The following is a 53,645-nucleotide window of genomic DNA, read 5'->3' on the forward strand; positions in this document are numbered from 1 at the left end:
TAGCAATTTTCTCGGCATATAAAAACCTCTTGTCACAAAAATTATTAAAATTTTATATGGTTTTAATGACTAAAGTAGGCGTGAACGGTTACCATTATCCTTGGGGCGAGCAGTTACTTACGGTCGCGCTCAGTTTTGCTTATCCGAGACACGACCGTATGGAGCGAATACTACCAATCCATGAAAACCCATATTGCCTTATGGTCTATCATCAAGCTCTTTGCGCTGACTGGGCAGAAAATCTTTACTATCTAATCCCATAACAATAGCTAAGGCCCCAGCTACATAAATTGAAGAATAAGTACCTATTATGATCCCAATAATGAGGCTAGAGAAAAGCCACGGATTGTTTCACCCCCATAAACAAAAAGAGCAACTACAACAAATAACGTCAATACAGAAGTCATGATTGTTCTTGAGAGAGTCTGATTAATTGAAATGTTCATTATATTAATCGGACTTGTACGACGAATTTTCACAAAATTCTCTCGCACCCGGTCAAATACCACGATGGTATCATTTAAAGAATATCCGATGACTGCTAACAATCCCGCAAGCGCTTTCAAATCAAACTCAATGCCAAACAAAGCAAAAACGCCTAAAATTAAAACCGGATCGTGAATTAATGCTACGGCAGAACTCACAGCTAGCTTGTATTCAAATCGCATAGCGATATAAATCATCGTAGCGAGCAATGACACAAGAATTGCGAGAGCACCCTTGGTTGCTAACTCCTGTCCAACTTGAGGCCCTACAAAATCAACCCTTTGTTTTACGGCACCAGGCAAAGCTTCCATAACTTGTCCTACTAGCAAGCTCTGCTCTTTATCGGCACGAGGCGCAATGCTAATAAGGACATCTTTGGAAGTACCATAACTAACAACCTGCGCCTCTTTAAAGCCTGCTTTATTGAGATTTTCTCTAATTGAAGGTAAATCAGCAATGTTAGAGTAGCTTACTTCAATTTGAGTTCCACCTGTAAAATCGAGCCCCCATTTCAAACCATTAATAACTAAAGCCCCAATAGAAACAGCAAAAACCAGTATGGAAAATAACGCCGTCCAACGGCGTGCTCCCATAAAATCTATTTTTGAATTTGGATTAAAAAATTCCATCTGAGTCCCGCCTTATATACCAATGGATAATTTCTTGACACTTCGACCACCATAATACCAATTCACAATGGCTCTGGTGTAAGTAATGCCGGTTAACATGGAAGTAAGCAAACCTAGAGAAAGGGTAACTGCAAATCCACGCACTGGACCTGTGCCCACTGCAAATAAAATTATAGCTACAATTAAAGTAGTTACGTTAGCATCCAAAATGGTGGAGAATGCTCGCTCATATCCCGCATGAATTGCCGCTTGAGGAGACATACCGTTACGCAGCTCTTCTCTAATCCGCTCATAAATCAAGACATTCGCATCAACAGCCATACCTACCGTTAGTACAATTCCAGCAATACCAGGTAAGGTGAGAGTTGCATCTATAATGGATAATAAGGCACCAAGAAAAACTAAATTTAGCAACAACGCAATATTAGCTATCAAACCAAAAAAATGGTAGTACACCAACATCAATACTAAAATTAGACCCATACCAACTTCTAATGAAACAAGCCCTCGTCGGATATTTTCTTTACCTAAGGTGGGCCCAACAGTACGTTCTTCCACAGGATAAATTGCTGCTGGTAATGCACCTGCTCTTAGTAATAAGGCTAAATTGCTGGCCTCTTTACTGTCAGTAAGTCCAGTAATCTGGAAGTTGCTACCCAAAGCGTTTTGGATAACTGGTGCACTAATAACCCTCTCTTCTCTATGAGTAACCCGTTTTTCAACACCATTATTAGTTTGGATTGTTGTTTTTGTTTCGACATAAACTATAGCCATCCGCTTACCAATATTCTCCCGAGTCACTTTGGTGAACAAGCTTTCACCTCCACCGCCCAGTTGAATTTGAACAGAAGGAGATGCGGTTTGCTGATCAAAACTTGATACTGCCGAAGTAATAGAATCACCACTTAAAACCACTTGCCTCTTTAATAGAATAGGATGGCCATCCATCATATATAATTTATCATTGACAGGCACTACACCGGTCTGCTTGGCAATGACAGGATCGTTTTCCTGATCAACCAAATGGAACTCTAGCGTAGCCGTGCCACCAAGAATTTGTTTCGCTCTGGCAGCATCCTGGATACCAGGTAAGTCTACAGCAACTCGCGTTGCACCCTGTTGTTGTACAACGGCTTCGCCCACACCCAATTCATTCACCCGATTTCTTAAAATACTCATCGTTTGTTCAATGGTATTTTGTCGTATGGAATTTAATTCTGCTGGGGAAATAGCACCTAAAATTGAATTTTGTGCTTTCGCTTTTACAAATACCACATCCGATATTTTCCCTTTTAATTCTGCTAAAGCTTTCTCCATCGACTCGGGATCTCTGAATCGCAACTCAACCCCTTTGTCTGCCAAGTATCGTATACCAGAATAACGAATCCCTGTTTCACGCAGTTCTTGGCCAATATTTTTCATTATTCCTTCATAACGGCGATTTATAACACTTTCCACATCGACTTCCAGAAGGAAATGGACTCCTCCTCTTAAATCCAAGCCTTGTTTCATAGGCGCAGCATGAATTACTTCAAGCCAGTGAGGAGTAGAAGGTGCTAAATTTAATGCTACAGTGTACTGATTTCCCAAACTATTCTTAATAAGATCGCGGGCCAATAATTGTGTATCTGTAGAAGGGAATACTACTTCTATCCCATCTTTCTCAACAACTATCCATTTATAATCAAGTTTGGCATTTTTTAAGATGGAACCTACCTGATTTTTTAAAGCCTCTTTATCCTCATCAGTTTCTGCGGAAATTTGAACTACGGGATTTTCTGTATATAAATTTGGTATAGCATACACAAACCCAATGACAGCAATCACTATTAACATTAGGTTTTTCCAGAGAGGGTATTTATTTTGCATTTCTGATTCCCTATGCCCAACTTAAAGCGATTTTAAAGTACCTTTTGGTAATACTGCGGTAACAGCACCTTTTTGCAAATTAATTTCTATACCTTCAGCTGGGCTGACTTTAATGTATTGATCGTCAAGACTTACAACTTTGGCTAATATGCCACCTGCAGTTACTATTTCGTCCCCTTTTTTTAAACGATTTAACAACTCTCTATGTTCTTTTGCTCTTTTATTTTGCGGCCTAATCAACATAAAATAAAATAGGACAAAAATCGCCACAAGCATAATGATTGAAAAAGTCCCATCAGCTTGAGCAGGTGCCGCATTTCCTGCTGCAGCAAACGCATTACTAATAAAAAAACTCATAAGATCTCCTCAAATCGGATATTAATTTCTCATTCTTCTTTTTGCAATTATTTAACTCAGATCCCCCCTCTCCTGATTATAGGAGGGGATTGGGCTCTTTTTCCCCCAAACTATACCTTGGGAATAGAGTAAATAGTTACGTTTTCTTTTAAATAATCCAGTTCGGTATCTAGATTATTTTTGATATCGCAAACTCTGCCAGATTATCAGCGTGACATCATATAGCGAATTGCTTCGAAGGTAAATGAATAGTTACTGTTGAACATAATAGGTATTATGTTGAATCAAGAATCTTTGACATAATAAAGGCGTATTTGCTAATAAATGATGCAAATAAGCTCTGGTGAATTGACTGGAGCAAGTGGGGCAAGCACAATCTTCATCAATTAGTTTAAAATTCAAAGCAAATTTTTCATCAGTTAAATTAATTCTTCCTTCTTTACTATACACTATGCCATGCATTGCATTTTTTGCGGGCTCGTCGGATTCAACTAGAATACCTTCTTCTTTGCTTAAAAACCTAATTAAATCAATATCTATCTCACCTGATACGTAAAGTGGGATATTAACCCACTTATTCCAACGATCTGAGAGGTTCTGATCATTCTTTATATCATTCAACGTAAAATAGATCCCATACCTACCAGGCACTTCTTTTTGCATTACATGTTCCTCAGGTAAGAAAGGCAATATCGCCTCATCCCATCTGTCCCATATCTCGCTACAATTATTTATAATTGTTTTAGGTAATAAAACTGCATTAGGTTTAAGATGCAATATTAAATCTACTATCTCAACATTCGTCAGTTTCAGCCTACTCCCATCATAGGGGGAAATCACAGTTACCACACCCTCTTTATTAGCTATGAGGCGACTTGCATTGATCACAAAATTGCCTGGCCATCCCAAGTACTTACCCAAATCCGTTATTTCATTCAAGAAAGGGTATCCTGGTTTTAACAATAATAAATCCAGATAATAAGACACTATTTTGATATTAACTTCTTGCCAATTGGCCGCTGTGAGGCATAAACCGGCCTCTGAACTTAAAACAGGAATGAAATTTTGAGTTGCATTTACCATCTATTTTCCTTTCAAAAATCGGCAATTATTTTTATAACAATAAACTAGCATCTCCATAACTAAAAAATCGATACTTTTTATTGATTGCTTCCTGATATAATGCCATCGTTTGTTTATGACCAATCAAGGCAGATACTAACATCATCAAACTCGATTCTGGCAAGTGGAAATTAGTCATTAATCCATCACAAATCTTAAACTGATACCCTGGATAGATGAATATATCAGTATTTCTACTACATGGAGTAAGCACACCATCTATTACAGCGCTTTCAAGACTTCGCAAGGCAGTAGTTCCGACAGCAATCACCCTATTACCGGTGGATTTGGTTGCATGGACTGCATCACATAATTCAGGACTCACAGTAAAATGCTCGCTATGCATTTTATGATCTTGAATTCTTTCACAACGAACCGGCCTAAACGTTCCTGCTCCTACATGAAGAGTAACATAAGCAATATTAACCCCACGCGCACGAACGCTAGATAATACAGCCTCATCAAAATGCAATCCCGCTGTGGGCGCTGCTACAGAACCAGCGTATTTAGCATAGACTGTTTGATATCTGTCCTTATCAAGTAATTCATCTTCTCTGGTAATATAAGGTGGCAATGGGATATGGCCTAGCCTATTTAAGAGCTCCAAAACATGTTCGCTGGCTTTGCAAAGAAATAAATCATCTTGGCGCTCTAAAACTTCGAGTTGTTTTTCAGTATCAAGATAAATTCTACTTCCAGCTTTTAATGACTTGCTGGCTTTTATATGAGCTAAAAAAGTAAAATCTCCAGTTACTCGCTCCACCAATAATTCGACTTTGCCACCTGTACTCTTATGGCCATATAGACGAGCGGGCATTACTTTACTGTCATTCATTACCAATAAATCGCCGGGCTGCAAAAAGTCTGCGATTTCCTTAAATTGATGATGGCCATATTCTTCTGTTTCTCGACGATAAATTAATAATCTCGAATCACTTCTATTAGCCAAAGGATATTGGGCAACTAGTTCCGTGGGTAAATCAAAATAAAAATCTTGCTTATTCATAGAAAAACCTGAAACAAAATGGTTTTATTATACTCTGAAATCAGTTGAATGGGACCTTAATTTTGATTCATTTGCCAAGTAATTTAAGTCATGACAAGCAATATCATAGTACAGAGAATAAAAATAAGAGTACTGGTTAAGTAAGGATAGGCATATTCCTTATACGTTTTTTTACGTATAACGAGATCTACTAGCAACACAGGAACTACTGAAAGAGTAGCCAATAATATAATTAAAGCAACGACTCCTGAATATTGCCCTAGCGGTATAATAAAAGTTAAAAGAGACAATAAAACTTGCAAAACCTCACGAATATAATACATTACCCACAAAAATAAATAATCAAAATTATAGATTAACCATGACGCTACACCTAAAGGAACAATTAATTTAACTCCTTTAACTGCGAAAATTTTCTTAATAATTCCAATCAGTTCTTGAGAAAAGAAAACCACAATTGCAGCCAATAGAATAACCAAAGCTAAATTTAGAAGCATTTTTTGTTCCTATTTTTTAATTCTTTGTAAATCAATCAATATCTTGTTTCCCTTCTAATTCTTCCCAACGAACAAAATATTGTGCTAATAAAGCCTCTTCCTTTGCCAATCGCTGAGTTACTTCTAAAATAATCTTTGCATCTTGCTGGTAGAATAGAGGATCAGCCATTTGGAGGTGCAAAGCCCCGATTTTTTTCTCTGTCGCATCAATTTGCTGAGGCAACTTGGATAATTCACGTTGTTCATTAAAAGATAAATTTTTAGTTTTAGTAGTGCTAGTGGTTTTTAAAATGGGCTTCTTTGATGGCGGCACTTGTTTTGATTTATGCATTTTGTAGTCATCATAGCCTCCAACAAACTCACTAAATTGACCACTTCCTTCATAAACTAGCACACTAGTCACAACTTGGTTAATAAAAGCTCTATCATGGCTAATTAATATTAAAGTGCAGGATAATCGACTAATATAGTCTCCAGAAGCTCTAAAGTTTCTATATCCAAATCATTAGTTGGTTCATCCATTACCAGTAGATTAACAGGCTTGGCGAAAAGTTTTGCCAATAATAGCCTGTTTCGCTCCCCCCCAGATAAAGAAGAGACTGGTTGATTAAATCGCTCTGCTGAAAATAAAAATTCTTTTAAATAGCTAGCTACATGTTTCTGTTTTCCATTGATAGTCACATAATCGGCACCATCCCCCACATTAAACATCACCGTTTTATCTTCCTGTAAATGCCGACGTAATTGATCAAAATACGCTATATTGAGCCCGGTTCCCAATTTTATAGTACCAGAATCAGGTTCAATTTCACCTAATAACAAACGAACCAAAGTCGTTTTGCCACATCCATTAGGGCCAATGATCCCAAGCTTATCCCCACGAGTCAGTAATAAAGAAAAATCTTTTATAATTGGCTTATGATTTATTGTATAATTCACCCTAGTTGCTTCTACTACCAGTGAACCAGAGCGCGTGACATCTAGACTCAGCGATTTTACTGAGCCTAACTGATGACGGCGAGCCTTGTACTGCTCCCGCATCGCTTTTAAAGCCCTTACTCTCCCTTCATTTCGAGTGCGTCTTGCCTTAATGCCTGTGCGTATCCATACCTCTTCTTCAGCAAGGCGTTTATCAAACAAGTCATTTTGTTTTCGCTCACTTAATCTTATCGCTTCTCGCCTATCTAGATAAGTTTCATAATCACAATCATGGAGATGCAATTTTCCACGATCAATTTCAAGGATACTGGTTGCTACTTGACTTAGGAATTCTCTATCATGGGTTACAACCACCACGCTACCCCCAAAGGATTTTAGGTAATTTTCCAGCCATTCTATGGCCTCAATATCCAAATGGTTGGTCGGTTCATCTAGTAATAATAAATCAGGCTCAGCAAGAAGTGCCGCACCTAATAATACACGCCTTTTCATACCACCGGAGAGATTCGTCATCTGCTCATTAATAGGAATACCTAAATGGCTTGCCATTGTTTCAACCTTTGGTAACAAATGCCATGCACTTAAGTTATCCATATGCTGCTGGCAATTGGCTAACTTGTCCATATCCCCTTGCTGGCTTAACTCATGAAACTGAATTAATATCTCACCAATCTCACCTAATCCTTTGACAAGAAAATGATATACCGATTCTTCTTCCGCTAGCGGTACTTCCTGGACTAAACCTGCAACACGTAAACCTGACTGGCGGCTGAGTTGACCTCTGTCCAATACTAACTCACCTTGAAATAACTTGAGCAAAGTTGATTTTCCTGCTCCATTACGACCAACAAGAGCAATTCTGTCTTGTGGCTGAATCTGAAGATCGGCTTTATCCAAAATACAATGCCCAGCCAAAATTAGGGAAGCATTGATAAGAGAAACTATACTCATTAATACACTCTATTTAAAACTAAAGAAATATTGGGCTTCACTTCATTCAGCACCAACCGACATCCAAAACTTATAAAAAGATCTCTCATCTAAGAGCATCAGTTCTGAAAACTCTCTTATTTATTGGAATTCCTCAAAGCCTCCTTGCAAGAATTATCTTTTTAATATTAAACGATTATCTCGCTGAATGATATGAAACTGAGATAACACATTCATGCCAAGTAATGCAGTATTATCATCATTCTCAGGGATTATTACAGCTTTGACGTTTTGAAAATAAAATTCCCCAAAAGACAATTGGCGTAAACGAGTTAAAAATCCTGTTATCTTGCCATTAGCAGTTTCTATAGTAATAGGATATCGTCCCGTGATCTGTAAGCTATCCGCAAGATTTTGCGGCACTGCTATTAAAGTTGCTCCTGTGTCTACCAAAAACTCTACTGGATATTCATTAATTTTGCCTTTTATACGATAATGTCCTCCATTATCAGGGGTTAAGACAAGTTCAGTACGACTAGCTACTAAAATAGTACTTTCAGATTTATCGTAATAATAAAAAAATAAAAACAATCCTATAAAAAAAATAATCCAAAAAAATAAAAACATCACACGCCCGGTACGAGCGTATTGATCATTATTCATAATACTAATCAGAGATTATTGGTAAAACCATAATTCCATCCATTTCAACCTGAGCGCCTCGAGGCAGAGCAGAAACTTCTATTGCTGCCCTAGCAGGATATGGCTGAGAAAAATACCGACTCATGGCTTCATTAATTAGAGGAAAATAGCTTAAATCTGTAAGATATACGGTTAGTTTTACAATATTTGCTAAACTACCTCCTGCTGCTTCACATACTGCTGATAAGTTTTCTAGTACTTGGGTAATTTGCAACTTAATATCATCGCTACAGATTTGCATTGTTTTAGGATCAAGCGGGATCTGTCCTGAAAGATAAACGGTCTGACCACAACTGATTGCCTGACTATAAGTACCTATCGCTTCTGGTGCTAATTTTGTATTGATTGGTCGCATTAATTCTCCCCTTGTTTTTTTCGATACAATCTCATTACTACTTTATTAGCCCTTAAACGACGCATCACTCGAGCCAAATGCGTTCTGTCACAAACGCTGATAGAAAAAGTGACAGCATTATGACGGCCATCCCGAGGATCAACATTGATATTACCTATATTTGAATCGGCTTCGGAAATAGCCGTTGCTAAGGCAGCCAATACACCTCGCTCATTCGCGACTTCCACAGTAATATCTACCCAATATTCGCCCTGAACTTGATCGTCCCACCGTAAAGCGACAAATTGATCAGGGTTACTTCGAGTTGTTTTTAATGTAGTGCAATCACTGGCATGAACAATAATCCCTCGGCCTTGTTGAAATTTACCAACAATATTATCTCCCGGAATTGGTTGGCAGCACTCACCAAAATGCACCACCATACCTTCAGTACCTTTAATTGCCAAAGGCTTTTTATTATTTTTATCTAATTCATTAGAATCTTGTGCAACCACCAAGCGCTTGGCAATAACCATCGCCATTTGATTACCAATACCGATGGAATACAATAAGTCATCCATTGTTTTATAATGCAAATCACTTAAAAGAGCTTGTAATGTCTCTGGGGGTACTTTTGCATAATCGCTGGATAGCTCTTCTAAAGATTGTTCTAATAAGCGTTTCCCTAAAACAATAGACTCAGCATGCTGTTGGCTCTTCAAAAAATGACGGATATTGGATCTTGCCTTTCCAGTCACAACAAAATTCAACCAAGCTGGATTCGGATTTGCTCCAGGAGCAGTTATAATCTCTACTGTTTGACCATTGGATAAAGGAATACTCAATGGCACCAGACGTCTATTCACCTTCGCTGCAACACAACTATTACCTACACCGGAGTGCACCGTATAAGCAAAATCCACTGGCGTTGCACCCTTTGGTAATTCCATAATATGACCTTTAGGGGTAAAAACATACACCTCATCAGGGAATAGGTCAATTTTAACGTTTTCAATAAACTCCAAGGAGCTCCCTGTGCTTCTTTGCATTTCCAATAAACTCTGAACCCACTCCCTTGCACGAAGCTGAGCCTCATTCACTTCCAAACCAGAAGATTTATAGATCCAGTGAGCAGCCACTCCATTATCAGCGACCTTATCCATTTCTCGAGTTCGTATTTGAACCTCAAGAGGGACCCCAAAAGGACCAAATAAAGTAGTGTGCAAAGACTGGTAACCATTCGCTTTTGGGATTCCAATATAATCCTTAAAGCGTTGGGGGACAGGCTTATAGGTGCAATGCAGAGCCCCCAAAATTCTATAACAAGAATCAATGTCTTCGGTGATAATACGAAACGCAAATACATCCGTAATTTCTGTAAAGGACGCTTTCTTTTGTTTCATTTTTCTATAAATGCTGTATAAATGCTTTTGCCTGCCAAACACTTGCTCATAGGGAATATTTAACTGAGATAGGGCATGCTGCAAATCTTTTTCAATAGTCTGAGTCAACTCTCGACGATTACCACGGGACTTTTCAACAGCAGACTTAATTGCTCGATAGCGCATAGGATATAAGGCTTGAAAACCTAAATCTTCGAGACCAACATAAATGGAATGCATACCTAAACGATTAGCAATCGGAGCATAAATTTCAAGTGTTTCTATAGCAATTCGCCTACGTTTGGCTGCTGGCATTGCTCCCAAGGTACGCATATTATGTAGGCGGTCAGCCAACTTAACGATAATAACTCGTATATCCTTGACCATAGCCAAAACCATTTTGCGGAAATTTTCTGCTTGTGCTTCAGCTCTTGATTCGAATTTAATTTTAGTCAATTTGGTTACCCCATCGACAAGGGCCGTTACTTCTTCACCAAATTGCTTGAGTAACTCTTCTTTACTTATGGAAGTGTCTTCGACTACATCATGAAGCAGAGTAGCCATGATAGTTTGATAATCCAGTCTCATCCTTGCCAGAATTAAAGCAGCGGCTACGGGATGCGTAATATAAGGCTCTCCTGAACGACGCATTTGACCTCGGTGTGCTTTTTCGGCCACCAAATAAGCTTGATAACATTTTTCAATTTGCGCCTGTTCAAGGTAGCATTTAAGCTCTTCATCGAGCTCTTTAAAGTAGCTCACGCAGTACTCCCTCGTGTCCAACATGGCTATTTATACCTCTCATTACTCAAAATATGGTTTTATGCTTCACCTTTCAGACCTCTTTCGAATGAAACCCTTGCAAAAATCATTATTCATCGCAGTACCGCACACAAATCTTTATAGATTGCATTGTATCCATCCGATCTGGATTCACTTCTTACTACTTTGCAGCGAATCTCGAAAGAGGTCCATCTCTATGCTTTGCTTAAATACCATCTGACTGAAAAAGAGGCATATTCATAGATGACTAGTCTCCTCAAGGCAAAGTCAATAATTAATTTTAATCCTCATTCAAGATATCCGCAGTAATATAACCTTCTGCGATTTCTCTTAACGCAACTACTGTAGGCTTATCGTTCTCCCATTCAACCATTGGTTGATCGCCTCTAACAGCGATTTGCCTTGCCCGCTTTGTAGCCACCATTACTAATTCAAACCGATTTTTTACATGTTCCAAACAATCTTCAACTGTTACTCTTGCCATAAAATCCACCCTCAAATTATTAGAACAAATACTAGATAAAACCCTTTATTTTACTGTGATGACAATAGGAAAGAAAGCAATTTTGCTTGTTTATTTACTTGTCTTTCAATTTTAAGCCTATTTGCAATAACTATAGATTGCAACTCCATTGCTGCTTTTTCAAAATTATCATTCACAATTAGATAATCAAATTCAGGATAATGACCCAGTTCATCCTTGGCTTTAATCATTCTTTCACTGATTACATGATCCTTATCCTGCCCCCTATTCATCAATCTTTCTTTTAATGCTTCTAACGAAGGCGGAATGATAAAGATACTCACTGCGTCAGGGTAAGAATGTCTAATTTGTTCTGCACCTTGCCAATCTATATCCAAAACCACATCAATTCCAAATTTCAACCGTTTGTTAATTTGAGCCATTGATGTTCCATATAAATGATTAAACACTCTGGCATGCTCAATAAAAGCACCTTCATTAACCATAGAAATAAATTGCTCATCATCAACAAAGAAGTAATCCACTCCATCACTTTCCCCAGGTCTCATAGGCCGGGTAGTATGAGAAATAGAAACTTCAATGTTACACACAGTTTCAATTAATTTTTTTACTAAACTGGTTTTGCCTCCTCCTGAAGGCGCTGCAACAATATATAGATTTCCTTTATCACTAATCATATCATTCACTCGAAGTTCTGAATTTGTTCACGCATTTGCTCAATTAATACTTTCATTTCAACAGCACTTAGCGTTAATTCGGCTGAATCAGATTTTGAACTTAGCGTATTCGCTTCTCTATTTAATTCTTGCATTAAAAAATCCAGTCTTCTCCCTGTGACTTTTTCATCATTTATAGTACGACTTACTTCCGCTATATGAGTCTGTAATCTGTCTAATTCCTCACTGACATCAAGCCTGGTTAATATAAAAGCTATTTCTTGTTCTATTCGCGCTTCTGGAACTTCAATTGGCACTGCATGCAAGCGAGTAAGCAATTTATCTCTAGTCTTATCAGCCATGGAAGTCACAATCTCCTTAGAGCGCACAACTTCTCTACCCAATGCCTGTAATCTTCCTTCCACATGTGCCTTTAAAGCCTTACCTTCGACTGCCCTTGCTTCACACAAAGTATCTACAGCTTCTTTAAAAGAGTCCAAGGCAAGTTGACCCAATTCTTCCATATCGAGCGAATTAACCTCAACAACACCAGGCCAGGATAATACTTGGCTAACAGTCATATCATTAGCCAGATGATGAGAAGTCGATAATTTATCGCTTAAATCAAGTAATGCATTAACCATACCTATATTTATAATCATAGACCGATTATCAGAACTTGTGTCCTTATACTTGAGCTGGCATTCTAGTTTACCTCGATAAACTTTATCACGAAGCAGAGATCTTAATTCCGCTTCAAGATAACGAAATGGTTCGGGCAAACGAAATGTTACCTCGAGATAGCGATGATTAACCGACCTGATTTCCCAACAAAAATGGCCTGCTTCAAACTGCTTTTGGCTACGAGCAAAAGCTGTCATACTATGAATCATAAAAACACTCACTTTTTAACCTTGCGCGAATATACCTGAAATTAAGAGAATTGCACAGGTATTGCTCATTAAATATCTACTTAAGAGAACTCAACGTGCTAGATTTTAAGTCTATTGAAGTTTCTAGACTATATAGAGTGCAACTCATATATTAAAGAGTTATACTTTGGAATTTTATTGAGGAGTATCCAATGCGCCCTAGTAATCGTGAACATGACCAACTTCGCACCGTAGCAATAACTCGTAATTTTACGAATCATGCTGAAGGTTCTGTATTAGTTGAATTTGGCCAAACCAAAGTGATTTGTAATGCCTCGATCATTGAAGGAGTTCCTCGTTTTCTAAAAGGTAAAAATCAAGGATGGATAACAGCTGAATATGGCATGTTACCACGTGCAACGCACAGCCGAACTGAAAGAGAAGCGAGCAAAGGCAAGCAAGGTGGAAGAACTCTGGAAATTCAACGACTTATTGGCCGTTCTCTTAGGGCTTGTATTGATTTGAAAGTTCTCGGTGAAAATACAATTACTCTCGATTGCGATGTCATCCAAGCCGATGGCGGTACAAGAACTGCTGCTATTACCGGTGCTTGTGTTGCTATGAGGGATGCCATCCGCTGGATGGTAGAACGGGAAAAATTACGTAAGATGCCAGTTTTTAAGTATGTAGCAGCTGTATCAGTTGGCATTTACAGGGGACAACCTGTATTGGATTTGGACTATGCAGAAGATGTCCTTGCAGAAACTGATATGAATGTCGTGATGAACGAGAATGGGCACTTCATTGAAGTTCAAGGCACTGCCGAAGATAATGCCTTTACTCGGGAACAGCTAAACAGCATGTTATTACTCGCCGAAACGGGCATCCCCCAATTAATTGAACTCCAAAAAAATGCTTGAGAAACAATTGTCAAGCTCAGATCGCACGTATAACTGCTAATCAGGTAGGCGGGGCTCACACACAGCCCCGACCTCCCCTCCAGGCACATACGATGCCGCAAACGAACTCAGAATAACGACTTATTTAAAGCTGCCTCATGCGCAACATGCCTGGAAATGATGTTTTTATTAACTAATTCAGTCAAATGTTGATCCAGCGTTTGCATCCCTTTCGCCTGGCCTGTTTGAATGGAAGAGTACATTTGAGCTACCTTATCTTCACGAATTAAATTACGGATAGCTGCCGTACATATCATGATTTCAAGTGCAGCAACTCGTCCCCCTTTACTCCTTTTTAATAAACTTTGTGCAATGACAGCCTGGAGTGATTCCGAAAGCATAGATCGGACCATTGATTTTTCCTCAGCGGGAAACACATCAATAATCCTGTTTATGGTCTTTGTTGCTGAATTTGTATGCAAGGTACCAAAAACCAAATGTCCTGTTTCTGCTGCAGTCATTGCTAAACGTATTGTTTCCAGATCCCGCAACTCTCCTACTAATATAATATCTGGATCTTCACGCAAAGCGGATCTTAAAGCCGCATTAAAACTCAGTGTGTCTTTATGTACTTCGCGTTGATTAACTAAACATTTTTTACTCTGATGAACAAACTCTATAGGATCTTCGACTGTTAAAATATGCTCGTAACGAGTAGAATTGATATAATCAATAACAGCAGCTAAAGTAGTGCTTTTCCCTGATCCAGTGGGGCCCGTAACTAAAACTAGTCCCCGTGAAAAACTTGCTATTTCTTTAAAAATTGGCGGTAAATTCAAATCTTCCATACTAAGTATCTCAGAAGGAATTGTCCTGAAAACAGCCGCGGCCCCACGAGATTGGTTGAACGCATTAACCCTAAAACGTGCTAAATTAGTTATTTCAAAAGAAAAATCAGCTTCCAAAAATTCTTCATATTCTTTTCTCTGCCTATCATTCATAATGTCATAGACAATTTTAATAACGTCCTTATGTTCTAAAGGTGGTAAATTGATTTTGCGCAAATCACCATCAACACGAATCATTGGAGGCATTCCAGCTGAAATATGTAAATCTGAAGATTTATTTTTGACCGAAAATGCCAGTAATTCTGCGATATCCATACTCAATATTCCCTGCTAATTTGTTTGTTCGATGTCATTCGACATGTGCTGTACAGCTCTTACAAGAAGGTACGAAGCACAGAATCGGAGAGTACAAATATAGGTACATAAAGAGATTCGAGCATCATACCGATAAATTAATTGCTTCTTACAGTAGAGTATCGAAAGATATCTATCCTATATAATTTAGATTAGCTCAAGAAATGAATCCCAGCAATCATGGCTTTCTTTTTGTAGTATCATTAAACTGTTCATTTAATTCTATACCTGACTAAGATTGATAAATATGAGTATTAGCCTAAATATATATAAAGTAAGAGAGTTGATTACAAAAGCTGAAGTAAGTAGTCATAGAAAACCTGGCAGCGTCTTACTATTAGCTGTTAGTAAAGAACAAGATATTGATTCTATAATAGAAGCCTTTCATCAAGGTATAGAGCATTTTGGGGAAAATTATTTTCAAGAAGCACAAGAAAAAATTCTAGCATTAAAAGAGTTCCCCATCTGTTGGCATTTTATTGGCCCACTCCAAAGCAATAAAGCCAAAGGAATTGCTCAATATTTTAGTTGGGTTCATAGCATAAACCGTGATAAAACAGCGAATCTCCTTAATCAATTCAGACCAAATCATTTACCACCACTCAATGTATGTTTGCAGATTAATTTAGTGGCAGAAGACACGAAAGCTGGCATACGTCCTGAAGAAGCTACGGAACTAGCTCTTCGAGTAAGCCAATTACCTCATTTAAAACTGCGAGGACTTATGACTATCCCTCCCCCTCAAAACGATCAGCATACTCAATACCAGTTATTCCTTAAGCTCAATCAGCTTATGCAATCTCTCAACCGAGCCTTGAATTTGAAAATGGACACTTTATCAATGGGCATGAGCGATGATCTGATCCCTGCTATTCAAGCAGGATCGACCATAGTTCGCATTGGTCGAGCAATTTTTGGTGAACGCAAAGGGAAACAATTATGAACATCAGTTTTATTGGTTATGGGAATATGGCTAAAGCGATTGCACGCAGCCTACAAAATCAAGGTAAATATTCTTTATCTGCTGCTGCCCCCTCATTAACCGCAGGAATTAATAAAGAAAATATTCGTACTCATCATGACAATAAAGAAATTGTTAAAAATGCCGATATTATTATTCTAGCTGTGAAACCTTCGCAAATGAGTCCCGTATTAAAAGAAATTAACCCTTTTATTCCAATTAATTGTCTGCTGATCTCAGTTGCCGCGGGATTAACTCTTACCTGGTTTGCAAAACAGTGCAACAAAGGCCAAGCAGTGATTAGGACCATGCCTAACACTCCTGCTACAGTAGGCATGGCCGCAACGCCAATGATAGCCAATGAATTTACTAATCAGAAGCAAAAAAAATGGGCAGAACAATTGTTCTCTAGCATAGGAATAACCAGTTGGGTGGAAAATGAAGAAGACATGGATACTTTTACAGCTCTTTCTGGCAGTGGACCAGCTTATGTCTTTTTATTCATTGAAACGATGATTAATGCCGCTGTTGAATTAGGTCTGAATGAGAGAGTCGCAAAAATCTTTGCTATGCAGACATTTCTAGGAGCATTGCATTTAGCTCAGCACAGCAAACTAGATTTGGCTGAATTAAGAACAAAGGTAACCTCCCCAGGAGGCACAACCGCAGCAGCTTTACAAATTTTACATAAACAATTGGATGATTTAATTTATTCAGCCATGAAAGCGGCAAAAGAAAGGGCTCATGAGTTGGGGAATATAAATTAACCAAATCTATTGAAATGATCTATAGTAAAACTGCTTTTTAGACCTAATGTTCTTTTAATACAGATTAAATCAAAATTCTAAGCTAGTAATACAAGGCAAACACGTATTATTGCTATATAATCACCTAATCGTCGTTCTTGCGAACACAGCTAAGCAATTTCATATCACTGGATTTCTTGCTGCACTCGCAAAAAGACAACATGCTGTAGCGTAATAACACGTGCTTGCCTTTTCATTGAAGAACAATAATTTAAGAGGTGAAATAATGCCAGGTCTATTTGCTGTTGGATATTTTTTAGTATCCCTATTCTTTACAATCATGATATTCAGCTTATGGTTTAGAATTGCCTTACGCTTCTTTCGTATTAGTTTTGTTAATCCATTCAGCCAATTAATATATACCGTAACCAATCCTTTACTTAAACCATTTCATCTAATTTTAAAAAAAGAAGTTCACCCAAAACAAAAATATGATTGGGCAGCACTTGGAGCTTTAATCATAATAGAATTTATTAAAATTATTTGTCTGAGTCTCCTTATTTATCAGACCATTATTCCATTTCTCTTTATTTTCCTCTATGTCCTTGTTGATTTAATTATTCAGCCCTGTGAGTTATTATTCTTTGCCATTTTGATTCGCGTAATAATGAGCTATGTAAATCCCAGATGGCAACATCCATTAGGAGATGTCCTGCGTATAATTACTGAACCACTGCTACGGTTGGGAAGAATAATTATTCCTGATATCTCAGGTTTTGACTTCTCCCCATTCATTATTATGGTGGTATTAAAGGTTATTACCTTATTCCTAAGCGCTTCTTTACCTTGGAGGTTGTTATAAAAAAGCAAAAATAAACAAAAAGAACTATACTATTACTTGATACGGATTGATGGGAATAGCCTATGAAATCGACATTGTTTACGAGTTTAGCATTGTTACTTGTGCCGTTCAGTCTAATGGGTGACCAATCGTTATATTGCCCGCAAAATCATGCCTATATTAATGTTGGCATGAGTATGGATCAGGTAATTGCTGCTTGCGGAGAGCCATTGAGTAAACAAGATTCTAACCAGCCTCTTTTACAAAAAATCCCAGTTCAGCAACTGATTTATAATAATCTAGGCAGTACAGATGGTCTGTACTCAGGATCATTAAATGTTCCTACCGGCACTGCCTTTTATGGCGTATGGAATATACCAACCGGTAGTAGCGGAATTCAATTAGAAGTAGACATTCTTAATAACAAAGTACAAGCACTTAAAGTAAACGGTGGCGATACCAACGCTTTTTCTCTCTGTGGAGATACCAGTATCCAAGTTGGAGATCCAGCGTCTAAAGTCTATGGAGCCTGCGGTAGTCCCAATTTGGTCAATAATACCTATATTAATCAGCCAGTTCCTACAGCTACAAAACCACAAATTTGGGTTTATCAACCAGGCCCTTATCAACCAGCCTTTTCCTTGACTTTTGTCGATGGCAAATTACAATCCATCGGAAATAACTGAGGAAGAATACTAAATGGCTGAAACTATAGATGATATAACAATTGCTTTTACTGAAAACGGGATAGAAATAACCAAGGAACTGGACAAACAAATACTATCGAAAGGAGCTTGGACCACTATTATGTTCAAGTACCAAGATTGGGACAATACAAAAAGTGATTATGGACCTGTAAAATACTCCATAAGGCGTTACCAAAAACGTAATAATCAATATTGGCAAAAATCCAAATTCAATATTTCAAGTACTGAGCAAGCTAAAAAAATTGTTGAAATTTTAAATAATTGGATTGAATAAGTGGGGTCGTCTAATAGAGACTGAATCCATGCTCATTAAGAATTCACCAACATTCCCCCCGGATTACGCCTTCGCCTAATCCGGGTTTGGATTACTCAAAAAATATATTACAAATAACAACCTACTCCATCGTAACCCACAATATGACATTCTTTATAAGCTGTTTGATCCAGTCTAAAGCTCATTGAACCATAATAAGCATAGATCTGACCATCCTTTGTTTGCTCCACATGTGGATTCTGATAATTTATATTGGATTCACAACTTACTTTATTTGGAATCCAGGCGGCTGGTCCACTCTTAATTATATTGTTACCAGGTGTTAATCTATTCTTACCACATTCCTGAGTTACCAGATCAGTCATTTTGGGTGCTGAAAATAATACATCATAGCCACCTAATGCCGCTTGCACAGCATTGTCTGCATCCAAGATCCCATGTCCGCAAGGTTTTTTTCCGACACAAGACTTGTTCGCATCATTGCTTTGCCCAAACTCATGAGTAGTAACATATAAAATTTGCTCTACCTGTTCTGGCTTAAGATCTCTGTCGCTGACAGCAAAAATCAATCCTGCTACCCCTGCGACGTGGGGAGATGCCATACTAGTTCCTTGATAGAAATCAAAGCCGGATGAAGCATATCCACCTCCTGGATTTACAGTGGATAAAATGCCTCCAGCAGCTCCATAGCGTTTATCACCACCAGGTGCTGCTAGAGTGATGCTGGGCCCGTAATTTGAAAAATAAGAGCGAAAACCTTCAGGTCCAGTAGAGGCAACTTTTATAGTACCATTGCATACTGCAGGAGCATTATAGTGCTCCCAAACATTATCATTACCTGCTGCAACAGCAACCACAGCTCCTTTCTTACGCGCAAAAAACAGAGCTTCCTGCAATGCCTCATCACAGTAATCGATTTCTTTAGTGGGATCTAGATCGACACCAAAACTCATATTTAATACCTTAGCCGGATATTTATTTTTAGGTACTCCCGGAACGTCTCCTCCAACTGCCCAATAAATACCATTCACAACAGCGCTTTCATAAAACATGCCATTCCCAGCAGGGATTTTAATTGTTAAAACTTTCAAATCCTCACCCACTCCATTCATAACATCACCATAACCTGCGATAGTTCCAGCAACATGGGTTCCATGATAAGACCTAGTTTCATCAGATAAGTCATTATTGTTACCTGCAAAATTCCAACCGAATACATTACCGTTTTCGTCTTTTACAAGGTTATTTATCAAGCTGTCATTAAAAGCGACTCCCGTATCTAAAACTGCTACCACGACAGGTTTTCTGGATTTTCCTGTGGTATAAGCCCAAGCACCATCTCTCAAACCAGGTTTAGATTCCAAACGAATTCCTGCTGGTCTTTCAAACTCATCCCATTGACTCTCATGTGATAGCAACCCACTTAATTCTTGGTTTATTTTGGGATCAGGTAACGGTTTAAAATAACCTACTCTATCTTTCACTACATAAAGTACATTTGGATTTTTACGAAGCCTCTCTAAAACCATAGCGGTAGTATCCCCGTCTTTAGGCTTCACCTCCACACTGGAATAATTTGATGCATCAAAAATAACTGAATAAGCTCCATTAGCCATAGGCTTTATTTCTTTTACAGGTATTTGAGTAAAATGAAATACTTGTGACTTTAACGAAGCAATAGACATAGGCTGCTGCTGTTTATATTTGATTATGACTCTTACTGAGTCATCACCAGTGTTTGCAAAACCATTGCAGGCAACTGATAAAAGACCTAATCCCAAAATACCCGATTTAAAACCCATACCTAAATCTCCTTTTTAAAGTCAAATTTTTAAATCCCCCCAGTATGCAGGAGAATAAATAGCAACTAAAGAATCAACGGATCCCGTGCTTCTCTCTATATTCAGTTGGAGTAATACCTGTCCATCGTTTGAAGGCTTTTGAAAAATTGGAGGTATCATGAAATCCTAATAAAAAACTAATTTCCGTCATGGAAATATTGTTGTTCAGCAAGAATGTTTTTGCTTTTTGCTCTCTGACTTCATCGAGCAATTCCTGATAAGTCACTTCCAATCGTTGTAAATGACGCCTTAAGGTGCGAGAAGTCATACAAAGTTCACCAGCAATTTCTTCCATACTAGCATGGTTCAAATTCTGATTTATTAAAATAGATTTTATTTTGCTTGCCAGGTCTTCTTTCAATGACAAATTTTTTTCAATCTCTTGTAATTGAGTTTTTGCTAATTGATAACTGACATCGTCAGCAAAATTAATAGGATAATCTAATTCCTCCGCTTTAAACCAAATACGAGTATTATCAGCATTAAAAATAATTTCAGATTGAAACACGGCATTATAATATTCTACATAAGGGGGTTCAGCATAATTTAATTCAATTTTGAGAGGTGGGCTAATGCAGTTGACCAAAAAATTCCTCATTTTAATAAGATGAGTGATGGTTAGCTCGGTTATAAAACGAGATAAAAAGACGTCTTGAGTATGAGGCAATAATTTGACATAAGCGTTATTTTCTTTATTAAGCTGAGATAACTCCAGTGATAATAAGCTCGTTCTTGTATTAAGATAGCTGAGAACGGTATGAATAGCAGCTCCGAAAGTAGGACTGCTCATAGCAGCATAGCCAAGAAAACCATGATTGACTATAGACAAGCTTTGACCAAAAACTAAACCCAACTGAGGGCATTGGCTTAGTCTATAAGCTTCCATAACAATATTATTAAACTCATTACTGCTTAAATAAGCATTCGGATCATGCACTCTTGCCGGATCAATGCCAATTTTTTCTAAAAAATGATTAATACCAAATTGTTCCAGGCATTTCTCTAAAGTAGAAAGATAATTTGCTGCTATGATCTGATCCATTAATGGCTTTTCTTCTAATTGCTCTAGTTACTGCAGCAAGATAGGAGCATTAACTACTGGAAAATCTGTTTAATTTTAAAACCCATAATGGAGGGAAGGGGTATAAAATTACTAGTTCTTAAGTTAACACCATTTCCCTGCTGCATAGCTAGGGCAGTATATAAAACTCTTCAGGTAGGTTAATGCTCGAGCGATTAGCAAAGCTTAACACTCACTTACCTTGTTTAGAAATATCATTTTTTAATAACGATAATGATCGGGTTTATAAGGACCGTTTTTATCTACTCCTATATAATTTGCCTGTTCATCAGTTAATTTAGTTAATTTCGCGCCAATTCGCCCCAAATGCAAACTGGCAACTTTTTCATCCAATACTTTGGGGAGCACATATACTAGATTTTCATATTGGCTACCATTTTGGAATAGTTCAATCTGCGCCAAAACCTGATTGGTGAAGGAAGCTGACATAACAAAACTTGGATGACCTGTAGCGCAACCTAAATTAACCAAACGCCCTTCTGCCAAGATAATAATACGTTTTCCATCTGGAAAAACAACATGATCCACTTGTGGTTTTATATTTTCCCACCGATACTGTCTCAAACTTTGAATATCAATTTCCGAATCGAAATGACCTATATTACATAATATAGCCTGATTACGCATACGTTTCATATGCTCATGAGTGACAACATGGTAATTGCCAGTTGCAGTGACTACAATATCTACCTGTTCAGCGACATCATCAAGAGTCACTACTCTGTAGCCTTCCATTGCTGCTTGTAGAGCACAAATTGGATCAATTTCAGCAATTAATACTGTAGCTCCCTGGCCCCGCAGTGCCTGAGCACATCCCTTACCCACATCACCGTATCCTAAAATTAAGGCTACCTTACCTGCGATCATTACATCTGTAGCGCGCTTCAAACCATCCAATAAAGATTCACGACATCCATATAGATTATCAAATTTAGATTTGGTAACTGCATTATTGACATTAATAGCAGGGATTTTTAAAAAATTATGCTTAGCCATTTCATATAATCGGGCTACCCCGGTGGTTGTTTCCTCAGATACACCTTTGATATCAGGTAATAATTCTGGATGTTTTTGATGAATAACTTGCGTTAAATCCCCGCCATCATCTAATAGTAGATTAGGTGTCCAGCCATTTGGACCATTTAAAGTTTGCTCAACGCACCACCAATATTCTTCTTCTGTTTCGCCTTTCCATGCAAAGACGGGGATCTCTTTTGCAGCAATAGCAGCCGCTGCATGATCTTGGGTAGAAAAAATATTACAAGAAGACCAGCGAACTTCTGCACCCAAAGCAACTAATGTTTCTATCAGTACTGCTGTTTGAATCGTCATATGCAAACAACCAGCAATGCGAGCACCTTTAAGTGGTTTCTTCGCTGAGAATTCTTCGCGCAAAGCCATTAAACCCGGCATTTCAGTTTCAGCTATCGCTATCTCTTTGCGTCCCCAATCAGCTAATGAAATATCCGCTACTTTATAATCTTGTAATATATTAATTTTATTGACTCCTTCTTTTTAATTTATATGGAGTGATGACAAATCCATTGCGTACCACGACTTATTTCGCAACAGCCAGAGCGCATACAGATACCGCGTTCAAACCGCGGTATATCGATATTCAAGTGTGAAATTAATGAAATGAATTGTCAATATGCTCCAGTTCCAAAGTAGACCTAGAGTCTCCTTAAATCATTACAATGCCTTACTTAATTCAGCGACTTTGTTTAATCGCTCCCAAGGGAAATTCTCCCTCCCATAGTGTCCATAAGTTGCTGTTTGCTTATAAATAGGGCGGAGCAAGTCATGGTGATCGATAATCCCTTGGGGTGTTAGATCAAAATGAGTATGAATTAAATCAATTATTTCGCTATTTTTTAACCGCCCGGTACCAAAAGTCTCGACAAAAATGGAAGTAGGCTCAGCAACACCAATAGCATAGGAAATCTGTATCTCACATTTATCCGCTAAACCAGCTGCAACAATATTCTTGGCAACATGCCTTGCTGCATAAGCTGCTGATCTGTCTACTTTAGAAGGATCTTTGCCAGAAAAACAACCTCCCCCGTGTCTAGCCATACCACCATAAGTGTCTACAATGATCTTTCGGCCTGTTAAACCGCAATCACCTAAAGGGCCACCTATTACAAAGCGCCCTGTCGGATTAATGAAATAACGAGTTCTTTCACTTAACCATTCCATAGGAAGAACTGACTTAATTATCTCTTCACGTATGGCTTCAACTAAATCTTTATGCTCAATATCAGGGGAATGTTGTGTTGAAAAGACTACTGTATCTACCTCAATAGGAATTCCTTGATCATATTTCAGAGTCAATTGACATTTTGCATCTGGCCTTAGCCAAGGTAATGTCCCTGATTTACGCATTATGGCTAATTTCTCCATCAAACGATGGGCATATGCGATAGGAGCAGGCATAAACACATCAGTTTCACGAGTAGCATAACCAAACATTAGTCCTTGATCGCCAGCGCCTAGGATTTTAGTTTTCTGGTTATCTACGCCTTGCGCAATATCAGGAGATTGTTTCCCAATGGCAGAAAGCACTGCACATGACTCCCAATCAAACCCCATCTGAGAACTGTTATATCCAATATCTTTAATGACTTGGCGAGTAATCTCTTCAACATCCACCCAAGCCTTAGTTGTAATTTCTCCACCAACCAATACCATTCCTGTTTTAACAAACACTTCACATGCTACTCGTGCTTTTGGATCTTGAGTTAAGATGGCATCTAAAATAGCATCCGAAATTTGATCTGCTATTTTATCAGGATGCCCCTCTGAAACTGACTCTGAGGTAAAAACATAAAATTCGCTCATTACACACCCTCTGTATTTTACTATTATTTCTAATCCATTCTGTTCTATAAATAAACGAGCCAACAGGTTTTAGCAGTCATTGTATTATTTAAGCCAGCCATAACTAGTTTCTAGATCCTGTGAGTTTAAGATTCCTCTTTCTTATTTAAAACAGCTATAACTATCAAACACCTATTTCATTAACTTTATAAACTCATTAAATATAATGTCTATATCATGCGGTCCAGGACTTGCTTCCGGGTGACCTTGAAAGCCAAGTGCTGGTTTAGTTTTGTGCCTTATGCCTTGAAGACTATTGTCAAACAATGACCGATGTGTCACTTCTAAACAATCAGGCAATGTCTCTTCATCCACAGCAAAACCATGATTTTGACTTGTAATAAAAACACGTCTTTTCCCAATTGTTTCAATTACAGGATGATTGGAGCCATGATGGCCAAATTTCATTTTTTTAGTGATTCCACCACAAGCCAAAGCTAAAATCTGGAATCCAAGACATATACCAAATAACGGGATATTATTATCTAAAAATTTTTGAGTTGCTTTAATAGCATAGGTACAAGCTTGTGGATCACCAGGGCCATTTGATAAAAAAATCCCATTAGGTTTCATAGCTAATACTTCAGCAGCAGAAGTTTGGGCTGGGACTATGGTAATATGACAACCTTTGTCGTGTAAAATCCGCAAGATATTGTGCTTCACACCAAAATCATAAGCCACAACATGAAGTTGAAGCGGTTGAGAGTTTAACCCCCACTTCCCTTGTCCTTCATGCCATCGCTCTATTGTCTGTCTTGTAACCTCTAAAGCTAAATCTTCACCTTTAAGCCCAGGAAATGATTTAGCCTTTGCTATAGCAACTTCTGGTTGTTCGACATTAGTACTGATACATGCTCCGATAGCACCCTGTTCACGCAATTTTAATGTCAGCTCTCGAGTGTCAATGCCAGAAATTGCAACCACTCCATTTTTTCTTAACCAATCGGGGAAAGATTCTTCTGCTCTATAATTGCTGGGTATGACGGTACAATTTCGCATCACCATACCCGCAGCCCAAATTTTGGTAGATTCCATATCCTCTGAAGTGCAACCTGTATTTCCCACATGAGCCGTGGTCAATGTAATAATTTGTCTCGCGTACGAGGGATCGGTTAACATTTCCTGATAACCAGTCATTGAGGTGTTAAAAACCAATTCGCCAACACAATCACCGGGTGCGCCTACTGATATACCTTTATAAACAGTGCCATCAGCTAAAACTAGGATTGCTGATTTATTAATCATGAATTCACTCAATTATGTTCAATGTTTGTTTATCCATACTCAATCGCAAATTTTCGTTTTGCCAAGAGGTTTGGCATTTCACTGTCTTACTCAAAATCAAGGCACTTGCCTAACGTGGCAGCATATCGCCAAAACCCCTAGCCCCATCCAAAAGATAAATAAATCCAAACGCCAACGAAAACCTGGCAATCCCTGCTCAAAATGATAAATCCATCAATTGTAACTTAATTAAGTCAAAATTTCATGTCTTCGAAAAATTTTTTCACACCGGCAAACCAGGAACTGGTTTTAGGAGAATGAGTCCCTTTAGCATCTTCCAAAGAATCCTGCAACTTAGTTAATAGTTCTTTTTGCTCTCGAGATAAATTGACTGGTGTTTCTACTACTACTTTACATAATAAATCACCTTGTCCATATCCCCTAACAGACTTCATCCCTTTACCTCTTAAGCGAAAGATTTTACCCGTTTGAGTCTCAGCAGGGATTTTTAGCGTCACCCTGCCCTCCAAAGTTGGTACCTCTATAGAGCCACCTAACGCTGCGGTTACAAAGCTAATCGGGACTTCACAATGCAAATCATTTTCATGTCGCTCAAAAATAGCATGTTTTTTTAGATTAATCTGAACATACAAATCCCCAGGACCACCTCCATGGACTCCAGCCTCTCCTTCTCCGCCTAGTCGAACTCGGTCTCCATTATCAACACCTGCAGGGATTTTAACATTTATTTTTTTACTTTCTCGAACCCGTCCTTGACCATGACAATTTGGACATGGATCAGAAATTACTTTCCCTTCACCATGACAACTGGGGCAAGTTTGTTGTATAGAAAAAAAGCCTTGTTGAATTCTTACTTGGCCTGCTCCATGACATGTCTCGCAATTCTTTGGGCTAGTTCCTTTTTTAGCTCCTGATCCATTACAAACATCACAGAGGCCATGTCGTGGAACCGTAATTTCAACTTCCTTACCGGTAGCAGCCTCTTCAAGTGTCAATTGCACATTAAATTGTAAATCAGCACCTCTTTGCCCTCGTGATTGACGTCCATGACCACGACCTCCTGAGAAAATATTTTCAAAAATATCTTCAAAGACGTCACCAAAACCGCCAAATCCACCAAAACCACCTGGGCCACCTCCATCGATGGGTCTACCCCAGCATGACCAAATTGATCATAAGCGGCTCGTTTTTGCTTATCTGACAAAATATTATAAGCCTTTTGAATTTCTTTGAATTTTTCTTCTGCAGAGGCATCACCAGGATTGCGATCGGGATGATATTTCATTGCCAGCCTGCGATATGCTTTTTTAATCTCAGCATCACTCGCATTTCGACTTACTTCTAAAAGTTCATAATAATCCCGCTGTTCCATAAGTGCTCACAATTTATAATCATCACTTAATTATAATCATCTATAGTAATATAAGGTACCAAGATAATTTAAGTGCTACTTAATATACAAAGGGGACCCTATATCCAAGAACTAATATTTCCACGCGTCTTAGATATAGAGTGCCCCGCCCAAAATTTTATTTATTCTGGCTTTTGCCATTAATCTCTTCATCAATTAAGATACCTTGAGGGGTGAGATAGATAAGAAGCCCGCTTTTCCTATCTTCGACCCCTCATGGCCTCGGCTCGGATTTATTGTCGAGCCTTAATCGAGAAAGATTCAAAGTAATAGTGGCATTACTTTTTATCTTCTTTAACTTCTTCAAACTCAGCATCAACAACACCCTCTTCAGGTTTTGCAGATTCTTGCGTTGTTTGTGCTTGCCCTTGAGCTGTTGTTTGACCCTCCGCTGATTTTTTAGCATAAACACGCTCGGCCATCTTAGCAGAAGCATCAGTTAATACTTTTAACTTATCTTCTATACGAGCTTTGTCGTTACCCTGCACTGCTTCTTTGAGTTCAGAAATTGCAGTTTCTATGCCTTTTTTCTCATCTTCAGACAAATCATCAGCCAAATCTCTTAACGATTTTTCACAACTATGAATCAAGCCATCAGCTTGGTTACGAAGTTCCGCCATCTCCTTAAATTTCTTATCTTCTTCAGCATGGGCTTGAGCATCTTTTACCATAGCAGCCACTTCTTCTTCACTTAAACCGCTGGAAGCTTTGATAACAATAGATTGAGCTTTGTTAGTGGCTTTATCCTTGGCAGAAACATTCAAGATACCATTCGCATCGATATCAAAAGTTACCTCAATTTGAGGAACACCACGAGGTGCGGGGGGAATATCACGCAAATCAAAACGCCCTAGCGATTTGTTTGCAGAAGCTTGTTCTCTCTCACCTTGCAATACATGAACTGTAACCGCAGTTTGGTTGTCATCAGCTGTTGAAAACACTTGAGTTGCCTTAGTAGGAATAGTCGTGTTCTTCTCAATGAGCTTAGTCATAACACCACCCATTGTTTCTATACCTAAAGATAAAGGAGTAACGTCAAGCAAAAGAATATCCTTCACTTCACCGGACAATACCGCAGCTTGAATCGCAGCACCCACAGCTACCGCTTCATCAGGATTCACATCCTTACGGGGTTCTTTACCAAAGAAGTCCTCTACGGTCTTTTGCACCATTGGCATACGAGTTTGTCCACCAACAAGAATCACTTCATTGATTTGCGATACAGTAAGTCCTGCGTCTTTTAAAGCTATTTTGCATGGCTCGATAGTTCTCTCAACTAGTTTTTCTACTAGAGACTCCAGTTTTGCACGGGTTAATTTAATATTTAGGTGCTTAGGCCCGGAAGCGTCTGCTGTTATGTAGGGAAGGTTAACATCCGTTTGTTGTGAAGACGATAATTCAATTTTTGCTTTCTCAGCAGCTTCTTTCAATCGTTGTAAAGCCAAAGGATCATTATGTAAATCAATACCTGTATCCTTTTTAAATTCAGCAGCCAAATATTCAATTAAAGCCAAATCAAAATCTTCACCGCCTAAGAAAGTATCTCCATTGGTAGCTAATACTTCAAACTGGTGTTCTCCATCCACTTCGGCTATTTCAATAATTGAAATATCAAAAGTACCACCACCTAAATCGTATACAGCAATAACAGAATCACCGCGTTTCTTATCCATTCCATAAGCAAGTGCTGCTGCAGTAGGCTCATTAATAATTCGTTTTACCTCAAGACCAGCAATACGGCCAGCATCTTTAGTTGCTTGGCGTTGTGAATCGTTGAAATAAGCAGGTACAGTAATAACTGCCTCTTTGACTTCTTCTCCTAAATAATCTTCTGCAGTTTTTTTCATCTTACGTAAAACTTCAGCAGAAATTTGTGGTGGCGCCTTATCCTGATCTTTTACTCTTACCCAGGCATCTCCATTGTCAGCTTTAATAATTTTGTAAGGTACCATTTTAATGTCTTTTTGGACAATAGGATCATCAAAACGACGACCAATTAAGCGTTTAATCGCAAATAAAGTCTTTTCTGGATTAGTCACTGACTGTCGTTTGGCAGATTGTCCAACCAATATTTCATTATCATCAGTAAAAGCAACGATGGAAGGTGTGGTTCTGTGACCTTCACTATTTTCAATTACCTTAGGTTTGTCTCCTTCCATTACAGCAACACATGAGTTCGTAGTACCTAAGTCTATACCTATAATTTTAGCCATTCTATTTTTGCTCCAAATTAGTGATTTCTAATGCATATTTCTCATATGGGGTGTATTATGGCAATTTCAAGCTATTATCTTAAAAAAATGCAGTTATCTTGTAACTAAAATGTGATTAAAAAATAACTTTACTTCAGCACTAAATTACTTGGTTGATACAATAACTCGGGCGGGTCGAATTACTCGATCACTCAATTTATAACCCTTTTGGAATACCATAATAACAGAGTTAGGAGGTGTTCCTGGGGAAGACTGCATCGACATTGCTTCATGCTGTTGCGGATCAAACGTCTGACCCAAAGGATCAATTTGCTCGACATCAAATTTTTGTAATACATCAAGAAAAAGCTTCATAGTTAGCTCTAGACCTTCATGCATTGCAGGATCGCTATTTTTATCCGCCAGCTGTAATGCTTGCTCAAGACTGTCAACTACTGGTAATAAAGCTGAAATCAGTTTTTCCACACCGTATTTATGTGCATTGGCAACTTCACGCTCCATACGGCGACGCACATTCTCCAGTTCAGCTAAAGCTCGCACCGATTTTTCCCAATTTTCATGCGCTTGTTGCTCAGCAAGAGTTAATTTTTCTTCTAATGCAGTATAAGTAGGATGATCTAAAGCAGGCTCCTGATAAGATACTTCTTCAGAAACTTCTTCTAAAACCTCATTCTCTATCTTATTTTCTTCCTTATGTTGTTCCTTAAATTTATTCCAATCTTTTTTATTTTGTTTACTCATCAAAATCGCTCCTGACTAACATTGAACGTGATAAATGGGGGCAACTTCTATCGTTTTCAAGCCCTAGAATAAGAATTTAATCTGAGCGAGAACAATAGTGTTACCCTTTATTTCTGGCAAAATAATTAAGTGAAACTTTTCAAAACATTGCTTGCAGTAATTATCCATTTATTCCATACTTAGGTAATAAAAAATTGGGCTTAATCATCATTTAGGTCAATATTTCAAGATGTTTTTCAATATATTATGGGGGAAGAACGTCTGAACAATAAGCTTCTAGCAATAGAGCAATAAAAGAAGTTAATATAAGCAATATATAGGTTATTTGGATTAGATTATGCAAGAATGGTCGCCAACTACATGGCAACAATATTCGTATTTGCAAGCAGCAACATATGCTGATCAAGAGCAACTAAATAAGGTGGTAGAGCAGTTAAGCCTTTTACCTCCTTTAGTTACGAGTGGTGAAATTAAATGCTTAAAAAGCGAAATTGCTCACGCTGGCCGCGGGGAAGCTTTTATATTACAAGGGGGGGATTGTGCTGAATCCTTCAATGATTGCCGCTCAGAAATTATCAGCAATAAGCTGAAAATCATTTTACAAATGAGCCTGATCCTAATATATGGGTTACGCAAACCAGTTATTCGTATTGGACGGATTGCTGGGCAATATGCAAAACCACGTTCTTCAGATTATGAAACTATTAATGGTACGACATTACCTAGTTATCGTGGAGATATTGTTAACTCACCTGAGTTTACAAAAACAGCAAGAGAACCAAACCCTAAGTTATTACTTCAGGCCTATAGTTGTTCTGCAATGACCTTAAACTTTATTCGAGCACTATTGGATGGGGGGTTTGCCGACTTGCATCATCCTCGACGATGGGACTTAGGCTTTGTTGAACATTCGACCCAGAAAAACGAATATCAACACATTGTGGACTCTATTGAAGATGCGTTGGACTTTTTAAAAGCCATCGATGGTATACGATCCAGCAGCATAAGCAAAGTTGATTTCTACACTTCTCATGAGGCGTTACATCTACATTACGAGCAAGCTCTAACAAGAAAATTAAAAGATGGAAAATGGTACAATCTTTCAACCATTTACCTTGGGTTGGAATGCGCACTGCTCAAATTGATAGTGCTCACCTAGAATTTTTAAGAGGAGTAGAAAATCCGATAGGAATCAAAATAGGCCAGGGGCAACACCCGAATGGTTAGCAGAAGTATTAACTATCGCTAATCCTCAGAAAGAAGAAGGGCGGGTTCTACTATATACTCGTTTGGGAGCCAAGCTTATAGACCGATTATTACCTCCTCTTATTGAAGCAGTAAAGAAAACAAAAATTCCAGTCACCTGGTCTTGCGATCCCATGCATGGGAATACCGAGACAACAGCTGATGGCACCAAAACACGCCATTTTGATAATATTTTGTTGGAATTAAAACGGGCCTTGGAAATTCATCGTAGCATGGGCAGTTATCTTGGTGGAGTTCATTTTGAATTAACTGGGGATAATGTAACAGAATGCATTGGAGGAGCCCGCGGCTTAGCCCCGGATGATCTTAAAACCGCCTATCACAGCCTGGTAGATCCAAGACTAAACTATGAGCAATCATTGGAGATGGCTATTCAATTAAGCCACCAATTCAGAAATAAACCTTAATTATGACCTCGGTACCTCATCTATGAGCAGAATCCTCTACACATCTATGGAAACCCCGGACCGGGAGATCTCATCTCACTTACATACAATATCCGTATAAAATTTTTACATAACTCACATAAGCACAGATACTCTATAAATGGTACTGAGGACTAAATTCATGCACAGCCTCCACCATGATAGCAACATTCTCAGGTGGAACATCTGGTGTTATGCCGTGCCCTAAATTGAATATATGTCCCGATCCATAACCATATGATGCCAATACAACTTCTACTTCTTTGCGTATACAATCTTTTGTTGTCAATAGCACGGTAGGGTCCAAATTTCCCTGTAATGCTACTTTTCCCCCTACTCTTTGACGAGCGCAAGCAATCTCACAAGTCCAGTCGATTCCCAAAGCATCACAACCAGTTTCCACCATCCATTCTAACCATTGCCCCCCATTTTTAGTAAATAAAATAATAGGGATATTGGAATGCTCTTTCTTCAACTGTTGTACAATTTGATTCATATAAAATAAAGAAAACTCCTTATAATTTTGTGGAGATAAAATCCCTCCCCATGTATCAAAGATCATGACAGCATTAACCCCTGCTTTTATTTGTTCAGCCAAATAAAAGGTGGTGACAACCGCCAATTTATGTAATAACACATGCGCGGCTTCTTTCTCTGTATAAATCAATTTTAAAATTTGTTTAAAGTCTTTACTGCTTCCTCCTTCCACCATATAACATGCAAGGGTCCATGGGCTACCAGCAAACCCGATTAGTGGTAACTCCTTAGGCATTTCATGGCGAATTAACCGCACAGCATCCATGACATAGAACAATGATTCGGTTACTAAAGGAATTTTCAAAGCATGTATCGCTTGTATATCCCGCAAAGGATTAGTGAAACAAGGGCCCTCCCCTTCGGCAAAATAGAGTCCCAACCCCATAGCATCAGGTATTGTTAGAATATCCGAAAACAATATAGCTGCATCCAGAGAATAACGACGAAGAGGTTGCAAGGTGACTTCACAGGCTAGCTCTGGATTTTTACAAAGGCTTAGAAAATCTCCAGCACTTTCCCTAACCTTTCTATATTCAGGCAAATAACGCCCGGCCTGGCGCATAATCCAAATTGGAGTCCTCTCGACCGGTTCCCGTCTCAATGCTCGAAGAAAAACAGACTGATTTAGATCAAACATCATTTAATCACTATGACAATAAAAAACATTTATAGTATCATGTAAAGAGAATCAATACAGTGATATAAATCATCCTCTGCCTAAAAAATAAATTATTATTGATGGATATTGAATGGATATTTTAAATATAACCGCTCTCAGTGTAGAAACAAAAATCGGAGTATATGGATGGGAACAACGAATTAATCAGCGATTATTGATTGATATCTCTATTCCCTCAAATTTTAAGGATTGCAAAGATAACCTATGTAACACACTGGATTATGATGATTTATGCCAAACTGTTACCCAATTTGTAGAATCAACTTCCTTTCAATTAATTGAAACGGTAGCTGAGCAAATTGCATACCTAATTAAACAGAAATATCAGGTCGAGAAAGTCTCAGTAGCAGTTTCCAAGCCTCATGCTGTCAAAAATGCGGGAGGAATTCAAGTCATTGTTGATCGATAGCTAGGTATCGTAAATTCTAGCATAACCTACTATCCGCCAACACTTCTAACCATACCATTCAAGCGCTCTGTTTTGGCTAACGTCATCTGCGCTTTTTGAGCTAAAGCGCGGCTAGGGTAAGGACCGACTACTACTCGAAACCAACTCCCTTGAGCTTGTGTAACAACCGGAACTACACGAACATCAAAACCTTTAAGAATTAGCATTCCTTTCATATGCTCGGCATCTTGTCGTGCTTTAAACGAAGCGACTTGGACTAAATATTTTCCATTACCGGGTTGTTGCGAATTCCTTGCATTTTCTTCAGTCGCTTTTGCAACCTGTTCCGATGGCTTGGCGGTAGCGGTAGCTAATTTCACTGAATTATTCACAGCAACAGTCAGTGCATTCGTTGCATTTTGTATTGGAGCTGATGATTTCTCTTCAGGAGGAATAGTAGCTTGCTGATTAGCGGCCTGTTGAGTTGGCCCTCTTTCATTTGCCAATAAAGTATAAAACTCAAATTTAGGCTTAGGAGGTATTTCTTTATGCTCTTGGACAGTTTTAGTCAGTTCTTTTCCAACTTCATGCGGCTGAGCCAAAACCTGCGTGTTCACCCATTGGCTTATGACTTGTATATCCAGAAAAGAGGCAGTCAAATACCCTACTAGAAAACTAGCAAGCACGGCCAAAAGCTGATGTGGCCCTTTGCGATGACGCGTAGCACGCTTATTTCCATAATCTTTTGCCATTACATACTCTCAGGAGCTGATACACCCAATATTTCCAGTCCATTGTTTAAAACCTGACGAACTGCTTCCAGCAAGCACAGTCGAGCACATCGCAGTTGTTCTTGCTCACACAATAGCTGGACTGCATTATAATAACTATGTAAACCATTGGCCAGCTCTCTCAAATAGTAAGCTAATTGATGGGGCTCGCAGGAAGAAGCAGCAGATTGTATAACCTCTGGGTAGCGACAAACCAGAGTAACCAGTATGGTTTCATGAGGTTGCTCTAGCAAATCGAGATTTTTAAGTCCCATATCTTTATCCCAAAGCAATCCTCTTTCTTTTAACTGCCTTAAGACACTGCAAATGCGAGCATGAGCATATTGAATATAATAAACAGGATTATCACTAGACTCAGACTTCGCTAGATCCAAATCAAAATCCATATGCTGTTCGGGTTTTCTTGCCACATAGAAATAACGAGCCGCATCATTTCCTACTTCTTCACGCAATTCTCTGAGCGTGACAAAAGAACCACTTCGCGTAGACATTTGTACTCTATCATCACCCCGATAGAGAATGGCAAACTGGACTAAAATCACATCCAGAGCACTCTCATCATGCCCCAAAGCCTTGACCGCAGTTTTGATTCTTGTGACATAACCGTGATGATCAGCACCAAAAATATCGATTACCCTGTCGTAGCCTCTATCGTATTTGTTCCAATGATACGCCACATCAGAAGCAAAATAAGTGGTTTGACCATTAGCTCTCACTAATACTCTATCCTTTTCATCACCAAACTCTGTTGCTCTGAACCATAGAGCTCCTTCTCGCTCATAGGTATGTCCTTTATCCTTTAGAGCTTGAATGCCTTTCTCAATGGATCCGTTTTCAAATAATGATTGTTCAGAAAACCAGCTATCATATTTCACCCCAAATTCTAGTAAATCATCCTTAATATCATCTAATACTGTTTTCAAAGCATGTTGATGAAAATTTGCAAATCCTTCTTTTCCTAAGAGAAATTGGGCTTGTGCAATCATGGCATCAATATAGACTTCTTTATCCCCGCCCTGGGGCTCATCATTGGGCAAATTTTCTACTATCATATTCCATGAGTGTACCAATTGATTACCATATTCAGACCACATAACTTGTGCTATGTCATAAACATATTGACCTTTATAAGCATTCGCCGGGAAAATTACTGGTTCTCCCGCCAGCTCCAAATATCTAAGCCAAACACTGACAGCAAGGATATTCATTTGTCTGCCAGCATCATTCACATAATATTCCAAAGTCACATCATAGCCAGCCGCTTTTAAAACATTTCCCAAAGTTGCTCCAAAAGCAGCACCTCTACCATGCCCTACATGCAAAGGGCCCGTTGGATTAGCAGAGACAAACTCAATCAAAACCTTTTGACTTTGACCCATATTGCATAACCCGAATTGTTTACCTTTATTCAAAATATCCGTTATAACGAGGGACCTAGCGCTGCTGCGCACAAAAAAATTAATAAATCCTGCCCCAGCAATTTCAATTTTCTCAACAGATGGATCAGCTGGCATTACTGCGATTAGCCGCTCTGCCAGCATTCTCGGTGCTTGCCGGCATGGTTTAGCTAAAACTAATGCTAAATTACTTGCATAATCACCATGAGCAGAATCTTTGGCATTTTCTATCTTAATTTCTACCTCTAAATCACTAGGTATGTCACCTGATTTTTGCAAATTAGTTAAGGCTTGTCTTAAAAGATACTCAATTGTAGGTTTCATGCTTATTATTTACTCGTCAAAATACCGATATTATGCTCTTTTTCATGCCATATGGAAAGACGCTCCGAATTCTAGACACATCAAAACTTACCTAGTTCTCAAGAGCCTCATAAGATTTATAAATATAGCCATCTTGAGAAAGCAAAATAGCGATAGGCCTTGTTACATCAAAATGCGCAAAAATAATCATCATCATCACTGTAATAGGGACTGATAAAAACATACCTAATATCCCCCAAATGGCTCCCCATAGGCCTAAAGCAAACAATATGACTAAAGGGCTTAAGTTTAGTGATTTGCCAAGTAAGCGGGGCTCCAGAAAATTGCCAACGATAAACTGTACGATCACTATCCCCGAAGTCACCTGTATAAACGGCCACCAGCTTTCAAATTGAATTAAAGCCAATGCTGCAGGGAAAGCTGTTGCCACTATAGCCCCTATATTGGGAATATAATTTAAGAAGAAAATTAATAAGGCCCAGAACTCAGCAAAATCCAAACCAACCCACTTCATAATAAACCAACTTGCTGTAGCAGTGAATAAACTCAATAACGTTTTAATACCCAAATAAGTTTGGGTATCTTTTGTGATATGAGTGATAATATTCTTAACCAATTTCCTATGTTCTTCTTGAGGGAAAAAGGCATCCATTTTTTGGGTGAAATAATGCTGTTCGACAAATAAAAAGATAACATATAAAGAAATCAATACCGCAGAACTTGTTATTGTTGTAAAAACTCCATAGATATTAACCAGCATGGTTTGTATGCTTAATCCTTTGATTATATTATCAAAATCAGAAATTCCTTTAATATGAAAACGTTGATCTAGACCATTAAATATATGGAGTAAATTTTCTTGATATCTTGAAGAAGCAGCAATTACTTCATTCACATTATTAGTAATGATATTAATAAGAATCATTATAAAAAAAACTACAACAAATAATGATAGAACCATACTTATCCAGGAAGGTAAGTGGGAACCAACAAAAGGAATTTTCTGCATGCCGCTATGAATAGTATTTAACAAATGCCAAATAAAAATTGATATAACAATTGGGATCAGTAATCCTCTCCCAGCAATTAATAAGTAGCCTGTTATCCAAACCAAAATTAAGGCCGCAGTAAATGTCATGATGCGATTCATCCGATGGCACTCCAACTCTGAATAGTCCTCATAGTCGCAACGAGTATACTTTCCTGTTATTATTAAATTTTTTATCTTTAGATAATACCGTGCTAAGTAACTCTTGTGAATATTTAACTGGTGTTGGACCAACTCTTGCAGCAAAGCTTGCCAGATGCGGGATTTTTACCATACAAGACCTACTTTTTCATTTACCTTATAAGTACCAAGATAGAACCAGGATAACACCAATCCAAGATTTACGCCCTAATGAGTGGTGTGTCATCGCCGGTCATGTATGCAAAACTGAAATTAAATACGGCAAAAAAATGATGCTACATTGTTATATTGAAGACAAATCAGGAGTAATTAAGCTGCGTTTTTTTCACTTCAATAAACAACAAATTTTAGCTTTAAATAGCAGCACCATGATTCGCGCCTTTGGCGAAGTCCGTGGGTTTAACAGCCAATTAGAAATGATCCATCCTGAATATCAGTTGCTTGATCAAGGATCTCACTTCCCTGTAGAAGAAACTCTTACCCCCATCTATCCAACTACTCAGGGCTTAACCCAATCCAAGTTAAGACAGTTAGTTAAAATTGTCTTAGAACAAAGTGAACAAGAACTGCATCAATTAGAATGGATGAGTGAACAGCAATTGCTGGAGAATAATTTCTATAATCTAGGTGATGCCATCAAATTTCTGCATAATCCTCCTCCCGATACCGCTCTTTCCAGTTTGGAGAAAGGCGAACATCCAGCACTCAAAAGACTAATATTTGATGAATTGCTAGCGCAACAACTAAGTATGCAGTTTGCAAGACAATCCAGGAATGAACTCCAAGCTCCTCCAATTTTGCTTGTCAACAATCTCTATTCCCGCTTTATTAAATCCCTTCCCTTTAGTCTTACTAAGGCACAACAACGAGTTGCCAAGGAAATTAGTCATGATTTAATGCAAAGCAAGCCTATGCTTCGCTTAGTGCAAGGAGATGTTGGAGCAGGCAAAACCGTTATCGCAGCACTTGCTGCCTTACAAGCTATCTCACAAGGATACCAAGTGGCCTTTATGGCACCCACTGATTTATTAAGTGAACAACATACCAATAATCTAATCAAGTGGTTAGAGCCTATGGGTGTGAACGTGTTAAGGCTTAGTGGGAAAATGAAAGCCGCAGAAAGAAAAATAGCACTTACCTCACTTCAGGATACTAGTTGCCAATTGGTAATTGGAACCCATGCCTTATTTCAAGATAAAGTAGAATTTGCACGCTTGGGCTTGGTTATTATTGATGAACAACATCGATTTGGGGTAGAGCAACGTTTACTTCTGCAGCAGAAAGGGCAATTAAACCAATTAATCCCCCATCAATTGTTGATGACTGCAACACCTATCCGAGAACATTATCAATGTCTCATTTTGCTCATTTAGATATCTCCGTAATTGACGAATTACCCCCGGGGCGTACTCCAATTACAACAGCAGTATTAAACCAGAATAAACGAGATTTAATTATCCACCGCTTACAAGCCGCTATTGCCGATGGCAGACAAGCCTACTGGGTTTGTACTCTGATTGAAGAATCCGAAAAGCTGCAATGCATAGCAGCAACCGATACCTCACAAAAACTACAGGAACAATTGCCTTTTGCACGAGTAGGCCTAGTTCACGGACGAATGAAAGCAAAAGAAAAAGAAGCAACAATGGCTGCTTTTAAGAAGGGAGAAATTGATTTATTAGTAGCAACAACGGTGATAGAGGTAGGTGTTGATGTACCCAATGCCAGTTTAATGATCATTGAAAACGCAGAGCGTCTTGGATTGTCTCAATTACATCAATTGCGTGGCCGGGTTGGTAGAGGAAATACTCAATCCCATTGCTTATTACTTTATCAATCACCTTTATCCCAACAAGGCGCTGAGCGATTAAAAATAATGCGTTCTACAACAGATGGTTTTCTTATCTCGGAAAAAGATTTGGAGTTAAGGGGAGCTGGAGAACTATTAGGTACCCGACAAACCGGCTTCAGGCAATTTAAAATAGCTAATTTACAGCGCGATAAAGCCCTTTTAAATCTTCTACTTCCTTTTGCAAGACAATTAACCCATGAAAGGCCAAAAACAGCAAGGACAATTACCCAACGATGGTTAGGTCATTTTGAGCAATTTTTACAAAGTTAAAAAAATAATTAAAATTTCTGAAGTCAAGACTGTTTTTTATTTTTTTCTTTGCTAACATAGATAAGTAATTATTAAATCCGCCTTTCCACTATTCTGTGGATAACTTTAAAAGTTAACAATATAAAACTCCTCCCAACATACCTGATAGATTCGCTGTAGTCCTTTATCCATAAGGGTTTTCTTGATTTTTTCCTGAATCTCACCACCATACTTTTATCCACAAAATCTGTGGATAACTCTGTGAGCAGAATGAAAAACACCTTATAAAATCAGCCTGTTCTCTAACTGATTCAGAACTTTCCAATGTGTTTTAAGTGAAAAATAGATAACATCAATAATGACCTATCCAGGGCAGATTAAAATTACCGTATAGAAACGTGCAATTCGTATAAAGGTTGCAATCACTTTCCATAGCAGAATTTAATAAAGATCTAGATAGGAACACATACTATAAAATGTTATAGTTTCTTTTCTAATGGTTATTATAGAAATCCAAAACTATTTGGGATTGGAAGAGGAACCGTAATGTACCCGGATGATAGGTATTGGCAAGCAAAAAAAGTCACCTTGATTGGAGCCTTTGTTAATGCATTGCTTGGTATTGTCAAACTGGTTGGTGGATTTTTATATCATTCCCATGCCCTCGTCGCAGATGGATTTCACTCCATTTCAGATTTAATTACTGATGTAATGGTAGTATTTGCCTCCAAATACGGAAGTATTGGTGCTGACGACTCTCATCCTTATGGCCACCAGCGAATTGAAACAGCAGCAACTTTATTGCTGTCGCTTTTACTTATTTTGGCTGGTTGTGGTATTGCCTGGGACTCCATTGATGAATTGATCAAATCCGAACATACCATGCCAAACTGGCTATCCGTACCTATTGTATGTTTTTCAATAATCGCCAATGAAATCTTATTTCATTATACTCGACATATAGGAAAACGCATTAAATCCCAATTAATCATTGCTAATGCGTGGCACCATCGCTCGGATGCAGCTTCGTCAATAGTAGTACTTATTGGATTAATTGGTAGCCTGGGGGGACTTCTTTATCTGGATGCCATTGCTGCGATCATAGTAAGTCTTATGATTGTGAAAATGGGATGGAATTATGGTTGGAATAGTGTAAAAGAGCTAGTAGATACTGCCGTCGATGCCAAGTTATTATTGCAAATCGAACAAGTGATCCAAAGCATTGATGGGGTAAAACGAATTCATCAACTGCGAAGTCGTCTTATGGGTGGTGATGTACTCATTGATGTCCATATTTTAGTTTCTCCTAAAATATCAGTATCCGAAGGACATTATATTGCACAACATGTTCACCACACCCTGCTGAAGAAAATTGATTGTGTCAAAGACGTCATTGTTCATGTCGACCCCGAAGATGATGAAACTTCATGCCCATCCTTACATTTGCCGAACAGAAAGGTATTACTGGAAAAAATAATGAATGATATTCATCAGGATTTTCCACAGATTTTGTTTTGGAATATACATTACTTGAATGGAAAATTAGGGTTGGACATTGCTTGTTCAGAAGATTTTAATCAATGGAAAGTGTTGCACCATAAAATTACTTTAGCATTGAAACCTCAGACTGATATAGAAGAAATCCGTTTATTTAGCATGCATGAAACGGTTTATCATGTCTAAAATTTAGATCTAATCTCTAGTGGATTCAATGAATCATTTCAGGATAATATATGCCTTTTAAAGTAGGAATGCTTCATGTTGTCTGCAGCCAGTTTAAAAATTATTTTTGCTTTTTTAATATTTGTAGTCATACTTCTTGCAGGCTGGTATCCTTTTAAACAGCGTGTTAAAGACGATGCGCATGTTGATTTCCCTATAGGTGAAACACTGGCAACAGGCGTTTTTTTAGGTGCCGCACTTTTGCATATGTTACCTGAAGCAAACACCTTATTTAAAAGCATGGGTTATAACTATCCATTTGCATTTATTATTGCAGGAGCCGTATTTCTAATTTTTTTATGGTTTGAACACTTAGGAAAAGAATTATACCACCATCATAAAACCAACCATCCAGCTTTCGCTATACTAGCCTGGGCCATGCTTTCCATTCATTCCCTAATGGTTGGTGCAGCTTTGGGCTTTACTCAATACAACTCTATGATCATCATGTTGTTTTTAGCAATTATTACTCATAAATGGGCAGAAAGCTTTGCCATAGCAGTACAACTCAATAAGAGCTCAATGAGTACAACCAAAAGCATGGTGTTTTTTTTATTATTTAGCCTTATGACCCCTTTTGGTATCTATTTTGGATGGTATTTTGGTTATGGTGTAGAAACCAATTCCTTATTTGACCCTATTTTAATTGCAGCCTCGGCAGGGACCTTCCTTTATTTGGGAACTCTGCATGGACTGGAACGATGTGTCCTAGTGGAGCGTTGCTGTAATTTAAAAGATTTCAGTTTCGTAATCATAGGCTTTTTGTTAATGGCATCGGTGGCAATCTATGTCTAAATTTTTCCAACAAAAACCAATTGTTCTTGCCTCTTCTTCTACTATAAGATATAAACTGCTTAAGTCACTTGGCTTGGACTTTCTGGTTGTCCCATCCAATTGCAATGAAGAAGAGATTAAAACAGCGCATGATTCTGAAGAGTTAATTAAATTAGGAATCACTCTCGCGAAAACCAAAGCATTAGAAGTGAGCCAGCGTTATCCAGAGCATTATATAATCGCAGCAGATCAATTATGCATTGCCGACAATAAAGTATTTAACAAACCGCTCAATCACCAAACAGCTGTAAAACACTTACAGGAATTGAGTGGGAAACAGCATCAACAAATTGCTTGCCTATGTATTGCTAAAAAAAGCAAAATACTTTGGCAACATTATGATATTGCGACATTGACATTACATCACCTGAGTAAGGAAACAATTGAAGCTTATCTGCAAGCAGAAGAACCTTATCAAAGTTGTGGTGCTTATCAATTCGAAACTCAAGGGAAATGGTTATTTAAAGAAGTCATAGGAAAAGAAGACACGATTCTTGGTTTACCTTTAATGCCATTAGTTAATGCTCTTATAAATCTTGAGGCAATATGTATTTAAATTAATGAATTTAAAAAATTAGGAACTATAATGCAGATACAGAAAATTCAAGCACGTGAAATATTAGATTCACGCGGTAACCCTACCGTCGAAGCAGATGTCGCTCTTAGGAATGGGATTCTTGGAAGAGCCAGTGTTCCTTCTGGTGCTTCTACAGGAAGTAGAGAGGCTTGTGAGTTAAGAGATAATGATCCGGGGCGATATGCTGGTAAAGGGGTACGAAAGGCGGTTGGACACGTTAATAATGAAATCAATCAAGCTTTACATGGATTGTCTGTTGAAAATCAAGAGAATTTAGATAGCATACTATGCCAATTGGATAATACAGAAAATAAATCTCATCTTGGAGCTAATGCCATTCTGGCGACATCGCTTGCTTGTGCCCGAGCAAGAGCATTGTCTCTTAACCTGCCACTTTATAAGGCGCTTAATCGGGATGAGATAATGAGCATGCCGGTTCCCATGATGAATATTCTTAACGGAGGAGCTCACGCCGATAACAATGTGGATATTCAAGAATTTATGATCATGCCAATTGGTGCTCCTAACTTTCCAACGGCATTGCAAATGGGAGCAGAAATTTTTCATGTATTGAAATCTGTTTTAAAAAAGCAGGGGTTAAATACAGCAATTGGTGATGAAGGTGGTTTTGCCCCTAATATTCAATCTAATCGCCAAGCATTGGATCTACTGAGTGAAGCAATTGAAAAAGCAGGTTTTCGTTTAGGTGAAGACATTGTATTTGCTTTGGATGTGGCCGCCTCCGAACTCTTTAATCAGGGTTTTTATTATATGGCCTCCGAAAACCAAAAATTTGATTCTTTTCAACTCATAGAATATTACGCCAATCTTGTTTCCAGCTATCCCATAATCAGCATAGAAGATGGATTGGATGAAAAAGATTGGGCCGGCTGGAGACAATTAACCATTCATTTAGGGGATAAAATTCAACTGGTTGGAGATGATTTATTTGTAACCAATCCTAATATTTTACAAGAAGGAATTACACAGGGAATTGCCAATGCTATTTTAATCAAGGTTAACCAAATAGGCACTTTAAGCGAAACAAGACAAGCTATTAAACTGGCTCATGACAATGGATATCGATGTATTATGTCGCATCGTTCAGGTGAAACAGAAGATACCTTTATTGCTGATCTCGCAGTTGCCACTGGCTGTGGCCAAATTAAAACAGGCTCCTTGTGCCGTACGGATAGAACTGCTAAATATAATCAGTTACTACGAATAAATGAATCAGCTTCTTTATCTTATGCCGGGAAAAATATATTAAGACGTTAATTCGGAATTGTTGCTTTATGCATGGCTTAGATTAGCGAAAATTCAATACCTTATTAGGAATTTCTCATTATTTTTGCAATAAGAAATTCATAAAGTGTTGAGTTTTACTTCGTTAAGCGCCAGTCTATACCGATATAAATGAAATAATGGGGCCAATAAAAAAAAACAATTTAAAACCAGTTAGATAAAAATTTTAATACTATTACCTCCGCCAGATATTGCTCCCTTCTGCAATAAAGGACTACAATATTAATTAGATATATTCATCTATAGAAAACTCTATGCGCCCTATATTCATTATCTTAATTATTGCTTTAGTTGTTTTACAACATAAGCTATGGCTAGGTGATGGAAATATTGTCCAGTGGATTAAACTCGAAAAAAAATTAGCAGAATATAAAAAAGAGAATGATAAATTAGCCTCTAGAAACAAAGCATTAGAAGCAGATATTAAAGAATTAAAGAGTGGTGATCAAGCCCTCGAGGAACAAGCTCGATATGAATTAGGCATGATTAAAGAAAATGAAGTGTATTATCAATTTGTTGATTAACTCTTACACTGCTATTAATTCCAAATGTTGTGGGGGTTTCTTATCCCAAAGGCTCAGAACAAAACCACCGCCTCCTGAGCCAGTTGGTTTAACAGCAATAGCTCCATCAGCAAATAAATGGCTCATATGCTGCTGTAGGCTTTCACTTACCAAGCCCCACTGAAAGAAACAATCTGAGGCCTTGTTAATAGCTCTAGCCAAACTCTCTAAAGCAGTACTCCCGCCCTTTTCAAGGGCGTGCCTTGCTTCATGGACGGATTCTATCATTTGCCTATCTATCCGCTCGGCTAGCTCTGCATTTTTGCCCCACAAATTTTGTACTTGCTGTATACAATGAGAAGTTATTCCAATTTGGTTACAAGAAGACAAATACCAGTAAGGCCGAATAGTTTGAGTTATTGGCGTACAAAGACCTGATTTAAAGTACACACCAGTTTCTGATGCAACACCTGCGATATCTAAACCACTACTTTTACCATGGAATAGATGCTCTAATTGCTTTGCAAATTCACTACATTGATTATCCCCAATCATTCCCTGCGTACAATACCATCGACTCATGGCAACACAAAGTGCCGCTGAGGCTCCCATGCCTACTCCCACAGGAATATTGGTTTCCAAATAAAAATGTCCGCCTAGTTGGTTCAACGAACGTCCTAACAGATTCATGCCTCTTTCTAATACGCTCCAAAACAATAAATGCATATCAGAACCACTAGGACCTGTAAATTCTGCACTTAACGAAGGCGAGGAGGGAAGGTATCGCAAAGATAATTGTCTTTCTTTAATGGGAAATACTAAAGCTTCATGACCTCTCACAACGGCATGCTCTCCAGCCAAAATCCATTTACCGTAAGTAGTGGTTTCAAAATCATAAAACATCATAATTTCCCACTAAATAATCAGACTTAAATTGGAGAGCCAATTCTGTTTGATCAGGTCGATAAAGCAAATGTACATTCGGGCCTGCATCCATAGTTACAATAGGTCCATCGCCCTTTTCATCCCAAAATTTTTCAATAATATTCAATATATTCAAAGTATTATCTGTTATATAAGAGAATGGCTTTTCACACGTTTTAAATAATTGGTGCATGTCAAGAAATTCTCGCCAGCAAATTTGATATATATTTGTCCAATCTTTCGCTTCAAAAGCACTTAGTAATAATTTCAAATTCTCTTCAGCTCTTTGGCTTCGTTTTTCATAAAATGGACTTGTTTTAACTAATTTGTGTGCTTGTCGAGAAGGTATCCCTTTTTCCTGGCTACTTATTACGATAACCTGGTGCAATAAATCTTTATAAGGCAAATCGATAGAAGAAACTTTATCTCCAGTCCATAATGCCCAGGGCGCATAAAAAGAACGGCATGATGAACCAGAACCTAACCGACTAAGCTGCGCTTGTTCATCAATAGATGGTAAGGACCTCTGAGTGAGCTCACTTAATGCAATTGACGCGCATTTTGTTAAAGCTGCAAAACTAGATGCAGAACTTGCCAAGCCAGTGCTATGTGGGAAATTATTACTAGATTGGATTAGAAATCCTCCAACGTATCCAAAATGGTCTTTTAATCTTATCAAATGATCTATAAACCGTTGCTGCGCTTCAACCGACAAATTAAATTCCTCTATTGCACCAGGAATATATAATGGCTCCCATATATCCTTTTTAGTGGGGAGCTTTTCCAATTTCACTGAACTTAATAAATTATTTAGGGTATATGACAAGGAAGAATTATCAGGCAAATTTGAATCCTCATCTTTTTTGCCCATATATTTGATCAAAGCGATATTGGCTGGTGCCTGAGCAAACCAATGCATAGTTGTTTCTCCTTGAGATCAATGACCAGGTACGTCATTCCATAAAATCTTATGTAATTGTAACTGAAAACGAACAGGTAATTTATCTTGAATTATCCAATTTGCAAGATCGGTAGGATTTAGCTGATTCCAACTCGGAGAAAACAAGAGTTGCACTCGCTCAGCTAATTGATATTCATTCAATATACTGCATGCCCATTCGTAATCATTTCGGCTACATAATACCAATTTAATCTGATCAGTTGGTTTTAAAAAAGCCAAGTTCGATAATAAATTTTTATCAACTTCTTGAGAATCTGGTGTTTTCAGATCCATTACAATCATAACTCGCTGGTCTACTTGTGCAATATCTCGAGCGCCACTAGTTTCCAAAGACACAAAATAACCTGCATCACAAAGCTTGCTTAATAATGTAATACAACCAGGTTGAGCAAGTGGCTCACCACCAGTAACGCAAACATACTGACATTGATATAAAGCAACAGTATCTAAAATATCTTTTATTTCTCTGACTTCACCACCAGAAAAGGCATAAGCTGTATCACAGTATTGGCATCGTAATGGACAACCAGTAAGACGTATAAACACAGTAGGTAAACCTATTGTGACTGACTCTCCTTGTAATGAATGAAATATCTCCGTAATTCTTAATTGTTCATTAAACCGTTTCATAAAGCATTAATTGCTTTCAATTTAGAGCTAGCTAATTGGGCTGTTGGTGTATCAGGATATGTTTTCACGACTTGTTGAAATCGTCTTTGAGCTTCTTGTTTATCTCCCTTTTCAGCATAGGCATACCCTGATTTTAACAGACTGGCAGCAGCCTTACTGGATGAAGGGAATCGCTGTAAAACCACCTCGAAATGCTCTATAGCTTTTGGATAATCTTTCTTAACAAGGTACAATTCTCCTAGCCAATATTCTGCGTTGGCAGTATATCCGCCCTTGGGATACTTTTGCACAAAAGTTTGCATAGCATTAACCGCTGCATCATAGCGCTTATTTTTAACCAATTCGTAAGCAGCTAAATAACTAATTTGCTCATCTGCAGGATTAGTCCGGGAGACAGCAACAACAGGTTGAGGTTTTCTGGCTGCGGCAGGTTCAATTTTAGGCTTAGGAGTAGTAACCGCATTTAATGTGGGTGCGGCGCTGGTACCTAATGGAATATCAGCTACTGCTTTATTTGAAGCCGATTTCCCTGCAGAATTCGATATTCGAGAATCCAAATCTTTATAGAAAGCCACTTGCTGTTGCTGTAGTAACTTTAAATCATGCGCCTGCACTTCAAGTTGGCCACGCAATTCTTGTATTTCTTTTTGGAGCTCCTGAATTTTATCAATTAATTTAGCATTGTCATTAACATTACTACCTCGATCTTCATTGACCAGCGCAGGTTCATCATAAGGTTGAGAAGTATCTATGGTATAATTATCATTTTGGGGCCCATCCAACTCAGCATTCTCAATTTGAGGCTCATCGTATTTGGGGTTGACCAGAGGAGCATCAAACTCCTCTTGCCTATCAATCATTGCAAAATTTTCACTATCATCTATTACTGGTGCTTCCCCCCATAAAGTCAAAGGAAGCATCAATATAAAACAAGCGGTGATAATGGATTTTTTGCAATTAATCATCTTGTTGCCTCATAGATAAATTCTACGCGTCTATTTTGTGCATGAGACGCTTCATCATGTCCATAATTAGCTGGACGCTCTTTACCATAGCTAACTACGCGAATTTGTTGTCTGCTTACGCCAGCCATACGTAAAATATCAGCTACTGTATTGGCACGACGTTCGCCAAGAGCCACGTTGTATTCACGGCTACCACGTTCATCAGTATGTCCAGCGATCAGCACTCGAGCACCAGGATGAGTCTTCATATATTCAGCCTGAGCATTAACCGAAGGCAAATATTTCGATGCTAAAGTACTGTCATCATACGAAAACAAATACAATTGATTATGAGGAGCCTGTGTGGTATAGGATTCACCTGGCTCTTGCCCTGCAAAATGAGTCATTTGACCTAAGCCTTGTGCGGAAGCGGCATCACCCTCCCCAACTGAGGCTCCTTCAGCACTACCTGGCGTTTTGGAACAAGCAGCAACTAGAACAACACTTGCTGCAAGTAGTCCCAATTTATAAAACGATCTGGCTTTCATTCCTCAATCTCCTTAAATTCTTTTTATTATTAGAAAACATATATGATAATCGGAAAGCTATTGTACAATTCTTTTTATTTCTTGGCTATTCCTAATCATGCTTTATGTGCGATATAACAAAGTCTGCAACAGCGGCAGTAAATCGAAGAGTAGCCTGATTTGCTGCAATAACACCACCATAGGGAGTATCTTCTGAGCAGGGTATTTGCAGGCTAATAATTCGTGAACCTAAAATTTGATTATCATCAACATGGGATAATACTACTTTGGCAGAAAACTCAAGAACACTGGGTTTTTTTATAAAATTCTGTTTCAGACTTAACAATTGAGTATCCAGTCGATAATCTGCCTTTTCACTATAAGGACTTGATGTGACCGCATAAAAATAACCTGAACGCTGCAGGCTTTGGACCAATAAAGGAAAGAGCATATCAGCTGGAGGCGATGTCCAGGCATTTTTTGCATAGGGTTCTAGTTTATAAGGTTTCTTCATGTAAAGCATTTCTTCTGTTTGATATCCCGCTACCGCTTCAGGAGCTGTAACCTGTATTGTTACAGATTGAGGCTTGGCAACAAATTGTTTAGTACTGTAAGCGGTTAATTGATATTCATTAGTCACAGGTACTTTGACAGGGGAACAGCTTATAAGAGCTAACATTCCCAATGTATATCCAAAAAATTTCGAAATGTTAGATTTTAAGCTACTCGATCTTTTGGCTCCACAAAAATTAAAGGCTGCCTTACTTCGAAGCTTAAAAATACCCTGGAGCAATCGCAATGGCTAAAAAAGGCATTTTGAAGTTTCTTGGGTATATAACAAATACTACCGAGAATTCTCATAGTTATTCCCCTGGACCAGGTTTAGGTGCTTTGGTGCCTCGAATAATTACAGATGGATTTTGTCTCATTTCATTGCTCACTTTTTCAAGATTTGCAGAAATGGCATTCAATCGTCGCAACAAAAGCACTGCTGGAGGAACAGCTTGTTGAGAAATTTGATCGATAGTATTTTTCCCTGCAATCATTGTTTTAGAAACATTCTTCCCTGCAGCACTCATATTGTCAGCTAAAGATTGGAATTTTGAAATTCCCTTTTTCAAATCTCTAACTACTCTCGGGAATTCTTTACTGGTCTTGGCCATATTAGCAAAAAATACATCAAAATTATTGATTGAGCTGTCTATGGCCTTACCATTATCTGCAATTACTTCTGTGATTCGTTCTATATTGGCTAATGACTTTTTAATATTATTAGCATTCTCTTCATTAAAAATAAGCTGAGCTTTCTCACTAACTTGACTCACATTTTCTGCAACCTCTTTTAAAACAGCATCCAATTGATTAAGTAGAGAGGGCTTGGCGGGGATAACAGGATGGGGCTCTCCAGGCATTTTTCGCAGCGGAGTTAAATCAGAGGAGCCTGCAGATAATCCTACGTAAGTAACCCCTGTGATACCTTGTGTAATTAGGGTTGCAAAAGTACTGGTTGTTATCGGCGTGTTTTTTTCAATATTTAATAATAGTTCTACTTGTCTAGGATCGTTTTTATTCAGTTTGATATTCTTTACATAACCAACCTGTACACCATTATACTTTACAGGTGATTCCACACTAAGCCCTGAAACAGACTCTTTAAGAAACACAGTATACAAAATATACTCTTTCTGGCTAAAGCCAACGGACAGCCATAACCCTGTAGATATTAGGCCTGCTAGCAAAATAAGTACGACAAGACCTACAATCGTATAATTGGTTTTAGATTCCAAGTAAACTGTCCCCTCTGTTATATTTCTATTTCTATAACTTACTAAAATATTCAGTGATTAATGGGTTTTTATTTTTCATTAATTCTTTAATTGGCTCAACACTAAGAATTCTTCCATCCCCAATAAAGGCAACGCGATCAGTTGTTTTTTTCAAAGATTCTAAATCGTGACTAACCATGACTATGGTCAAATTTAACGCATCTCTTAAAAAAACAACCAATTCATCAAAAAGTCTGGCCCCTCGAGGATCTAATCCTGTTGTTGGTTCATCAAGAAACAACAATTCAGGGTCCATAGCAATAGCCCTTGCTGCTGCGGCTCTTCTTTGCATCCCCCCACTGAGTTCAGAAGGAAACTTCACAGCAGCTTCATTGGGTAATCCAACCAAAGCTATTTTTAGAAGAGCGAGCTCTTGCATAAACTCTGGCTCCAAATCGGTGAACTCCTTCATTGGAAACATTATATTTTCCAAAACATTCATAGCAGAAAACAAGGCACTGTGCTGAAACAACATACCCCATCGACGCCTAAGTCTCAATGCTTGTTCTGGATCAAGTTTATAAATCTCTTCTCCAAATACTTTAATACTACCTTCCGTCGGTTTCAATAACATCAATAAACTACGCAATATAGTAGTTTTACCGCTTCCAGAACCGCCAATAATAGCCAGTATTTCTCCTTTCTCTACAGTAAGATTAATATCCCTATGCACCCATTGATCACCAAGAAAATTCTTCATGCCCTTTATTTCAATGATTGGTGTGCTCATTTATAAATTCATCCAACTATAGGCAACTGAGAATGCTGCATCAGCGATTATTATTAAAAATAAAGCCTGTACCACACTTTTGGTAGTTTGACTACCTATACTATCGGCATTAGCTTCTACACTAAATCCCTGGAAACATCCTACCAAAGCAATCAATATGGAAAATGCAGGAGCCTTATATAAACCTAACATCATTTGGGTAAGCCCCACAGAGTCTCTTAAGCGGGTTAGAAAATCTTCAAAACCAATGTTTAACATATTTTTGGACATCATCATCGCACCCAAAATACTAAAAATATCGGACCAAAAAATTAATAGAGGAAATACTATTGATAGGCCTATTACCTTGGGGAGAACCAATAATTCAGTAGGGGAAAGTCCCATAGTTAGTATGGCGTCAATCTCTTCGTTAATTTTCATACTACCAATTTGTGCAGTAAAGGATGAGCTGGTGCGCCCGGCCACAATAATGGCTGTAATTAATGGGCCAAACTCCCGAAATATCGCCATACCAGATAAATAGGAAATAAAAGAATTGGCACCATAAGTCTCTAATTGCAACCCCATTTGATAAGCCAAAACAACTCCTATCAAAAAAGAAAGTAGAGCTAATATTGGTAAGGCTTTTAAACCCGCAGAATTAATAATAGAGATAATACTTGGTAAATGAAATCGTCGCCAATAACCAAAGGCCTCAAACAATTTAGTACTCAAATCACCTATCAGAATAATTAGCCCATCAATTTGAACTAATTTATTTTCTGACTCTTTACCGACTTGATATAAAACGCCTTCTTTCGGGACAACAGGCAATTGATACGATAAGGCATCCTGTTTTGATTCGATTAGTTCCAGCATTCGCTGATGACTGTCTAAAAAGTTAGTCAATTCAACCTGATTTTTTCTTTTTTTCAGCTCATCAATACATTTCTTTAATGCTAAGGCGCCGGCACTATCAAATGCGCCAATTTTTTCCCCATCAATGGTTATTTGCTGAGAATCCGGTAAGTCTCTGGTACTAAATTTTTTAGGCAATCCACCAAGAAATAAAACAGACCAGGAGCCAGAACACTGGAATGTGGCATTTTTTTCATCAAAAATAATTTGAGCGCTGGTTTGTTCCATAGTCATTTATTCTTAATTGAGTTTTCTTTAGAAGAATTCTGAATAAGAATCCTTTAAAATTTTCAATAAATCAACGATTACTTCATAAATACAAATAAAAATACTGATGTTAAAGTTACTAGTCCTGCGCTTTTATTCGCTTTGCCCTGTATCCATTTAAAAAATTCTTATTCAAACTATTTATTCAGAATAATACAAAATACATCCTTAGTCATCGTATCATCAAGAACATAAATACCATAAAATCCACAAACCACCATGATTCGTGATATCATAATAATATGAGTACTGCTCTTTTGAGGCTAGATTACCCTTATGAATGAAAAGTTAATTAAATCTCAATCCATGCTCATCAAACAAGCAGAAGAAGAGTTAAATCAATCCAACCAGCTTTTAGGCTCTCTAAAACAAGAGGCAGAGCTGTCAGAAGAATTTCCAGTGGATGAACTAGACTCGCTTAAGTCCCTGACTCTGTTGTTGCAGTATAGATTAGATACACAAAATGCACTAAATCAATTAAGTCAGCTACAACAATATCTGCTTCAATTATTAGGTATTGAAGCGAAGCATTCTCTAGAATTTAATATAGAGCGATTGGCTTTTGCTTTAGGAACAGATGAATTAAAACAAATTTTATCAATGCTCAATCATTTAGTGGACTCATTATTACGAATCCTGGCTCAAAAACAACTTAAAGACTCCCTGGATAAAAAGAAATCTCAGCAACAAAGGAAGCAATATAAACCACTGGATACCATGGTTAAGGTCATAGACAAACAAAAATCTTTTCTAGCGAAACTCAATGAATTAAAGTTAGTTCTTGAAAATATTGAAGGGGCACCACATCCAGGGATAGTTTATGATCATATTGCTGCATTACAAGGCCCCATCTCTCGTTTTCACCAAGCATTACAACATGGGTTAATATTAAGCAACGGCCTTTACCAGCAACTTGAGAAAAAAAGTCAATTCAATTATCAGTTGGCTGACACAGTGCTCAAACCCGAACATATTGCTCGCAATATGCATTATCCCCCAGAGTTACAACGATTATTTAAACCGTCAATAGCACACAACAAAATAGAAAATCTTGAAGAACGTGCAGCAGCCAAACGATTAGGGCATTTTTTTCATCGTTAAGCTCAATACTCAAGCCCCCAAGCTAGAAGCACGTATCTATTAGAGCTCTTGTGTAACCTGCATCTTTTGCATTATTGTTATTGCTGCGTTGCAAGCATTTCCCCTATGCTCATTTACTTCATATAAATTCTCGAAACTTTGCGAACGAATTCAAAATCTACAGGTTATGTAAGAGCCCTATTGTCTCAACGAACCATTTTCTCGTTAATTACGATAAAATGATTAAAAATTGAACATATTGATTTCCATAGTCTATACTTAAATAACCGATGCTTTAAGGAGTAAAAAATGGAAAGTTTTATCTTTAAAGAGGCTTCTTTACTAAAACTGATAATTGCCTTTACACTTCTGATCGGAGCATTAATTTTGGTCACTCCTGTAAATGCTAAAGCAGTTAACCGAGATATCAATCCAATAATTAATAAGGCTACTCCAGCCCAAGTAGCCTATTGGGTACGTTATCGTTATTGGGGACCTTACCCTCGTTATTATAGATACTGGGGACCTTATTATCGATATCCCTATTATTACAGACCTTATTACAGATATTACTATAGACCTTATTATTATCGCTGGTAGTATTAATACACTGATGATGTCATTGCGAAGGAAGCGAAACGATACATATTTTATATAAAAATATGTTCTGGATCACTTCGCTCGCAATGACAGAAAGTTTTGCCTTATATCAGGTAACGTCCCTGAAGTTT

At 38.1% G+C, this 53,645-nt stretch carries 48 protein-coding genes and 4 pseudogenes; 17 read left to right on the forward strand and 35 right to left on the reverse strand.

The window, feature by feature from the left end:
• On the forward strand, positions 1-263 hold a 263-nt coding region (locus OK13_RS14845), incomplete at its 5' end, for a hypothetical protein (protein WP_206538892.1).
• A 45-nt stretch (positions 264-308) separates the two neighbouring features.
• Here the strand turns inward: OK13_RS14845 and secF are convergent.
• The 13 genes and pseudogenes from secF to OK13_RS06245 form a co-directional block, all read right to left on the reverse strand.
• Complete coding sequence (gene secF / locus OK13_RS06185; protein ID WP_241480453.1) at positions 309-1,115, reverse strand: protein translocase subunit SecF; 807 nt, start codon at positions 1,113-1,115, stop codon at positions 309-311.
• Between the two features lie 12 nt (positions 1,116-1,127).
• Positions 1,128-2,984, reverse strand: a complete 1,857-nt coding sequence (gene secD, locus OK13_RS06190; protein WP_035888932.1) for a protein translocase subunit SecD — start codon at positions 2,982-2,984, stop codon at positions 1,128-1,130.
• A 21-nt stretch (positions 2,985-3,005) separates the two neighbouring features.
• Positions 3,006-3,341, reverse strand: coding sequence for a preprotein translocase subunit YajC (yajC, locus tag OK13_RS06195; protein ID WP_035888934.1), 336 nt, complete (start codon positions 3,339-3,341; stop codon positions 3,006-3,008).
• Positions 3,342-3,593: 252 nt separating this feature from the next.
• On the reverse strand, positions 3,594-4,424 hold the full coding sequence (locus OK13_RS06200) for a tRNA guanosine transglycosylase family protein (protein ID WP_035888936.1): 831 nt from the start codon (positions 4,422-4,424) through the stop codon (positions 3,594-3,596).
• A 31-nt stretch (positions 4,425-4,455) separates the two neighbouring features.
• Entirely contained in the window at positions 4,456-5,469 is a 1,014-nt protein-coding gene (queA, locus tag OK13_RS06205; RefSeq protein WP_035888938.1) for a tRNA preQ1(34) S-adenosylmethionine ribosyltransferase-isomerase QueA, read from the reverse strand.
• Positions 5,470-5,552: 83 nt separating this feature from the next.
• The gene (locus OK13_RS06210; RefSeq protein ID WP_035888939.1) at positions 5,553-5,966 is read right to left on the reverse strand and encodes a hypothetical protein; all 414 of its coding nucleotides are present in this window, start codon (positions 5,964-5,966) and stop codon (positions 5,553-5,555) included.
• Positions 5,967-5,997: 31 nt separating this feature from the next.
• Positions 5,998-7,856, reverse strand: a pseudogene (locus OK13_RS06215) (ATP-binding cassette domain-containing protein).
• A gap of 153 nt (positions 7,857-8,009) precedes the next feature.
• Positions 8,010-8,498 carry a retropepsin-like aspartic protease family protein gene (locus OK13_RS06220; RefSeq protein WP_035888942.1) on the reverse strand — a complete coding sequence of 163 codons (489 nt, stop codon included), beginning with the start codon at positions 8,496-8,498 and terminating at the stop codon, positions 8,010-8,012.
• A gap of 4 nt (positions 8,499-8,502) precedes the next feature.
• Positions 8,503-8,892 carry a RidA family protein gene (locus OK13_RS06225; protein WP_035888943.1) on the reverse strand — a complete coding sequence of 130 codons (390 nt, stop codon included), beginning with the start codon at positions 8,890-8,892 and terminating at the stop codon, positions 8,503-8,505.
• Positions 8,892-11,015, reverse strand: a complete 2,124-nt coding sequence (gene spoT / locus OK13_RS06230) for a bifunctional GTP diphosphokinase/guanosine-3',5'-bis pyrophosphate 3'-pyrophosphohydrolase (protein ID WP_035888945.1) — start codon at positions 11,013-11,015, stop codon at positions 8,892-8,894. The genes OK13_RS06225 and spoT overlap by 1 nt, the downstream gene beginning before the upstream one ends.
• Before the next feature lie 301 nt (positions 11,016-11,316).
• On the reverse strand, positions 11,317-11,520 hold the full coding sequence (gene rpoZ, locus OK13_RS06235; RefSeq protein ID WP_035888947.1) for a DNA-directed RNA polymerase subunit omega: 204 nt from the start codon (positions 11,518-11,520) through the stop codon (positions 11,317-11,319).
• Positions 11,521-11,570: 50 nt separating this feature from the next.
• Positions 11,571-12,197, reverse strand: a complete 627-nt coding sequence (gmk, locus tag OK13_RS06240) for a guanylate kinase (protein ID WP_035889042.1) — start codon at positions 12,195-12,197, stop codon at positions 11,571-11,573.
• A gap of 5 nt (positions 12,198-12,202) precedes the next feature.
• Positions 12,203-13,069 carry a YicC/YloC family endoribonuclease gene (locus tag OK13_RS06245; RefSeq protein ID WP_035889046.1) on the reverse strand — a complete coding sequence of 289 codons (867 nt, stop codon included), beginning with the start codon at positions 13,067-13,069 and terminating at the stop codon, positions 12,203-12,205.
• 191 nt (positions 13,070-13,260) lie between these two features.
• On the opposite strand from OK13_RS06245, the gene rph reads away from it, so the two are divergent.
• On the forward strand, positions 13,261-13,968 hold the full coding sequence (gene rph, locus OK13_RS06250; protein WP_035888950.1) for a ribonuclease PH: 708 nt from the start codon (positions 13,261-13,263) through the stop codon (positions 13,966-13,968).
• A gap of 107 nt (positions 13,969-14,075) precedes the next feature.
• On the opposite strand, the gene OK13_RS06255 is transcribed toward rph, so the two are convergent.
• Complete coding sequence (locus OK13_RS06255; RefSeq protein ID WP_035888951.1) at positions 14,076-15,110, reverse strand: type IV pilus twitching motility protein PilT; 1,035 nt, start codon at positions 15,108-15,110, stop codon at positions 14,076-14,078.
• Between the two features lie 286 nt (positions 15,111-15,396).
• Here OK13_RS06255 and OK13_RS06260 point away from each other — a divergent pair, with 286 nt between their 5' ends.
• The 5 genes from OK13_RS06260 (at position 15,397) to OK13_RS06280 (ending at position 18,678) form a co-directional block, all read left to right on the forward strand.
• The gene (locus OK13_RS06260) at positions 15,397-16,092 is read left to right on the forward strand and encodes a YggS family pyridoxal phosphate-dependent enzyme (protein WP_035888952.1); all 696 of its coding nucleotides are present in this window, start codon (positions 15,397-15,399) and stop codon (positions 16,090-16,092) included.
• Positions 16,089-16,877 carry a pyrroline-5-carboxylate reductase gene (gene proC / locus OK13_RS06265; RefSeq protein ID WP_035888954.1) on the forward strand — a complete coding sequence of 263 codons (789 nt, stop codon included), beginning with the start codon at positions 16,089-16,091 and terminating at the stop codon, positions 16,875-16,877. The genes OK13_RS06260 and proC overlap by 4 nt, the downstream gene beginning before the upstream one ends.
• Before the next feature lie 265 nt (positions 16,878-17,142).
• Positions 17,143-17,718, forward strand: a complete 576-nt coding sequence (locus OK13_RS06270) for a YggT family protein (protein ID WP_035888956.1) — start codon at positions 17,143-17,145, stop codon at positions 17,716-17,718.
• Positions 17,719-17,780: 62 nt separating this feature from the next.
• The gene (locus tag OK13_RS06275; RefSeq protein WP_035888960.1) at positions 17,781-18,383 is read left to right on the forward strand and encodes a DUF2845 domain-containing protein; all 603 of its coding nucleotides are present in this window, start codon (positions 17,781-17,783) and stop codon (positions 18,381-18,383) included.
• Positions 18,384-18,396: 13 nt separating this feature from the next.
• Positions 18,397-18,678 (forward strand): hypothetical protein, encoded by a 282-nt coding sequence (locus OK13_RS06280; RefSeq protein ID WP_035888961.1) that lies wholly within the window; start codon positions 18,397-18,399, stop codon positions 18,676-18,678.
• 107 nt (positions 18,679-18,785) lie between these two features.
• On the opposite strand, the gene OK13_RS06285 is transcribed toward OK13_RS06280, so the two are convergent.
• From OK13_RS06285 to grpE, 8 genes and pseudogenes are all read right to left on the reverse strand, one after another.
• Positions 18,786-20,480 carry a S8 family serine peptidase gene (locus OK13_RS06285; RefSeq protein WP_035888967.1) on the reverse strand — a complete coding sequence of 565 codons (1,695 nt, stop codon included), beginning with the start codon at positions 20,478-20,480 and terminating at the stop codon, positions 18,786-18,788.
• 73 nt (positions 20,481-20,553) lie between these two features.
• Positions 20,554-21,561 carry an AraC family transcriptional regulator gene (locus OK13_RS06290; RefSeq protein WP_035888971.1) on the reverse strand — a complete coding sequence of 336 codons (1,008 nt, stop codon included), beginning with the start codon at positions 21,559-21,561 and terminating at the stop codon, positions 20,554-20,556.
• 240 nt (positions 21,562-21,801) lie between these two features.
• Positions 21,802-23,097 (reverse strand): adenosylhomocysteinase, encoded by a 1,296-nt coding sequence (ahcY, locus tag OK13_RS06295; RefSeq protein ID WP_035888978.1) that lies wholly within the window; start codon positions 23,095-23,097, stop codon positions 21,802-21,804.
• A gap of 195 nt (positions 23,098-23,292) precedes the next feature.
• Positions 23,293-24,441: a methionine adenosyltransferase gene (metK, locus tag OK13_RS06300; RefSeq protein WP_035888983.1), complete on the reverse strand. Its 1,149-nt coding sequence runs from the start codon at positions 24,439-24,441 to the stop codon at positions 23,293-23,295.
• A 171-nt stretch (positions 24,442-24,612) separates the two neighbouring features.
• Positions 24,613-25,725, reverse strand: coding sequence for a glutamine-hydrolyzing carbamoyl-phosphate synthase small subunit (gene carA, locus OK13_RS06305; protein ID WP_035888984.1), 1,113 nt, complete (start codon positions 25,723-25,725; stop codon positions 24,613-24,615).
• A gap of 233 nt (positions 25,726-25,958) precedes the next feature.
• Positions 25,959-27,097 (reverse strand): annotated as a pseudogene (gene dnaJ, locus OK13_RS06315) (molecular chaperone DnaJ).
• Positions 27,098-27,414: 317 nt separating this feature from the next.
• Positions 27,415-29,349 carry a molecular chaperone DnaK gene (dnaK, locus tag OK13_RS06320; RefSeq protein ID WP_035888987.1) on the reverse strand — a complete coding sequence of 645 codons (1,935 nt, stop codon included), beginning with the start codon at positions 29,347-29,349 and terminating at the stop codon, positions 27,415-27,417.
• 144 nt (positions 29,350-29,493) lie between these two features.
• Positions 29,494-30,090 (reverse strand): nucleotide exchange factor GrpE, encoded by a 597-nt coding sequence (gene grpE / locus OK13_RS06325; protein ID WP_035888989.1) that lies wholly within the window; start codon positions 30,088-30,090, stop codon positions 29,494-29,496.
• Between the two features lie 337 nt (positions 30,091-30,427).
• Here grpE and OK13_RS06330 point away from each other — a divergent pair.
• Positions 30,428-31,763, forward strand: a pseudogene (locus OK13_RS06330) (3-deoxy-7-phosphoheptulonate synthase class II).
• Between the two features lie 133 nt (positions 31,764-31,896).
• On the opposite strand, the gene hemE reads toward OK13_RS06330, so the two are convergent.
• Entirely contained in the window at positions 31,897-32,955 is a 1,059-nt protein-coding gene (gene hemE, locus OK13_RS06335) for a uroporphyrinogen decarboxylase (protein WP_035888991.1), read from the reverse strand.
• Between the two features lie 112 nt (positions 32,956-33,067).
• Here hemE and folB point away from each other — a divergent pair, with 112 nt between their 5' ends.
• Positions 33,068-33,406, forward strand: coding sequence for a dihydroneopterin aldolase (folB, locus tag OK13_RS06340; protein ID WP_035888992.1), 339 nt, complete (start codon positions 33,068-33,070; stop codon positions 33,404-33,406).
• Between the two features lie 29 nt (positions 33,407-33,435).
• Here folB and OK13_RS06345 read toward each other — a convergent pair whose 3' ends face one another.
• From OK13_RS06345 to OK13_RS06355, 3 genes are all read right to left on the reverse strand, one after another.
• Complete coding sequence (locus OK13_RS06345; RefSeq protein WP_035888993.1) at positions 33,436-34,137, reverse strand: SPOR domain-containing protein; 702 nt, start codon at positions 34,135-34,137, stop codon at positions 33,436-33,438.
• On the reverse strand, positions 34,137-35,897 hold the full coding sequence (gene argS, locus OK13_RS06350; RefSeq protein ID WP_035888994.1) for an arginine--tRNA ligase: 1,761 nt from the start codon (positions 35,895-35,897) through the stop codon (positions 34,137-34,139). Before argS ends, OK13_RS06345 begins: the two co-directional genes overlap by 1 nt.
• A gap of 91 nt (positions 35,898-35,988) precedes the next feature.
• Positions 35,989-37,047 carry an AI-2E family transporter gene (locus tag OK13_RS06355; protein WP_035888995.1) on the reverse strand — a complete coding sequence of 353 codons (1,059 nt, stop codon included), beginning with the start codon at positions 37,045-37,047 and terminating at the stop codon, positions 35,989-35,991.
• Between the two features lie 89 nt (positions 37,048-37,136).
• Here OK13_RS06355 and recG point away from each other — a divergent pair.
• The 6 genes and pseudogenes from recG (at position 37,137) to ftsB (ending at position 44,149) form a co-directional block, all read left to right on the forward strand.
• A pseudogene (recG, locus tag OK13_RS06360) lies at positions 37,137-39,208 on the forward strand (ATP-dependent DNA helicase RecG).
• A gap of 525 nt (positions 39,209-39,733) precedes the next feature.
• A complete protein-coding gene (locus OK13_RS06365) occupies positions 39,734-40,870 on the forward strand; it encodes a cation diffusion facilitator family transporter (RefSeq protein WP_035888996.1) in 1,137 nt (378 codons plus the stop codon).
• A gap of 75 nt (positions 40,871-40,945) precedes the next feature.
• Positions 40,946-41,704, forward strand: coding sequence for a ZIP family metal transporter (locus tag OK13_RS06370; RefSeq protein WP_035888997.1), 759 nt, complete (start codon positions 40,946-40,948; stop codon positions 41,702-41,704).
• Positions 41,697-42,299, forward strand: coding sequence for a Maf family protein (locus OK13_RS06375; protein WP_035888998.1), 603 nt, complete (start codon positions 41,697-41,699; stop codon positions 42,297-42,299). The genes OK13_RS06370 and OK13_RS06375 overlap by 8 nt, the downstream gene beginning before the upstream one ends.
• A 30-nt stretch (positions 42,300-42,329) precedes the next feature.
• Positions 42,330-43,598: a phosphopyruvate hydratase gene (eno, locus tag OK13_RS06380; protein WP_035889000.1), complete on the forward strand. Its 1,269-nt coding sequence runs from the start codon at positions 42,330-42,332 to the stop codon at positions 43,596-43,598.
• A 281-nt stretch (positions 43,599-43,879) separates the two neighbouring features.
• Entirely contained in the window at positions 43,880-44,149 is a 270-nt protein-coding gene (gene ftsB / locus OK13_RS06385) for a cell division protein FtsB (RefSeq protein WP_035889001.1), read from the forward strand.
• A 3-nt stretch (positions 44,150-44,152) separates the two neighbouring features.
• Here ftsB and OK13_RS06390 read toward each other — a convergent pair whose 3' ends face one another.
• The 9 genes from OK13_RS06390 to OK13_RS06430 all read right to left on the reverse strand — a co-directional run bounded on the left by OK13_RS06390 (position 44,153) and on the right by OK13_RS06430 (position 51,795).
• Complete coding sequence (locus tag OK13_RS06390) at positions 44,153-45,031, reverse strand: mevalonate kinase family protein (protein ID WP_035889007.1); 879 nt, start codon at positions 45,029-45,031, stop codon at positions 44,153-44,155.
• A complete protein-coding gene (locus OK13_RS06395; RefSeq protein WP_035889009.1) occupies positions 45,021-45,971 on the reverse strand; it encodes a diphosphomevalonate decarboxylase in 951 nt (316 codons plus the stop codon). The genes OK13_RS06390 and OK13_RS06395 overlap by 11 nt, the downstream gene beginning before the upstream one ends.
• A gap of 18 nt (positions 45,972-45,989) precedes the next feature.
• A complete protein-coding gene (queE, locus tag OK13_RS06400) occupies positions 45,990-46,643 on the reverse strand; it encodes a 7-carboxy-7-deazaguanine synthase QueE (RefSeq protein WP_035889011.1) in 654 nt (217 codons plus the stop codon).
• Positions 46,640-47,608 carry a tol-pal system protein YbgF gene (ybgF, locus tag OK13_RS06405; RefSeq protein ID WP_035889015.1) on the reverse strand — a complete coding sequence of 323 codons (969 nt, stop codon included), beginning with the start codon at positions 47,606-47,608 and terminating at the stop codon, positions 46,640-46,642. Before ybgF ends, queE begins: the two co-directional genes overlap by 4 nt.
• Positions 47,605-48,135: a peptidoglycan-associated lipoprotein Pal gene (gene pal / locus OK13_RS06410; protein WP_035889021.1), complete on the reverse strand. Its 531-nt coding sequence runs from the start codon at positions 48,133-48,135 to the stop codon at positions 47,605-47,607. The genes ybgF and pal overlap by 4 nt, the downstream gene beginning before the upstream one ends.
• A 91-nt stretch (positions 48,136-48,226) precedes the next feature.
• Positions 48,227-48,793: an ABC-type transport auxiliary lipoprotein family protein gene (locus tag OK13_RS06415; protein WP_035889026.1), complete on the reverse strand. Its 567-nt coding sequence runs from the start codon at positions 48,791-48,793 to the stop codon at positions 48,227-48,229.
• Between the two features lie 184 nt (positions 48,794-48,977).
• Positions 48,978-49,901, reverse strand: a complete 924-nt coding sequence (locus OK13_RS06420; RefSeq protein WP_035889028.1) for an MlaD family protein — start codon at positions 49,899-49,901, stop codon at positions 48,978-48,980.
• A 31-nt stretch (positions 49,902-49,932) separates the two neighbouring features.
• A complete protein-coding gene (locus tag OK13_RS06425; protein ID WP_035889031.1) occupies positions 49,933-50,670 on the reverse strand; it encodes an ABC transporter ATP-binding protein in 738 nt (245 codons plus the stop codon).
• Positions 50,671-51,795: an MlaE family ABC transporter permease gene (locus tag OK13_RS06430; RefSeq protein WP_035889033.1), complete on the reverse strand. Its 1,125-nt coding sequence runs from the start codon at positions 51,793-51,795 to the stop codon at positions 50,671-50,673. It abuts the gene before it with no gap.
• Positions 51,796-52,110: 315 nt separating this feature from the next.
• Here OK13_RS06430 and OK13_RS06435 point away from each other — a divergent pair, with 315 nt between their 5' ends.
• Positions 52,111-52,935, forward strand: a complete 825-nt coding sequence (locus tag OK13_RS06435; RefSeq protein WP_035889035.1) for a hypothetical protein — start codon at positions 52,111-52,113, stop codon at positions 52,933-52,935.
• Between the two features lie 288 nt (positions 52,936-53,223).
• Positions 53,224-53,514, forward strand: coding sequence for a hypothetical protein (locus OK13_RS06440; RefSeq protein WP_035889036.1), 291 nt, complete (start codon positions 53,224-53,226; stop codon positions 53,512-53,514).
• Positions 53,515-53,645: the final 131 nt, after the last annotated feature.

This window comes from Legionella norrlandica, assembly GCF_000770585.1.
Taxonomy (GTDB): Bacteria; Pseudomonadota; Gammaproteobacteria; order Legionellales; family Legionellaceae; genus Legionella; species Legionella norrlandica.

What these genes read in the sequence shown, in the direction of transcription:
- OK13_RS06430 (WP_035889033.1), bottom strand. Translation starts at nt 51,795, where the DNA reads ATGGAACAAACCAGCGCTCAAATTATTTTTGATGAAAAAAATGCCACA.
- OK13_RS06365 (WP_035888996.1), top strand. Translation starts at nt 39,734, where the DNA reads ATGTACCCGGATGATAGGTATTGGCAAGCAAAAAAAGTCACCTTGATT.
- OK13_RS06260 (WP_035888952.1), top strand. Translation starts at nt 15,397, where the DNA reads ATGAGTATTAGCCTAAATATATATAAAGTAAGAGAGTTGATTACAAAA.
- OK13_RS06395 (WP_035889009.1), bottom strand. Translation starts at nt 45,971, where the DNA reads ATGCATTGGTTTGCTCAGGCACCAGCCAATATCGCTTTGATCAAATAT.
- OK13_RS06285 (WP_035888967.1), bottom strand. Translation starts at nt 20,480, where the DNA reads ATGGGTTTTAAATCGGGTATTTTGGGATTAGGTCTTTTATCAGTTGCC.
- ybgF (WP_035889015.1), bottom strand. Translation starts at nt 47,608, where the DNA reads ATGATTAATTGCAAAAAATCCATTATCACCGCTTGTTTTATATTGATG.
- OK13_RS06415 (WP_035889026.1), bottom strand. Translation starts at nt 48,793, where the DNA reads ATGTTAGCTCTTATAAGCTGTTCCCCTGTCAAAGTACCTGTGACTAAT.
- OK13_RS06200 (WP_035888936.1), bottom strand. Translation starts at nt 4,424, where the DNA reads ATGGTAAATGCAACTCAAAATTTCATTCCTGTTTTAAGTTCAGAGGCC.
- carA (WP_035888984.1), bottom strand. Translation starts at nt 25,725, where the DNA reads ATGATTAATAAATCAGCAATCCTAGTTTTAGCTGATGGCACTGTTTAT.
- OK13_RS06435 (WP_035889035.1), top strand. Translation starts at nt 52,111, where the DNA reads ATGAATGAAAAGTTAATTAAATCTCAATCCATGCTCATCAAACAAGCA.
- hemE (WP_035888991.1), bottom strand. Translation starts at nt 32,955, where the DNA reads ATGTTTGATCTAAATCAGTCTGTTTTTCTTCGAGCATTGAGACGGGAA.
- queA (WP_035888938.1), bottom strand. Translation starts at nt 5,469, where the DNA reads ATGAATAAGCAAGATTTTTATTTTGATTTACCCACGGAACTAGTTGCC.
- secD (WP_035888932.1), bottom strand. Translation starts at nt 2,984, where the DNA reads ATGCAAAATAAATACCCTCTCTGGAAAAACCTAATGTTAATAGTGATT.
- proC (WP_035888954.1), top strand. Translation starts at nt 16,089, where the DNA reads ATGAACATCAGTTTTATTGGTTATGGGAATATGGCTAAAGCGATTGCA.
- OK13_RS06390 (WP_035889007.1), bottom strand. Translation starts at nt 45,031, where the DNA reads ATGTTTTATGATTTTGAAACCACTACTTACGGTAAATGGATTTTGGCT.
- OK13_RS06270 (WP_035888956.1), top strand. Translation starts at nt 17,143, where the DNA reads ATGCCAGGTCTATTTGCTGTTGGATATTTTTTAGTATCCCTATTCTTT.
- OK13_RS06355 (WP_035888995.1), bottom strand. Translation starts at nt 37,047, where the DNA reads ATGAATCGCATCATGACATTTACTGCGGCCTTAATTTTGGTTTGGATA.
- eno (WP_035889000.1), top strand. Translation starts at nt 42,330, where the DNA reads ATGCAGATACAGAAAATTCAAGCACGTGAAATATTAGATTCACGCGGT.
- OK13_RS06280 (WP_035888961.1), top strand. Translation starts at nt 18,397, where the DNA reads ATGGCTGAAACTATAGATGATATAACAATTGCTTTTACTGAAAACGGG.
- OK13_RS06345 (WP_035888993.1), bottom strand. Translation starts at nt 34,137, where the DNA reads ATGGCAAAAGATTATGGAAATAAGCGTGCTACGCGTCATCGCAAAGGG.
- folB (WP_035888992.1), top strand. Translation starts at nt 33,068, where the DNA reads ATGGATATTTTAAATATAACCGCTCTCAGTGTAGAAACAAAAATCGGA.
- OK13_RS06225 (WP_035888943.1), bottom strand. Translation starts at nt 8,892, where the DNA reads ATGCGACCAATCAATACAAAATTAGCACCAGAAGCGATAGGTACTTAT.
- OK13_RS06290 (WP_035888971.1), bottom strand. Translation starts at nt 21,561, where the DNA reads ATGGATCAGATCATAGCAGCAAATTATCTTTCTACTTTAGAGAAATGC.
- gmk (WP_035889042.1), bottom strand. Translation starts at nt 12,197, where the DNA reads ATGATTAGTGATAAAGGAAATCTATATATTGTTGCAGCGCCTTCAGGA.
- OK13_RS06370 (WP_035888997.1), top strand. Translation starts at nt 40,946, where the DNA reads ATGTTGTCTGCAGCCAGTTTAAAAATTATTTTTGCTTTTTTAATATTT.
- OK13_RS06255 (WP_035888951.1), bottom strand. Translation starts at nt 15,110, where the DNA reads ATGGATATCGCAGAATTACTGGCATTTTCGGTCAAAAATAAATCTTCA.
- rph (WP_035888950.1), top strand. Translation starts at nt 13,261, where the DNA reads ATGCGCCCTAGTAATCGTGAACATGACCAACTTCGCACCGTAGCAATA.
- pal (WP_035889021.1), bottom strand. Translation starts at nt 48,135, where the DNA reads ATGAAAGCCAGATCGTTTTATAAATTGGGACTACTTGCAGCAAGTGTT.
- queE (WP_035889011.1), bottom strand. Translation starts at nt 46,643, where the DNA reads ATGAAACGGTTTAATGAACAATTAAGAATTACGGAGATATTTCATTCA.
- metK (WP_035888983.1), bottom strand. Translation starts at nt 24,441, where the DNA reads ATGAGCGAATTTTATGTTTTTACCTCAGAGTCAGTTTCAGAGGGGCAT.
- OK13_RS06375 (WP_035888998.1), top strand. Translation starts at nt 41,697, where the DNA reads ATGTCTAAATTTTTCCAACAAAAACCAATTGTTCTTGCCTCTTCTTCT.
- argS (WP_035888994.1), bottom strand. Translation starts at nt 35,897, where the DNA reads ATGAAACCTACAATTGAGTATCTTTTAAGACAAGCCTTAACTAATTTG.
- OK13_RS06425 (WP_035889031.1), bottom strand. Translation starts at nt 50,670, where the DNA reads ATGAGCACACCAATCATTGAAATAAAGGGCATGAAGAATTTTCTTGGT.
- OK13_RS06440 (WP_035889036.1), top strand. Translation starts at nt 53,224, where the DNA reads ATGGAAAGTTTTATCTTTAAAGAGGCTTCTTTACTAAAACTGATAATT.
- rpoZ (WP_035888947.1), bottom strand. Translation starts at nt 11,520, where the DNA reads ATGGCAAGAGTAACAGTTGAAGATTGTTTGGAACATGTAAAAAATCGG.
- OK13_RS06210 (WP_035888939.1), bottom strand. Translation starts at nt 5,966, where the DNA reads ATGCTTCTAAATTTAGCTTTGGTTATTCTATTGGCTGCAATTGTGGTT.
- OK13_RS06245 (WP_035889046.1), bottom strand. Translation starts at nt 13,069, where the DNA reads ATGATTCATAGTATGACAGCTTTTGCTCGTAGCCAAAAGCAGTTTGAA.
- secF (WP_241480453.1), bottom strand. Translation starts at nt 1,115, where the DNA reads ATGGAATTTTTTAATCCAAATTCAAAAATAGATTTTATGGGAGCACGC.
- ftsB (WP_035889001.1), top strand. Translation starts at nt 43,880, where the DNA reads ATGCGCCCTATATTCATTATCTTAATTATTGCTTTAGTTGTTTTACAA.
- OK13_RS06275 (WP_035888960.1), top strand. Translation starts at nt 17,781, where the DNA reads ATGAAATCGACATTGTTTACGAGTTTAGCATTGTTACTTGTGCCGTTC.
- OK13_RS06220 (WP_035888942.1), bottom strand. Translation starts at nt 8,498, where the DNA reads ATGAATAATGATCAATACGCTCGTACCGGGCGTGTGATGTTTTTATTT.
- dnaK (WP_035888987.1), bottom strand. Translation starts at nt 29,349, where the DNA reads ATGGCTAAAATTATAGGTATAGACTTAGGTACTACGAACTCATGTGTT.
- yajC (WP_035888934.1), bottom strand. Translation starts at nt 3,341, where the DNA reads ATGAGTTTTTTTATTAGTAATGCGTTTGCTGCAGCAGGAAATGCGGCA.
- grpE (WP_035888989.1), bottom strand. Translation starts at nt 30,090, where the DNA reads ATGAGTAAACAAAATAAAAAAGATTGGAATAAATTTAAGGAACAACAT.